Source organism: Bacteroides sp. AF20-13LB, from assembly GCF_003603065.1.
In the GTDB taxonomy this organism is placed as follows: domain Bacteria; phylum Bacteroidota; class Bacteroidia; order Bacteroidales; family Bacteroidaceae; genus Bacteroides; species Bacteroides uniformis.
In genome coordinates this window covers 249,885-290,790 of the sequence record NZ_QTMH01000006.1, presented here as the reverse complement: position 1 = coordinate 290,790, position 40,906 = coordinate 249,885, and the positions used below count along the sequence as shown (strand labels likewise).

Sequence of the window (40,906 nt, the reverse complement as noted above, 5' to 3'; positions counted from 1 at the left end):
ATGTTTTAAGGGGGCAGAATCGCTTGGTTTTAGGGGGCAGCTTACACTGGATTTTCCAGTTCCTAAAGATACAACAAATCTAAATATTGAACAACAATTTATGGACGAAATTATAGAGAAAGCTAAGAAATCATCTACTATTGGTACAGAAAAGGCGTGGGGAAGTAAATTTATATAAATGCTGGAATAGGATGAACATGTTGTCTGTGTACTTTATTTATATTGGTGTTCATTGTGTTGTTACGCTTTCACTACTTTATAAAAGATTATGTAATAAATATTTGGACAGTCAAAAATAATTAAATATATTTGTTCTTCATAAGGTATAAATGTGCTATATACAGTGTGTTAGTATAGTGCATTGAGTATTAATATGAACAAATATTAGGATTATGGCGACTAAAAAGAACGGTTTTAATACTGGAATTGCTAGTGAGTATTTGGTATTGTCCATGTTGTATCGGTTGAATTATGAGGCTTATATAACAATGGGAAATAAGAAAAGTGTTGATATTTGGATAATGAGGGATGATAAAACTGCTGTCTCGATTGATGTGAAATCTGTTCGTGAATATGATTCTATTCCCGTAGGTAATGTGGAGGCAAAAGATAACCACTATGTTATATTTGTGATATATAATAAAAAATTTGAAATTGAAGGTACTCCTACACTGCCTGATTTTTATATAGTTCCTAGTTCATATGTGGTAGAAAAACGGAAAAAATTTAAAAGTAATCATGTTGATATATTTAAAAAAGATATTGAAGGATATAAAAATCGTTGGGAGCTGTTGAATTCTTCTATTAAAAGTGGGAATGTTACATATGGTGAACAAATAATATAGCCAACTATATGGAATTTAATTTTTAAAGATTAGGTTATGGAAATATTGGGAATATTGTTTTTTCTTGTACTTCTTGTTGTATGGGTTGGGTTAAGTGCTGAAGTAGGTAGTACTGCTAGAGCATTTGGTAGAAGTGAGATTGGGTGGATAGTTTTGTCTCTTCTTTTTTCTCCTTTGTTTGGTGCGATAATGGTACATTGTCTTGGAAAGAGTAATAATGAACCTGCATGGGCAGACTCTGTTGAAGAAGTAAAAAAACAGTTTAGTAAAGAGACTGAGGATGAACGCATAATTCGTGAGGCTGATGAAAGAATAGCTGTAAAAAGAGATGAAAGAGTGAAATCTACTGATGTGAAATAATTATTTTTTAAGTTTATTATGTCGGAAAGTAATAATAAAGAAGGAGTGAAAGTTCCATGGTTTTTTATTGGAACGATTTTGTTTGCAATATTATTGAGCTTGTTGTTTTTGAATCCCGACACAAGTAATTCACCTACAGAAGTCTCAGAAAAAGAGTCTTTAAGCTACAGTGATACTATTTTAGTTGCTAATGATAGTATAAAGGATAGACTTTATGCTGAATATGGTTTACAAGTTTTAAAAGTGAATTATGATAAGTACCATAATGATTGGATTTTCAAATTAAAAAATGTGAGTAATCGTATAATTGGTGATAGTAAACAATTATCTTTAAAATTGACATATAAAGTAACAGATTTGAAGACTGATGAAGTTGTAAAGGCAGATTATACATTTCTTAATGTTAATAAATTGCAAGTAGGAGAAACAATTCAGCTTCATCCTAATGTTAGTTGGTCAGCTTATGTTGGAGTGAAATATAGGATAGATTTTTGGATGGAAAATCTTCCTATGTGTCCTTATTTTTTGAAATTAAATTATTGATTTTTTTGTTTCTTTATAAGAATGAATAGTAAAGAAGAAAAACATTTAGTTAGTTCTCGGTGGAATGACTGCAGTACAATGAGTATTATTCATACTCCTACTGAGGAAGAGAGGAAAAAAGCAACTGATGAAATGGTTGACAATGTAATTAGTAATGTTGAGAATTTTTATTCTAATAAAAACGAACAAAATATAAAAGACTTGAAAGATTGTCTGAAAGATGTTTTGAGGGAGGAAAAGAAGCTTCAACGGAAAATTTCTCTTGGAGTGAAGAAGTACAAAGAGAAATTATCAAAAGATTATATAGAAACTGGGTATGAAATAGAGTTGTCTTTGGCAGAACAATATATAATTAGTATCTTGGATAAGTATGTAGAAGAGGGTGATTTTGATATGGTAGAACAATATATGTTCTATATGTTTAGAGATTATGGGGTTGACCTGCTTGAAAATTACGAGATAGCCGATAGAGTTAAATATATAAAGAGAATTCTTCCAGCTTTGATAGATATAAAGGTGAGAAATTCTATATTAGAAAAAATTACAAAAATGATTTCTAATGATATTGAGGATATTAAATCTCTAATTGAAATTAAAAGGGAACTGTTTGTATTGGAGCAGAAAATAAGCTCTCGATAAATAATTTAATTATAAAAGGTTGAATGCCGTTTGACTATTTTGTTGAATGGCATTCTTTTTATATATGGCTTGCCACTATAAGGAAGATAATATTGTGTGTTCTGGATATATGGGGATTTACATTGAAGAACCGCGTTGTAAATAATGGTCTGCTTTGTTGTCCGCGGTTAAAGAATGTCCGAACTTTATAGTGTACTAAAATAAATGATATTATGGTTTGTTTCGGAGTTGATTTGTATCGATTTTCATTAATTTGTAATGATTATTTTAGAAAAGTTGTATATAAAAAAGAAAAAGGAGACGAACAGATTGTTCTAACTCCTTCTATATCTGAAAGTGATATTAAGTTCTTGAAAATTAGCTCTTTGTTTCCCCCAGACGCGTACTCTACCGGGCTGAGCTACATCCCGAATTGCGGGTGCAAATGTACGGCTTTATTTTAAAATAGCAAATATTTATAGTGCTTTTTTTATTGAATGAACCTATATTTTGCAGTTTCAAGGCTTTCGGTCAACGTGTCCTGCTCTCTTTTTACTTGTATGCCTGCTTCGCAAGGCAATGGCTTTGAGCGGGCAGGCATACTTTGAATGAAGTTATTGCAGGTTTAGGCTGTTTCTTACGGAAGTGATAGCCGGACTTTCGGGCGTTACGGATTTCCGGGTACAATAATCGAATTCCGCAGATTTTTCGCCGCTAAATGATTTCCACTTCAGTTTCAATTTAACGGTCTTGCCTTCTGTATCAGGCAGGGCATCCAACTTGAAAGCAACCAGTCCGTCCGCATACCTGCCGTAAATGTCGCCCTTGGCATTGTGGCGGAATTCTACTTCATACGGGTTTTCCGGATTCTCGCTCAGCAGCAGATTGACAAAGTGCTTTGTTTGATAGTCTCCTTGCTGAGTTCTAAAGCGAAGGGTCAGATAACCGTCTTCTGCGATGGTTACCCAATCGTTCACTATTTCCACCGGGTCGGTGCCGTATACGGTATCGTTCTCTTCACCCAAATCCGGGGCGATGGGTTTGGTAAGGATACTGTCTATCCAGTTTATATGTACAGCTTGGGTGTAGATATCGCTGGGCTCGTCCACTTCCTTGTAGTTTACTAAAGCGCGGACTTCCTTCTCGCCGTAGGGAGATTTCGTCATGTTGGTAGGCAGCAGAGTGGTCTTGTCATCCAATTGCAGAAAGACTGTCTGGTCTGCATCGGTCTTTACCGTTACCAGGGCATTGGGGAATCTCATGGCATAATTATCATCGTCGTCCAGGCACGATTGGAGGCTTAAGGAGCTGATGGTTGCAATAGCGATTAAAATTTTCTTGTTAAAGATTGACTTCATTTTCATAGTGTACTCTTTTAAATTAAACATTTGGAATAGGTCTTGCTTTTATAGAAATAGCATATTTGCGAAAACCCTGCATGCAGCATTGTTAATTAATGATAAGAGCCGGAGTAAGCTGGTGCGGAATATTATTCCCCGATACATGAAAGATATTTGTATATCAGGTGGAATATGATTACCTTTGCTGTATGAGATGCACATCTCGCGTGTGTTGAGATGTATGTCTCGAACTGCATGAGATGTGCATCTCGTGCATGTTGGGGAATAGCTGTCCGGCCGTATGGAAACTGGCTTTCTGTTTAGGGGAAGTAACCTTCGGGTGGGGTGTCAGCAGTCTGGTTGCAGTAAGAAACATTATGTTCATTGTGAAAAGAGTATGAGTATAGTCTATTTGGTTCGAAAGAAGGTTTTCCGCACGGCAGAAGGGGTGAAGCAACTCTATTATGCTGTGCAGCGTGTGTTACAGCGGCGTGGAGGTGTGACGGCAGAGCTGCTGGCGCAGCGTATGGCATCCAGAAAAGGGATGAGTTCGGGAGACGTGCAGAGTGTATTGATAGATTTGCCGAAGTTTATAGAGGAAGCGCTGATGGAGGGAGAGTCGGTGACCATTAAGGGGCTGGGTTCCTTCCATGTGGCGGTGACGAGTGACGGGTTTGAGCATCCCGACGATGTGATGCCGGGCAAGGTACGCTTATCCCGTGTCTATTTTCGTCCGGATAAGTCGCTGGTGGCGAGGCTGAACAGCGGGATGGATTTCTACCGTTATCCGCTTAGCCGATATTTCCCTCACGATATGTTGCGACCGGAAACGCTGCGAAAGGAGCGGGCCGAGGGAAAGACGGGAATTCCGGATGAAGACCCAGTTGGGATGGAAAATGATACGGAGGACTTTTCGGGGGAGGAGTGAGCGATGAATGTGGAAGAATTCAGAGAATACTGTCTCTCCTTGCCGGGAGTGAGCGAGAAGATGCCTTTTCCTAATGTGGCCGACAGATACAGCCGCGATGTGCTTTGCTTTTATGTGGGCGACAAGTGGTTCTGCTTTGTCAATATCGAAGTGTTCGACTTCTGCTGCATCAAGTGCCGCCCGGAGGAATCAACGGAGCTGCGGGCAAGGTACGAGGGGGTGAAGCCGGGGTGGCACATGAACAAGAAGTATTGGAACAGTGTGTATTTTAATCAGGATGTACCGGACAGCATTATCCGAGAACTGGTGGCACGCTCCTATCGGCTGGTTGTGGAGAGCCTGCCGAAGAGGGAGCGGGAGCGTTATACCCCCATGCACTCCCTATAAAAGTCGAACATTTCGAAGATAGTCTCCTTGTCTGCCGTCTGGTTGAGACAGATGTCACCCACTTCTTTCAATAGGGTGAAGTTGATGACTCCGGCGGTATTCTTCTTGTCATGCTTCATCAGTTCGTACAGCTGGTGGTACTGTTTGCAGTTGAAGGTGAAGCTGCCATAATTCTCTTTGACGAATTGGATGGTCTGGCGCATCTTGTCCTTCGGGAATCCGGTCTTTATATAAGAAAGGTAGAGTTCGCAGACCAGCCCCCATGCCACTGCATAGCCGTGCAGCACCGGACGCCTTTCGGCAAGGGCGAGGCTTTCGAAGGCGTGTCCTACGGTGTGCCCCAGGTTCAGGGCTTTGCGGATGCCATGTTCCTGCGGGTCTTCTTCTACGATGTGTTCCTTTACCTGCACGGAACGTCCTACCATGGACTTCAGTAAGGCATAATCTATCTTTTCCGTATCGAATGACAGCAGTTCTGCCAGATGTTCCGGGGTACTGATGAGGCCGTGCTTCAACATCTCCGCATAGCCGGAGAAGAAGTTATGGGCATCGAGGCTGCGCAGGAATTCGGTTTCCAGCAGCACGCAGGCGGCAGGAGCAAAAACACCGATTTCATTCTTCAGACCGTTGAAGTTGATGCCCGTCTTGCCTCCCACGGAAGCGTCGACCATGGCGAGTAGCGTAGTGGGAACGTTGATGTAGGCGATGCCCCGCTTGAAGGTGGAAGCGGCAAAACCGCCAAGGTCGGTCACCATGCCACCGCCCAGATTGATGAGCAGGGAGTGGCGGCTGGCCCCTTTCTCGCTCAGGGCTTGCCATACGGCAGCCAGCGTTTCCAGATTCTTGTGCACATCTTCTGCCCCGATAATAATCTCTTCCGCTTCTTCCAGGGCGGGAATACCGTCCAGATGCGGGCGGCAGAGGCGGTGGGTATGCTCGTCGGTAAGGATGAAAAGCTTGTCATGGGGACACTTCTCTATGGCATGCGTCAGGCTGTTTGCCAGTCCTTCGCAAAGGATTACTTCTTGTTTACTCATCTTGTTAATTACAAATTACGAATTACCAATTACTGATGTTACGGATTATGAAGGAAAGGGAGCCTTCTTCATTATATTGTGGCACAAAGATAGCTCTTTTGGCAATAAAACGTTATCTTTGTCCCGTGAAATTCTATGGGTGGCAAGGTGTTTCCGTCATCTGCCTCCCGCTATTTGTAATTAGTAATTTGTAATTGATTGATAGAAATGAGAGCATTACTTCCCGTTTATTGCCGTCCGCTGGGTTATTTCATCATAGCTCTGGCGTTGTTCCTTCCTTTCATATTCCTATTGTGGGGAAAAGTGACAGATGCCAACTTGCTGTTTTACAAGGAATGCTCCAAACTCCTGATGATGATGGGGGCACTGATGATAATCTTTGCCTTGACGAAGAACGAGAATAAGGAGATAGAGCAGGTGCGCAACAAGGCCACGCGCAATGCCATCTTTCTGACCGTTCTTTTTATCTTCGGCGGTATGCTCTACCGGGTGGCGCAGGGTGACCTCCTTTCGGTCGATTCTTCTTCTTTTCTCATATTTCTTATATTGAATGTGCTTTGCTTGGAATTTGGTATAAAGAAAGCGACAGTTGATAGATTATTTAAGCGGAATGGTCGATAAATAAAGCAAATCGTCATGTGGGGCATTAAACCTTTTGCCCGGAAGTCTGTCAAATGAAACAGTGAATAAAAGGCATTGCTCATTTAGAATAGACAAAGAATAGACACATGAAGAAAATTATCACGGGGATGGCGTTGCTGTTGGTAACAACGCTGTCTGCATTTTCACAGACCAAAAACATTACGGTATCGGGCCGTGTCGTGGAGGACACCAAGGAGCCTGCGATACAAGCTACCGTGCAGTTGCTTTTGTTGCCAGACAGTGTTCAGGCATCGGGTACGGCCACTACGGCACAAGGTTATTTCACTCTTCCCAAAGTCAGTGCGGGTAAATACGTGCTGAAGGTTTCCTACATCGGATTCAAGAGCCAGTACATCCCTTTACACCTTTATGCTACGACAACTGCCAAGAACGTGGGTACACTGACACTGGAAACGGATGCGGTGATGCTGGCCGAGGCTGTGGTTACGGCAGAAGCGCCGCAAGTGCAGGTGGTGGAAGATACACTGGTATATACCTCATCTGCCTATCGTACCCCCGAGGGAGCCATGCTCGAGGAGTTGGTGAAGAAGCTGCCCGGTGCGGAGATTGACGACGAGGGTAATGTGAAAATCAACGGTAAGGACTTGTCGAAGATTATGGTCGACGGCAAGGAGTTCTTCGGTGGAGACGTAAAGACCGGTTTGAAGAACCTGCCGGTAGATATGATAGAGAAGCTGAAAACCTACGATAAGAAGTCCGATTTGGCACGTATCACCGGTATTGACGACGGTGAGGAGGAGACGGTGCTCGACCTGACCGTAAAGAAAGGCATGAACCAGGGTTGGTTCGGTAATGCCGACGTGGCCGGAGGGACGGAAGACCGCTATATGGGCCGCTTTATGCTGAACCGCTTCGTGGACAAAACCCAGGTGTCGGTAGTGGGTTCTGCCAATAACGTGAACGACCAGGGCTTTTCGGGCGGTGGCGGTCCTCCGCGCTGGCGCAGGAACAACGGACTTACTGCAACGAAAATGCTGGGTGTGAACTTCGCTACCCAAACCGATAAGCTGGAACTGGGCGGTAGTGCACGCTACAACTATCAGGATGGGGATATTGCAAGTATCGGTTCTACCGAGGACTTTCTGCCGGACGGCAACTCTTACTCCAACTCGAACAGCAGGCAACGTAACAAAGCCAAGAATTTCAATGCCGATTTCCGTATGGAGTGGAAGCCGGACTCGATGACGAATATCATTTTCCGTCCCAACTTCTCGTACGGCAAAACGGACAATCTCTCCAATTCTGAGAGCGGTACGTTCAGTTCCGACCCTTACAGTCTGGTGAGTGACCCCAATAACTGGCTGAATCTGGAGAAGATTCTTAATCCGGACGATGACCCGTTGAGGAGTATCCGTATAAATGCTATCAACAGCGGTTCGCTGAGCGACAACAAGAGTGTGTCTACGGATGCAACCTTGCAGTTGAACAGAAAGCTGAATGACAAAGGACGCAATGTCACGTTCCGTGGAAGATTCGGTTATACCAATAATGACAACAACCAGTATACGGAGTCGGAAACACATTACTTCCAGTTACTGAATGCTTTGGGAGGAGACTCCATCTTGGTTCGTAACCAGTACATCACTACTCCTACCAAGAACTACAATTACAGTGCACAGCTGACTTACAGCGAACCGATAGCCCGCGCCACTTTCTTGCAATTCAGCTATCAGTTCCAGTACAAGTATAGCGAGAGCGACAAGACGACGTATGATTTGCAGGGCTTTCCGGATTGGGGATTGTCAACCCAGCTTCCCACGGGATATGAAGAGCATGCGGTGGATAGTCTGGGTAAGTATGCGGAATACCGCTACTACAACCACGATGCATCCGTGTCTTTGCGCTTTATCCGCGAGAAGTATCAGTTGAGCGCAGGTATGTCGTTCCAGCCGCAGCATTCTGTATTGTCCTATAAGCGCGGCGACTATATGATTGATACCACCCGCAATGTGTTCAACTTCGCTCCGAACCTGGACTTGCGCATCCGTTTCTCCAAGGTGAGCCAGCTGCGTATGACATACCGCGGGCGTAGCAGCCAACCGAGTATGGAGAATCTGTTGCCGATTGTGGACAACTCCAATCCGCAGAATGTACGTATCGGTAATCCGGGCTTGAAGCCTTCCTTCACGCACAACATGCGATTCTTCTATAATACGTATAATGCCGAAAAGCAGCGCGGTATTATGTCGCACGTCAACTTCTCGGCAACGCAGAATAGCATCAGCAATAGCCGTGTGTACAATTCGGAGACTGGTGGATGGACTACAACTCCGAAGAATATCAACGGTAATTGGAATGCGTTCGGCATGTTTGGCTTCAATACGGCACTGCCCAATAAGAAGTATACCATCAACTCCTTCTCCAATGCCAACTATCAGAACAATGTGGCTTATCTGACGTCCGGTAAGGGAGCAGATGCCGTGGAACGGAAGAATACAACCACCAACCTGACGCTGGGCGAACGTCTGAATGCCGCCTATCGTAATGACTGGTTTGAATTCGGCTTGAACGGAAGCATCTCCTATTCAATAGAGAAGGATAAACTGACGCCTGACAATAATCAGGAGCCCTATACCTTCTCCTACGGTGCCAATACGCAGATTTCCATGCCGTGGAACATGACGCTCTCTACCAACATTGCCAACCAGAGCCGTCGAGGATATACGGACAGCAGTATGAACCGTAACGAGCTTATCTGGAATGCACAGTTGTCGCAGACTTTCCTGAAAGGGAATGCCACCGTCAGCTTCGAGATGTACGACATTCTGAAGAAGCAGAGTAACATCAGCCGTTCGCTGACTGCAAGCGGCCGCTCGGTGTACGAATATAACGGCGTGAACAGCTATTGCATGCTTCACTTCATCTATCGTCTGAATATTTTCGGCAGCAAGGCCGCCCGCGATAAGATGCAGGGCAGACGCGGCTTCGGCGGTCCGGGCTTCGGTCCGGGTCATGGTCCTGGCGGTTTCGGAGGACGCAGGCCGTTCTAAAGCGGAGGGGATCAGCCCCCTAATCAGCTTGTCATTCTGATACACTCTCAATTCTGTGGCAGGTTTCTTTTTGATTATTTTTCAGACGCGGATGACGCAGATAAGAATATTAAAAATCTGCGTCATCTGCGTCATCCGCGTCAAAGCGATAGCAAGTATAAGTTTTCAGACAAGTTGGGGGAAGAGGGACTTTTATGTTAATCTCTGTAATCTTCGGTGAAAGTTTCTGTGTTTTTCCTACATTTGTTTCACACTTAATTGTCTGTGAACATGCTTGATTGGAACTTCATTGCCAGCCAGATTGCTACGATAGCCTTCGACATTGTTTATTTCGGTGCCATCATCGGAACGATTGTCGTCATTATCCTCGACAACCGCAATCCGGTGAAAACCATGGCATGGATACTGATACTGATGTTCCTTCCCATCGTGGGGCTGGTGTTTTACTTCTTCTTCGGGCGTAGTCAGCGCCGTGTGCGCATGATAGGGAAGAAGAGTTACAGCCGCTTGTTGAAGAAACCTATGGCGGAATATCTGGCGCAGGACTCATGTGCGCTTCCCATCAATTACAGTCGTCTCATATCCTTGTTCCGTAATACCAACCAGGCTTTCCCCTTCGATGGAAACCGGGTGGAAGCCTATACCCTGGGGCTCTCCATGCTGCAATCCTTGCTACGCGAACTGGGGAAAGCAACGAAGCATATCCACATGGAATTCTATATCTTTGAGGACGATGCCATTGGGCGCTTGGTGCGTGATGTCCTGATGGAAAAGGCGCGTGCCGGGGTAGAGGTACGTGTGATTTATGATGATGTGGGTTGCTGGCATGTTCCCAACCGTTTTTTTGAAGAGATGCGCGAGGCCGGTATCGAGGTACGCAGCTTTCTGAAGGTACGTTTTCCGCTTTTCACCAGTAAGGTGAACTATCGTAATCATCGGAAAATAGTTGTCATTGACGGGCGCATCGGCTTTGTGGGGGGTATGAATCTTGCCGAACGCTATATGCGCGGATTCTCATGGGGCATCTGGCGGGACACACATCTGCTGCTGGAGGGCAAGGCTGTTCACGGATTGCAGACCGCCTTCCTACTCGATTGGTACTTTGTGGACCGTACACTGATTACGTCTACCCGCTATTTCCCGAAAATAGAAAACTGCGGTACTTCCTTGGCGCAGATTGTAACGAGTGAGCCCGTAGGCCCATGGAAAGACATTATGCAGGGACTTGTCATATCCATTTCCAGCGCAAAGAAATATTTCTATATCCAGACTCCCTACTTCCTGCCCACCGAAGCCGTACTTGTTGCTATGCAGACAGCCGCCTTGTCAGGTGTCGATGTGCGTCTGATGTTGCCCATGCGTGCTGATAACCGCTTGACGCATCTGGGTTCCTGCTCTTATCTGGCAGATGTGCTCTATTCGGGAGTCAAGGTCTATTTCTATAAGAAAGGCTTCTTGCACTCCAAACTGATGGTTTCGGATGATGAGTTGTCCACGGTAGGCTCTACGAATGTGGATTTCCGCAGTTTTGAACATAACTTTGAGGTGAATGCCTTCATCTATGACACAGAAACAGCGCTTCAGATGCGCGAAATCTTCCTTCAAGACCAGCGCGACTGCGTACAAATATTCCTGAAGAACTGGGTGAAGCGCCCCTGGTATCGTAAGGCTGCAGAGAGTGTGGTGCGGCTGATGGCGCCGCTGTTATAATGAAGAATGATGAATGAAGAATTTCTTGAAGTGTATTCATATCGTACCATTCTTCATTCATCATTTAAATATCGTGAAGTTCACGCTCCCGTATACCCTTCTCTCCACAAAGTGCGGATGTTCCTCGAAACTGTTTTTCTTCCCGTGTTCCAAGACGAAGAGACCGTCTTCTTTCAGCAAGTTGTTCTCGAAGATGAGATCGGGCAAGGTTTCCAGCCCGGCAAGCTCGTAGGGAGGGTCGGCAAAGATAAAGTCGAACTGCTCGCGTCCGCTTTTGAGGTATTTGAATACGTCACCGCGTATGGGTAGACACTTGTCCGTCTTTAATTCCTGCATAATTTTGCAGATGAAGGCATAGTGGTCGCGGTCTTTTTCCACGCTGATTACTTGGTCGCAGCCTCTGGACACAAGCTCGATGCTGATGCTGCCCGTACCGGCAAATAGGTCGAGGGCACGGATGCCGTCCTCAAAGTCCATGTAGTTGGAGAGCACATTGAACAGATTCTCTTTGGCAAAGTCTGTGGTGGGGCGTGCCTTGAAGGAGTGGGGCACGTCGAAACGTCTTCTTTTGTATATTCCGCTGATTACTCGCATAGGGTTATGGCTTGCAGGTCAAGATTAGTGGCGGGATTCATGATGAATACCTGCCGGATGAATTTTCGCAGTTCGGGCAGTAGCAGTTCTTTGTCGTTTAGGTCACCGGTCAGGTGCAGCTCATCGCGTTCCTGCTCGAAGCCGAGTTGTTTCCATATATATAATAGGTAGTAGACACGGTCGGGTGTGCTTCTGCATTCAAAGGAATTGGCAAGAAGGAGGCGTCCGCGCTCGTAGCCGTATACGTCTACGGCATCTTTTCGCAAGTGTGCATACATCTTCCGGTTGTTGCCCAAGCGGCTCTTTGAGGAGAAGAACTCAATGAAGGGGCTGGCTTGGGAATAGAACTTGACATCGGGATACTGTTCGCGAAGGAAGGAGCAGGCACTCTTATCCATGCCGAACAATACGACAGTGTTGTTCTTATGCAGTATGTTGTATTGTACGGTTTCGTTTTCCCGTTTAGGATGGTTGTGATAGAAAATGATTTCCGTTTGTTCGTCCTCGAAGAACTCCAGGGGAATGAACGTGAAGCGTTTGTCTGCCATGAGCACATTGACACGGCGGAAGGGGCGTTCCAGCCATGCCAGTTCGCGGAAGGTCTGTTTCAGATTGGCAGTGAGGGAGAGGGACTCGTCCACTGCACGGTCGTAGTAAGAGAACTCACCGTCGCCCAGAGGGTTGAACACAGAAAAAGAAAATCCATCCGTACTGAGACGGATGGATAATGTATACTGTTCCGATTTATTAAAATCAGTCGTTTCTATCATACGTTTGTCGGGGTGAGATTATTCCCAGTTACCGGCGTTGTTGTTAGCTGTTTCCAAGCTACCAATCATCAGACCGCAGTACTTGCCAAGTTTGGTTTGTACGTCCTTGATGTTGGCAATTTCTTGTGCATCCAGACCGTTCAAATAAACTTCGTACGGAGTCTTCACTTCGAGCAGACAGAAAGGAGCACCGGATTTAGCTGTATCGTTCTTGATGGCCATTTCGAACTGTGCACCGTTTCCGAAGGGAACATATCTCATAGAATCGGGGTTGAAGCCTTTCGGGAAGATAGTATCCAATACGGCTACCCACATAGTGTCACGCTTGAAGTTTTCCAATCCCCATTTCTTGACGTCAGCATAGTTACCTGTCTTCTTTGCCTTATTGATGATGTTGATGGCTTTCTTTTCAGTCAGACCGTCTTCCAGCTGCTTATCGTTCAGTTCTCCTTGCTTGAAGATGAACGGAAGTTTCTGGTTTTTAACAAAGTCAATCAGAGAGTCGAAGCTTGCAGTATATTGCTGGTCATGTAAAGTACGATATTCCAATTGTGCTTTACGGATGTCAATCAGACGTGCAATGACGGCTGCGTCTCTGTGCTTCTTTGCTTTTTCAAAGTTGATAGGACCCATAATGCTGGTGTAACAAATATAAATTAGCACCAAAGCACATAAGCCTAAAATGACATTAAATACTGTTTTCATGATAAATATGTTTTTTAGTTGTTATATTCGCACCGCAAAAATAAAAGAAATTAATTTAAAAACGATAGTTCCCTTTACTTTTTTCTGTTACAAAAATGATAAATAACTATTTAGAAAGGCAAATTAAGGAAAATTTTCCTTACCAACCAACTCCTGAGCAAGAAATTGCTGTAAAATCTTTATCGGAGTTCCTTCTGTCACCCCGTAGCGAGGTGGTTTTTATGCTTCGTGGTTATGCGGGGACGGGTAAAACATCGTTGGTCGGTGCCTTGGTGCGGACGTTGGATAAGTTGCAACAAAAGTCGGTATTGCTGGCACCGACCGGACGGGCGGCAAAAGTTTTCTCGGCGTATGCGGGGCATCCGGCGTTTACAATTCATAAAAAAATTTATAGACAGCAATCTTTCTCCAATGAGCTGAGCAATTTTTCTGTGAACGATAATTTGACAACTCACACTTTATATATAGTGGATGAGGCCTCAATGATTTCCAATGAGGGACTGTCCGGTTCCATGTTCGGCACGGGCAGGTTGCTGGACGACCTGGTGCAGTTTGTCTATTCCGGCCAGGGATGCCGCCTGCTGCTGATGGGCGATACGGCACAGCTGCCGCCGGTGGGGGAGGAGCAGAGCCCTGCCCTCTTTGCCGATGCCTTGAAAGGCTACGGGCTGGAAGTGGTGGAGGTAGACTTGACGCAGGTGGTGCGTCAGGAGCAACAGTCGGGCATTTTGTGGAATGCCACCCGCCTGAGGCAGTTGATAGCGGAAGACGATTGCTACAGCCTGCCGAAGATAAAGGTTTCGGGGTTTGCCGACATTAAAGTTCTGCCCGGAAATGAGCTGATAGAAACGCTGAGCTCTTGCTACGACCATGATGGGCTGGATGAAACTATCGTGGTGTGCCGCTCCAACAAGAGGGCGAACATCTACAACAAAGGCATCCGTGCGCAGATTCTCTGGCGTGAGGATGAATTAAACACCGGTGATTTGTTGATGGTGGCGAAAAATAACTACTTTTGGACGGAAAAGGAGAAAGAGATGGATTTCATTGCCAACGGTGAGACTGCCGTGGTGCGCCGCGTGCGCCGTACGCGAGAGCTGTATGGCTTCCGCTTTGCAGACGTGACGCTGGTCTTTCCCGACTATAACGACTTTGAACTGGAAGTGAACATGCTGCTTGATACGCTGCATACCGACTCGCCTGCGCTGCCCAAGGCAGAAAACGACCGGCTTTTCTACTCCGTCCTCGAAGATTATGCCGACATCACCGTGAAGCGCGAGCGGATGAAGAAGATGAAGGCAGACCCGTACTACAACGCCTTGCAAGTGAAGTATGCCTATGCCGTGACTTGCCACAAGGCGCAGGGCGGGCAATGGAAGAATGTCTTTCTGGACCAGGGGTATATGACGGATGAATACCTGACACCCGATTATTTCCGTTGGCTCTACACCGCCTTTACCCGTGCCACGGGAACGCTCTACTTGGTGAACTATCCGGAAGAACAAATAGTTTGAAAAAGAGAGGGGTACCGATGCAGTATTCCGGCATTTTTTGTATTTTTGTAGATAGAACAACTATAACTGAACAAGTATGAAGAAACTATACTCTCTCTTTGCCTTGATAGCACTGCTGTTTACCGCTTCCGGTTGCGAGGACGATTACCGAAGCATGGTACTTTTCGAAGGTGTGGAGCCTATCTACCAGATTGGGACATGTGACAATCTGGTGTCCAATCTTTCTTATTATCTTTCTGAAACAAACGAAGATACAGTGCTGGGCATTGACGGCGGCGACGGTTCCTATAATGTGATTAACGAGCACGAGTCGGTGGCTTCCGTGACTTTTACCGATGATGTCAACGGGTATCAGCGTATCAAGATTCATCCGCTGGCAGAGGGGGAGACGATTGTGAAGGTGATGGATGGTTCCGGTGAGGAAACACAACTGCGCATCACGGTGAAAGGTCGTAGGCAATATACGTTGACGAAGATGGGCTTCGAGTATGGTATCAGTAGTGGTGCACCGACGGAACTGCTGGGTGATGTTTCTAAGGCACTTGCCGAGCGTCCTTGGGTGAAGGATGGCGGGTATTATGTGCTGGTGCCCGAAGATTTCTCCAATAGTATGTGGAAAGGTGTATTGGAAATCTATCCGACGGGAAAAGAGGAGGAACCGCTAATGGGGATATACGAGACAGTTCCAGTGGAAGATGAGAACGGAGATACATATGCATTGTGGCAGTTTACTTATAATGGAGAGAAGAGGCTCTTTACGCGGACGGTCTCGGGAAATGATAAATGTGTACTTGCGGAAAATGTAACTCCTTTCTGTCCTTCCGGTTTGCTGCCCGAAGGTGCACTGGTGGTTTATCGCGAAATGTTTATACTTCGGATGGAATAAGGTTTTAGTGGAAATCTTGTCAAGAGCAGATTTACGAAAGATTAACAGACGGGAGGCTTAGGCTTCCCGTTTTTGTTTCTGTTGCGCATCATCTGTCTGTTCTGTATGCATCATTCGTTTGCTTCGAATGCATTGTCTGTTTGTTCTGGACTAATCATCCGTTCCCTCCACTTCACTGTCCCAAACCTTAGGGTTTTTCACGGAAACCCCAGGGCTTTGGAGGGTAAATGCCAGCCATTTCACTTGCTAAGGTGTGGCATTTAGGATGGTAAGGTGTGGAGTTTGGGGAGCCGGCATGTGGCATTTCAAATGGAATACCGTGGAGGATAAAAAGAAAAGGAGAAGCAATGCTCCTCCTTTCCCGGTAGTTTAATTTTGAAATATCTAAAAAATGACATTACAAATATACAACATCACAGAGGCGATGTCAAGTGTTTCGCCAATTATTTTCAATTATAATCCTGCCAATTCCAAAACTTTGTCAATGGCAGCGTTCAGTCCGTCAGCATTCTTACCGCCGGCAGTTGCAAAGTGGGGCTGGCCACCGCCACCGCCTTGGATAAGTTTGGCAGCTTCTTTCACCAGGTTACCGGCTTTCAGTCCGCCTGCCACGAGGTTGTCGCTCAGCATGACGGTCAGCATCGGCTTGCCTTCGGCTTCTGTTCCCGCTACGAAGAACAGGTTTTCCGTAATCTGGCCACGCAACTGGAAGGCGATGTTCTTCACTGTTTCTGCCGACAGGGGAGCACAGAACTTGATGACTTTAACGCCATTGACTTCCTGCACGTTCTTCAGCAGTCTTTCTTTCAGCTGTGCTTCTTTCTCTTTCATGAAGTCCTCTACCTGCTTCTTCAGTCCGGCGTTTTCGTCAATATACTTACGGATGGTTCCGGCAAGGTCGGGTGCGTTGTTGAAGAGCGCCTTCAAGTCGTGCAGCGTGTCCTCGATGGTGTTCATCAGTTCCTCCACGCGTGCACCCGTGTAGGCTTCGATACGGCGCACACCGGCAGCCACGGAGCTTTCGGAGATAATCTTCACCATACCGATGTTTCCGGTTGCAGCCACGTGCGTACCACCACAGAATTCTACGGAAGAACCGAACTGGATAACGCGTACATGGTCGCCGTACTTCTCGCCGAACAGAGCGATGGCGCCCAGTTCTTTGGCTTCTTCGATAGGAATGTTGCGGTATTCCTTCAAAGGTATGTTGGCGCGAATCTTTGCATTAACGATGTGTTCCACCTTGCGGATTTCCTCGTCCGTCACCTTCTGGAAGTGTGAGAAGTCGAAACGCAGGGAGTCCGGTGTAACCAAAGAGCCCTTCTGCTCTACATGCTCGCCCAATACTTCGCGCAGCGCAGCATCCAGCAAGTGGGTGGCAGAGTGGTTGGCGGCACAAGCGGCACGCTTGTCGGTATCCACGCATGCCATCATCGGAGCTTCCATGTGTTCGGGCAGCTTCTTGGTGATGTGGATAGGCAGGTTGTTCTCCTTCTTGGTGTCTACCACTTCGATGGTTTCAAACTCGTTCACCAATACACCGGTGTCACCTACCTGACCGCCGCTTTCGGCATAGAACGGAGTCTTGTCCAGTACAATCTGATACAAGGTTTGGTTCTTCTGCTTCACTTGGCGGTAGCGCAGAATGGATGTTTCGTATTCCGTATAGTCATATCCTACGAATTCGGTAGTACCCTCCTTTAGCGTAATCCAGTCACCAGTCTCTATGGCGGCGGCATTGCGGGCACGCTGTTTCTGCTGCTGCATTTCGGCGTCAAACTCCTTGATGTCGGCAGTCATGCCGTTTTCGCGGAGAATCAGTTCCGTCAAGTCGAGCGGGAAACCGAAGGTATCATATAAGGTAAAGGCATCCTTTCCGCTGATTTCGTTCTTGCCGGCGGCTTTGGCGTCTGCCATGGTCTTTTCCAGCAGGCGGATACCCGTCTCCAGGGTGCGGAGGAAGGAATCTTCTTCTTCCTTGATAACTTTGGCAATCAGTTCCTTCTGTGCATCCAGTTCGGGATAAGCGGCGCCCATGTTCTCGATGAGTACGGGGAGGAGCTTGTACATGAATGCCTGCTTCTGTCCGAGGAACGTGTAACCGTAGCGCACGGCACGGCGGAGGATACGACGGATGACGTAACCTGCCTTGGCATTGCTCGGAAGCTGTCCGTCGGTGATGGAGAAGGCGATGGTGCGGATGTGGTCGGCAATTACACGCATGGCGATGTCCGACTTCTCATCTTCGCCATACTTCTTGCCTGCCATGTCTCCGATGGCTTTCAGTATCGGTTGGAATACGTCGGTGTCGTAGTTGGAGGTCTTTCCTTGCAGTGTGCGCACCAGTCGCTCGAAGCCCATGCCGGTGTCGATAACCTTGGCGGGAAGTCCTTCCAGGCTGCCGTCCGCCTTGCGGTTGAACTGCATGAACACGAGGTTCCAGATTTCAATCACCTGCGGGTGGTCTTTGTTCACCAGCTGGCTGCCGGGTACTTTGGCCTTCTCTTCTTCCGAACGGGAGTCCACATGGATTTCCGAACACGGACCGCACGGTCCCGTATCACCCATTTCCCAGAAGTTATCGTGTTTGTTGCCATTCAGAATGTGGTCTTTCGGCAAGAACTGCTCCCAGTAAGAAGCGGCTTCGTTGTCGCGTTCCAGTCCTTCTTCGGCGCTACCTTCGAATACGGTGGCGTAGAGGTCTTTGGGGTCGAGTTTCAATACATCCACCAGATACTCCCATGCCCAGGAGATGGCTTCCTTCTTGAAGTAGTCGCCAAACGACCAGTTGCCCAGCATCTCGAACATGGTGTGGTGGTAGGTATCGTGACCCACTTCCTCCAGGTCGTTGTGCTTTCCGCTTACGCGAAGGCATTTCTGCGAGTCAGCAACTCTTTTGTATTTCGCCGGGTGGTTGCCCAAAATGATATCTTTAAACTGGTTCATTCCCGCATTGGTGAACATCAACGTGGGGTCATCCTTAATCACCATCGGGGCCGAAGGCACTATCTGGTGGCCTTTACTTTCGAAGAAACTCTTGAAAGAGTCTCTGATTTCGTTTGCAGTCAACATACTCTCTATTGATTTATCTGATTCTAATTTGATTTACCTTCTCTTGTCGTTTTTTGCCCGTTTCTTACTACTAACTACTTGCTACTTAGTCTTAATATTCTTGAAAAAACTGTGCAAAGATAGCTTGTTTTTATTACTTTTGTCGCATTGACAAGCGAAATATTTCCTAAGATGCGCAAAGTTTACTACATTTATAATCCCCAGACGCAGACGTACGACCGTATTTATCCTACCGTGAGGCAGCGGGCGCTGAGCATTCTCCGCCGTTTGTTCATCGGTATGGGGCTGGGTGCGGGCAGTTTCATCGTATTGCTGCTTATCTTCGGCTCTCCGTCGGAGAAGGAGTTGCGAAAGGAGAACAGCAAACTGCAGGCGCAGTACAACGTCCTCTCCCGCCGGCTGGACGAGGCTATGGGAGTGCTGCAAGACATACAGCAGCGTGATGACAATCTGTACCGGGTGATTTTCATGGCCGACCCTATTCCTTCTGCCATCCGTCAGGCTGGATACGGCGGTACCAACCGCTATGAGCATCTGATGGATATGGCTAACTCCGACTTGGTTATCAATACCACGCAGAAAATGGATATGATTAGCAAGCAACTCTATATCCAGTCCCGCTCCTTTGACGATGTGGTGGAGATGTGCAAGAATCATGATGAAATGCTGCGCTGCATTCCTGCCATACAGCCGGTTTCCAATAAAGACCTCCGTAAGACCGCTTCGGGTTACGGTACGCGTATCGACCCCATTTATGGTACCAGCAAGTTCCATGAGGGTATGGACTTTTCGGCTCCCCAGGGCACGGATGTCTATGCCACGGGAGATGGCACCGTGGTGCAGATGGGCTGGCAATCGGGCTATGGCAACAGAATTGTGATAGACCACGGCTTCGGTTATCAGACGGTGTATGCACACTTGCGCGATTTCCGGACGAAGTTGGGCAAGAAAGTGGTACGTGGTGAGGTCATTGGCGGGGTAGGCAGTACGGGCAAGAGTACTGGTCCGCACTTGCACTACGAAGTACACGTTAAGGGAAAAGTTGTGAATCCCGTCAACTACTACTTCATGGATCTCAGTGCCGAGGATTATGACCGCATGATACAGATTGCGGCGAACCATGGTAAGGTGCTTGATTGACGGATGATTTATAGAGAAAGGATTACATCATGCTGAATACAGATAAGAATTTAAAGTTATATTACTCCATCAGCGAGGTGGCTGCCATGTTCGATGTCAACGAATCACTGCTCCGTTTCTGGGAAAAGGAGTTTCCGCAACTCAATCCGAAGAAGGGGGGGCGGGGAATACGCCAGTACCGTAAGGAGGACATTGAGACAGTGAAACTTATCTATCATCTGGTGAAGGAGCGCGGAATGACCTTGCCCGGCGCCCGCCAACGGATGAAAGACAATAAAGAAGCTACGATACGCAACTTTGAAATCGTAGATCGCCTGAGAGCTATCCGCGAAGAACTGGTAGGCATGAAACTGGCATTGGATGAGTTTACTTACGAGGATGTGGAGAGCTTGAAGGAAAATATTCAAGGACTGAAGTAGAATAAATACCACTCCGTTTATTCCTCTACTCTCGTCACTTGTTTTATATTCTGTATCTGCTTCAGGTTATTGCAGATAGTGCGCACGTCGTCCACATCGTGTACATAGAGTTGTATCTTTCCTTCGAAGATACCGTCGTTGGTTTCGATGGTCAGTTTACGGATATTCACGTTGAGCTGGCGGGAGATGACTTGAGTTACTTCGTTCAGCAATCCCATGCTGTCTATACCTTTTATATATATGGTGACGAGGAACGACAAATCCTTGTGAGTGTCCCACTCGGTGGCGATGATACGGTTTCCGTAGCTACTCTTAAGGCGGGTGGCAACGGGGCATTGGCGCTTGTGGATGACAACACGGTTTTGCTCGTCGATGTATCCCAGTACGTCGTCACCCGGAATGGGATGGCAACAGTCGGCCATAATATAGTTCTTTGAGATGGTCTCTTCCGTCAGCTTCAGAATCTGCTTAGTGTTGATTTTCTCTTGCGGTGTTTTCTCTTCCGGTTGTTCTTTGGCATCCTTGTTGTCCTTGTTACCGAAGGAGAAGGTCAGGAACTTCTTCCAGTTGCTGTTCTGCTTTTCCTTGAACACGTTCTTGTCGGCATCGCCCAGCACAACCCGTTTGTTGCCGATGGCAACGAGCAGCTCGTCGCGGGTGTGGAAGCCGTGCAGCCTGGTCAGCTTGTCCAGAGCAGCATCATCCATACGTATATCCTCGTTTTTGAAGAATTCGTTCAGTATGGTTTCACCTTCTTTCTGATAGGCTTTCGCCTCTTTGCGCAGGATGGCGGCAATCTTGGCGCGGGCGCGGGCGGTGGTGGCATACACTTCCCACTCCGGCTGCACGCGTTGCGATTTGGAGGTCAATATCTCTACCTGGTCACCGCTTTGCAGTTTGTGGCTTAGGGGAACCAGTTTGTGGTTTACCTTGGCGCCGATGCAGTGGCTGCCGATGTCGGTATGCAAGGAGAAGGCAAAGTCCAGTGCCGTAGAGTTCTGCGGCATGGTCTTGAGGTCGCCTTTCGGGGTGAAGACGAAAATTTCCGATGCAAACAAGTTCAGTTTGATGGTATCGAGAAAATCGATGGCGTCCGGTTGTGGGTCGTCCAGAATTTCCTTGATGGTACGCAACCATTTCTCCAGTTCGCCTTCATCTTCGCTGCCTCCGCCTTCTTTGTATTTCCAGTGGGCGGCAAAGCCTTGTTCGGCAACGTCATTCATGCGTTCACTGCGGATTTGTACTTCAATCCATTGCCCGTTGTTACCCATAAGGGTGACGTGCAGGGCTTGGTAGCCGTTGGCTTTGGGATGGCTCACCCAGTCGCGCAGGCGGTCGGGGTGGGGCTTGTATATCTTGGATATGGAGACGTAAATGTCGAAGCAGTCGTTTAGCTCTTCCTCTATATTGCGGGGCTCGAAGATGATGCGGACAGCAAGCAAATCATAGATTTCCTCGAAGGGGACATGCTTGGTCTGCATTTTGTTCCAGATGGAGTAGATGGACTTTACACGGGCAAGGATACGGTATTTCAGTCCCATTTTGTCCAGTTGCGCCCGTATCGGAGCGGTGAACTCATTGAATACCTTGTCGCGTTCCACGGCGGTGGCTTCCAGTTTCTCTTCTATCTCGTGGTACTCTTCCGGATGTTCGTACTTGAAGCTCAGGTTTTCCAGTTCTGTCTTGATTTTGTACAAGCCGAGGCGGTTGGCGAGCGGGGCATAAATATAGAGTGTTTCGCCTGCAATCTTGAACTGCTTGTTGGGCAGCATGGAGCCGAGTGTACGCATGTTATGCAGACGGTCGGCTATCTTGATGAGGATAACCCGGATATCGTCGGACATGGTGAGCAGCAGCTTCTTGAAGTTCTCTGCCTGCGCCGAGGCACGGTCGCCGAAGATACCGCCGGAAATCTTTGTCAGCCCGTCTACAATCTGGGCGATTTTGGGACCGAAGATGTTTTCAATATCCTCTACGGTGTAGTCGGTGTCCTCCACCACATCATGCAGCAATGCCGAGCATATGGAAGTAGACCCCAGTCCTATCTCATTACAGACAATCTTTGCCACAGCAATGGGGTGCATGATGTAGGGCTCGCCGGAACGACGCTTAATGCCCTTATGCGCCTGGTTGGCAAAGTTGAATGCTTTGGTTATTATTTCGACGCGCTTGCGGTGCTTGGTGGCCAAATAGTCGTTCAACAGTTCTTGGAATGCCTGTTCGATCATTTCCTCTTCGGTTTTTTCCTTTTCCTTCTGACTTATATTTTCTTCCATATACTGCTTTCTCCTTTCTTCACTTCACTTTTTGCAAAAATAAGCAATTTTCAACACCGGGCAAGCGTTTATGTCTTTATTTATAAATCTTCAAGCGCTTTCCTGCGGAGATTCTGGTACTGCGCAATCCATTCCAACTTTTTAACTGATTGACAGTGACGCCGTATTTCCGTGCAATGCTGCCGAGATTCTCGCCACTGCGTATCTTGTGGTAGGTGACATTCCCCGTAGCGGTACTGCCTTTGCTGCTACGTGCCGTCGAGCGTGTATTGGAAACGGCCACGACTCTGCGGTTCTTGAACAGCTCGTTACTGCGGTGGGCATAGATGGTGTCTTGCTTGTCAATGAAGGCACTGATGTAGTTGATGGGGAGGCGTAGCGTCTGCGGCTTGCTCTCTCCGGGGATGATGCTTTTCTTGAATTGGGGATTCAGGCTCTTTATCTGGTCCAGGCTGATGCCGCATAGGTCGGAAATCTGCTCGAAATGAAGGTTACGGCTTACTTGCACCGTATCGGTTGCTTCCGGAATGTCGGTTTCCATGGGGCAGATGTTGTGCTTGCAGTAGTAGGTCATTACGTAGTTGGCGGCAATGAAGGCGGGCACGTAGCCGCGTGTCTCTTTGGGCAGATAGTTGTAGATTTCCCAATAATCGGTTTTCCCTCCCGAGCGGCGGATGGCTTTGTTGATGGTGCCCGGACCGCAGTTGTAGGCGGCAATCACCAGGTTCCAGTCTTTGTAAATGTCATACATGTCCTTCAGGTAGCGTGCTGCCGCCCAGGTCGCCTTTATCGGGTCACGGCGTTCGTCTACGAGGCTGTTGCTTTCCAGTCCGTATATCTTTCCGGTGGCGAGCATAAACTGCCATAGTCCGCAGGCTCCCGCGCGGGATACGGCAGAAGGGTTGAGAGCGGATTCTATGATGGGCAGGTATTTCAGCTCGAGCGGCAGGCCGTAGGCATCCAGCGCTTCTTCGAAGATGGGCATATAGAAGTTGCAGGCGCTCAGCATGAAGGCAACCTGGTTGCGCAGACGTCCGGCATACATGTCGATGAACTTGCGCACAATCTCGTTGTATGGCATTTCCATGACGGTCGGCATGCGCGACAACCGGTCTATGTATACAGAGTCACTGAACATCGGGTTTACGGTAGAGGTGCTGCAGTCTTTTCCCAAGTCTATGTAATTCTTGGCTTTCCAGTCATTGAGCAGGCTGTCCAGCGGATAGGTCATGCTTTTGGGCAGCTCGATGGATTCCTGGCGTTCCGTGCCGTTTTCGCGGATAAGCACTTCCACGCTTTCTTGCGCATGCATGGCCGGAGCGGTGAAGAGGGCACAAAACAGAAGCGAGGAACCGAGAATAATTCTTTTCATATATATGGCCTTGTGTGTCATTAGGTAATAATTTATGCTTTAATTTTCGTTTTTAGAATCGGAAACTGCATTGCACGCCGACGTTCTTATTAGAGGAACCAGTCATCTGGCTGTTGATTATGGCAGGTTCCACTTTCATGCTGAGGTCGGGGGTGATGTCAAAGTTGGACAGCTCTGCGTCTACGTATGCGTCGACAACAGACAGCAGGTATACACCGATAAAGGCGAAGATGCTCAAGTCGCGGTATCGTCGGAAGGTATCCTTACGCTTCCGTAGTGTCTCCGTCAGCTGGCTTTCGGTATAGTTATAGTTGGGAGGCAGCAGGTCGGTAATGGTACTGGAGTTGAAATTACCATTTACGGCATCCTTGTAGGCGGCCGAATAGTCCTTATACATCTTGCTGTTCCACGTAAGGGCATAGGCACAACCGGCAAATCCTCCATAGAAGATGGGCAGTTTCCAATACTTGCGGTTGTAAATTTGTCCACCGCCGGGAATGACGAGGGCAAGCCAGGTGGCTTTTGTGGGATTAGGTACCCACCTTTTGGGGTCGATGGCCTTTTGCAGACTGTCTGTAGGCACGGGCTGTTCCTTCAGGTCGGGGCTGGCAGTCATTTCCAGCATCTTCCGCTTGTTTTCGGCTGCAAGACTGTCGGCAACAGTGAGGCTGTCCCGGTTCACCACGGTGTTGAGTGTATCGGTCTGATGCCGCTGCGCACGCTTGGAAGCGGCACGTGGACGGTCCTGACCATACATAGCAATCCCTGCCATCTGTAAAAAACAGAGCAGCAGGGCAATGGCTAACTGATATATTCTTCCTTTTTTCCTCATTTATTTCTTCAGCGTATCAAGAATGCCGATGATACGTTCCAATTCTTCTTCGTTATTGAACGGGATACTGATTTTACCTTTTCCTTTCTCCGAGCAGGTTAGCTGCACCTTGGTACTGAAAAAGCCCGAGAGCTGTTGTTTCAGCATATTGAATTCTTCGGGCAGTTTGGCGCGCTTGGGGGCAATCTTACGACCACCGCTCTTCACGCTTTCGCCTTCACTCAGTGACTTTACGATTTCTTCCACTTTGCGTACGGAATACCCGTGCTCCAGGATTTCTTCGAAAATCTTCACTTGCAGTTTGGGATCGCCAAGCGTTACCAACGCGCGGGCATGTCCCATGTCTATCTGCTTGTTCTGCAGTCCCATCTGGACGGGGGCGGGCAGTTTGAGCAGGCGCAGGTAGTTGGCAATGGTGGTACGCTTCTTACCAACGCGTTCGCTGAGGCGTTCCTGCGTCAGTCCGTATTGTTCCAACAGATGCTGGTAAGCGAGGGCTATTTCTACGGAGTTCAAGTCTTCGCGCTGTATGTTTTCGATGAGCGCCATTTCCATGACGTTCTCGTCATCTGCAGTGCGGATATAGGCAGGGATGCTTGTCAGTCCGGCAAGCTGCGAAGCACGGAAACGACGCTCGCCGGCGATAATCTGGTATTCGTCGTCGCTAAGCTTGCGCAGGGTGATGGGCTGTATGATGCCGATTTCGGAGATGGAATCGGCTAACTCCTGCAACGCAACCGGGTCGAATTCATGACGGGGCTGGTTGGGATTGACCGTAATCTTCGACAGCTCTATCTCATTGATAGAGGAGGAGCCTTCGGTCTTTACTTCATCCATGGAGAAGAGGGCGTCTAGCCCGCGTCCTAATGCATTTCTTTGTGCCATCTGTTTATTTACTATTTGACGATTTACAATTTAACCATACGGGATGATTTGTTTGTGCATTGTAAATATGGTATTTATCACTAATCATTAATCACTAACCACTATAATCACTTCTTTTCGTTTCTGCTTATCAATTCCTTGGCAAGTGCCATGTGGTTTTTGGCTCCGGTTGAGTCTGCGTCATAGAGAATGGTGGGCAGGCCGTAGCTGGGAGCTTCGCTCAGTTTCACATTGCGCTGGATGACGGTGTTGAATACCAATTCCTGGAAGTGGCGTTTCACTTCATCGTAAATCTGGTTGGCCTGGCGCAGACGCGAGTCGTACATCGTCAGCAGGAAGCCTTCGATTTCGAGGGCAGGGTTCAGCTTGGACTTGATGATTTTAATGGTATTCAGCAATTTGCTGATGCCTTCCAGTGCAAAATATTCCGCTTGTACGGGGATGATTACCGAATCGGCGGCAGTCAGTGCGTTGACCGTAATCAGACCTAAAGACGGGGAACAGTCTATCAAGATATAATCAAACTCATTCTTCAGCGGAGCGAGTACTTCTTTCAGTATCTTTTCGCGGTTTTTCAGATTGAGCATCTCTATTTCGGCACCTACCAGATTGATGTGGGAGGAGATTACCTTCAGTGTGTCTATCTCCGTGTCATGAAGGGCCTCGCGTACGTCTGCACGGTCAATAATGCACTCGTAGATAGTACATTCCGACTGCTTGATGTCCACACCCAATCCTGAGGAGGCATTGGCCTGCGGGTCGGCATCTACAACGAGCACTTTCTTTTCAAGCGTGGCGAGTGAGGCTGCGAGGTTGATTGTCGTCGTAGTCTTGCCTACACCACCCTTTTGGTTAGCCATAGCAATTATTTTTCCCATAATCTCAATATTTATTGGCAGCGAAATAAGTGATAATTCCGGATAGCGCCTACAAATTTGGAGAAAGATTGCAAAAACGGTTGATAAGTCGGCTGTTTTGTTAATAACTCACAGACGTTTACCGCTGTTTTTCTTCTTGTAAATTGCGCGTAAAGCGTTCTTTCTCTGTTTAGTGGGCAAATATACGTATTTATCTTGAAATGAAGCTGATTTTTTGTCTCGCTTGCAGAAGATTAAGATTTGTAAACCAATGGAAGACATTGGCTTGGACTATTCTCTCTACTTGCATGAGATGTACATCTCGTGTTGTTTGAAACGTGCATCTCATGTTGCTCGAGATGTACATCTCATGCAGATGGACTACCGTGTGGAAGATGGTCGGGGGATAAGTTGTTCCCGGGCAGAAGGAGAGGAGCTGGTGTCAGACCAAGGCTTTGACGAACTCCCAGCAGAAGTACGCACACATCACACATTTCACTACTGTGCCCAGCAAGAATCCAAGCAGCGAGCCCAGCCCCGATTTCAAGGCCTGGTCTGTCTTGCTGCCTCCCATCAGTTCGCCGGCAAAGGCTCCGAGAAAGGGGCCGAGGATGATGCCCCAAGGCATGAAGAACAACCCTACGATGGTGCCTATGAGGCAGCCGCGCGTTCCCCACCGACTGCCTCCGCTGTATTTGCTGCCCAGCATCGGGACGAAATAATCCAGTATCTGTACAAGGACGACTGCTGCCAGCCATAAAAGTAACTGCGTGGTGGAAAACTGCGCCTTGTCCGTGAAATGTAGAAGCAACAAGCCTGCATAGGCTACGGGCGGTCCCGGAATCATAGGCAGGATGCAGCCTGCCAATCCGACAATCAGGCAGAGGATGCCCAAGATGATGAGAAGAATGTCCATAGGTGTATCGTTTCTGTTGGTGAAGATGACAGCGGTTGTTCCCTGCTACTCGAATCGGTTGTATATGACAATGGGGCGGGAGCGGCGTGTGCTCATCGACGGGAACCATATATCGTCGGCTGTGAGGCCGCATTGCTTGATGGCTTCGGCGCAGTATTCCAGTCGTCCGAAGTCGGCATCGACATTGTTTGTACCGAATGTGAGTTTGATTCCACGTGCTTTGGCGCGACGGATAATCTCGAAACTGGGAATCCGGTAGCGTGCATTGATTTCCAGAGCGATTCCATGTTGTTGCAATACATTCAATACGCGTTCAATGCGTCCGTCCGTCCAGTACTTGTCGTAATCATGCGCCATAGTATCGGGCAAGAAGGTAGGGTTGGCATAAATGTCGGCTGGCTCGTTGGTCAGAATCAGGACTGTTTGGTCGACAAGGTGGTCCATATACTGTTCAAGCGTAATGTCATCAAAGAGTGCTTCTTCGGCCCGGTAGATGCGCGAATTACGTCCCTTGTGGTCTATGATGGTCATGGCGTCGGTAAACAGGTAATCGAAAATCCCCAAAGCTTCCTGCGAGAAAGTTGCCGTCCATTTGCGTCCCTCACCTTGTACACCGCACAGGAATGGCATCCCTTTTACTTCATTAAAATAGTCGTACACTTCTTTGTCATCGGCCAGCATACGTCCTACGCCTCCTTCTCCGGCATTGGGGGCGACACTATAGTTGATACCGTAATTCATGGACATGGCGTGTGCCATTTCCTTCGTCAGCCCTCCTTTCAAGTGAACGTGATAGTCTATAACTGGGAAATCGTGCTGCTGTAGCCTGATTATCTCATCCGTGCGCTCGTCTACCGGAGCAAGCGTGTCGGCTTCGTTGCGTGCCTCCTTGGCAAGCCGTTCGATGGCGAGATTCCGGAATGACACTTCGCCGTGTATGCCTTGCAGGGCAATGGAACCTTGACTCAGCAGTTGCCGGGCGTGCTCCTCTGTGCGATATGGGTGTCCGGGTTCGGTATAACAAACAACTTCGGTTCCGTTAATGCAGACAATGATGTTTTGTCCGCGTACGGTTATCTCGAAGTCAAACCATTCTCCATCTTTTGCGAGTGAGCGATAGAGGTTGCGCACCGAGGCGAGTGAGCCGCTCTTGCGTGTGCCGTCGATGTCTCCGTTACGGAATATCACTTCATAACCGGACTCGCCGTCCGTATGAAAGAGGAGGCCTGCTTCGGAGCCGGGTTGTGTGAGGGCTTCTCCGGTGAGTCGGAAATTTTGGTATTCTTTGTCGTTGAAGAGCTTCCGGCCTTCTGCAATGACCGGGTCTGCCGTGTGAAGCGTAGATGTCCCGTCATTCCATTGGTCAAGTGGCTCGGGAGAACTGCTCCTGCCACAGCTTGTCAGGGTTGTTAGAAACAGAATAATTGCGGCAGCTGCCGTCTCGATGCGTGCAGCAATGGTAGAATGGCAAGAAGTGTTCATTATAGCATGGATTTTATGAATGATTATATTCCAATTATTGTCGGTACAAAGTTAGCCTTTTCTGAAAATATCTTTGAATACAAAAGAATTATTATCTTTGTAGTATTCTGTTTAAAGCCTTTTTAGCTACTTTTGCACGATAATAAAAAAGAAAGTTATGGAAAATCAGAGACCTTTGATATTGATTTCCAATGATGACGGCATCATTGCGAAAGGTATTAGCGAGTTAATCAAATTCCTCCGTCCGCTGGGCGAGATTGTGGTAATGGCGCCGGATGCACCTCGCTCTGGAAGTGCGTGTGCGCTGACTGTAACGGAACCTATCCACTACCAGTTGGTCCGTAAGGATGTTGGGCTGACGGTATACAAGTGTTCCGGTACGCCGACCGATTGTGTGAAGCTGGCTTTTCATACGGTGCTCGACCGCAAGCCCGACTTGGTGGTAGGCGGCATCAACCACGGCGACAATTCTTCTGTAAACCTGCATTATTCCGGTACGATGGGCGTTGTGATAGAGGGATGCCTGAAAGGAGTGCCTTCCATCGGATTCTCCCTTTGCAACCATGAGCCGAACGCTGATTTTGAACCTGCAGGTCCTTACATCCGCGAGATAGCCCGGCTGGTATTGGAGAAAGGACTCCCTCCGTTGACATGCCTCAATGTCAACTTCCCCGATACCAAAGAATTGAAGGGTGTGAAGATTTGCGAACAAACCAAGGGGCAATGGACCAATGAATGGGAAAACTTTGCCCATAGAGGAGATGCCCATTACTACTGGCTGACCGGCGAGTTTGAGAACAACGATGCCGAAAATGAGAAGAATGACCATTGGGCGCTTGATAACGGTTATGTGGCAATCACCCCGACCACGGTGGATGCAACGGCATACGGCTTGATTGATGAACTGAAAGCATGGTTCTGAATTAATTGACAATTATCAATTGATATGAAGTATTACTTGATTGTCGGTGAAGCTTCCGGCGACCTGCATGCCTCCCATCTGATGGCTGCATTGAAGGAGGAGGACTCGCAAGCGGAGTTCCGTTTCTTCGGAGGCGACCTCATGGCTGCAGTGGGCGGTGTGATGGTGAAGCATTACAAAGAGTTGGCGTATATGGGGTTCATTCCCGTACTGCTGCATCTGCGCACCATCTTTGCCAATATGAAGCGCTGCAAGGAGGACATTGTTACGTGGCAGCCGGATGTGCTGATTTTGGTGGACTATCCGGGCTTTAATCTGGATATAGCCAAGTTTGTCCATGCCAACACAAGGATTCCTGTCTTTTATTATATTTCTCCCAAGATTTGGGCATGGAAGGAATACCGCATCAAGAATATTAAACGGGATGTGGATGAGCTGTTCTCCATCCTACCGTTCGAGGTGGAGTTTTTTGAAGGGAAGCACGGGTATCCGATACATTATGTCGGCAATCCGACAGTGGATGAAGTGACGGCTTTTCTTGCTTCCAGCTCAGAGACATTCGACGACTTTGTCCGGGCAAACGGACTTTCGGCCAAACCCGTTATTGCTCTGCTGGCTGGTAGCCGCAAGCAGGAAATCAAGGACAATCTGCCCGACATGCTTCGTGCGGCAGCTTCTTTTCCCGATTATCAACTGGTGCTGGCCGGTGCTCCGGGTATTTCCCCCGAGTATTACAAACGTTATGTGGGTGGGGTGGACGTGAAGATTATCTTCAACAAGACATTCCCTTTGTTGAGGCAGGCAGAGGCTGCACTGGTCACTTCGGGGACGGCAACGCTGGAAACAGCTCTGTTTCGTGTGCCGCAAGCGGTATGTTACCATACTCCGATAGGGAAGGTTATCGCTTTCCTGAAACGGCATATACTGAAAGTGAAGTACATTTCCCTGGTCAATCTCATAGCCAACCGGGAGGTGGTGAAAGAGCTGGTTGCAGATACCATGACGGTAGAGCAGGTACGCTCGGAGCTGAACCGCATTTTGTACGATAAGGAATACCGCCGTCAGATGCTCGAGGGATATGAGTATATGGCATCCTGTCTGGGAGAGGCAGGGGCACCCAAACATGCTGCCCGCGAGATGGTGGCATTACTGAGGAGGAGGGAAGAATAATCGAAAAATTAAGAATTTGTTAAAATGGGAAAAGCCGGTGCAGTAAATGCCCGGCTTTTGTATTTTCTATATAGAAACAAATGAAAAGGACTTTGATTATGAAAAAGCTACATTGGTTATTTATGGCAATATGTTTGGCAGTGATGCCCGCTTTGCAATCATGTGATGATAACGACGGATATTCTTTGGGTGATTTTACCCCGCCTTTGTGGGCCACTGTGCGTGTTACGGGAAATGCCTTTTATTTAAACTGCGATGTTTGGGGGACGCTCTGGCCGGTGAATACGGACATAGGGTGGTATGATGCTGTGGATGGGCAGCGTGTGATTACCGTGTTCAATCCTTTGTGGGACAACTATGCAGGATATGACCATGCTGTGAAGCTGCTGCGTCTGCAGAACGTCTTGACGAAAGAGGTGGAGACGCTGACTCCCGAAACCGAAGAGGAATTTGGTAATGACCCCGTGTTTATATATAAAGGTGATATCACCATCAGTGGTGGCTATATGAACATTTTTTTCATGCAGAACCTGCCATCTTCGACTGATAATAAACACCGCATCAGCCTGGTGCGTCCGCAAGAAGATGATGCTTTGTATGGCGAAGATGGATACGTCCATTTGGAACTCCGCTATAACGATTATGATGACCTGACGGGACGTCGTAGTCCTGGTGCTGTCTCCTATAACTTGAACAGTCTGGACATCCCCTCTGAAACCAAAGGCATCAAGTTGAAACTCAATTCAGAAGAGAATGGAGAGGTGGAAGTAACCTTTGATTTGAAAACTGCGGGGAGTAATGAAAAGCTGACTACTAATGTGGATTTGTCCAATATGCAGTTGAAGTAAGAAAGAGTTTGCGAGAGTATATAGTTAGAAAGAGCACCCGGGATTTTGATGTCATTCATCTTGCCCGGGTGCTCTTTTTATATTTGTTTTATGTAAGTTTGGTCATGTGAGCCGTCGTTAGAACATCGTCAAGGCATATAGATAAACAACTGCTGCAGGAATTGCCATCAGGGCACTGTCGAAACGGTCGAGCATCCCTCCATGCCCCGGCAGAATGTTACCGGAATCCTTGATGCCCAATTGGCGTTTCATGAGTGATTCGGTCAGATCGCCCCAAGTGCCGAAAATGACGACAACGATTGCCAGACCTACCCATTGCCATCCTGGCATAAAAGGAAAGAAATGTGCAAAGCCAAGAGAGGAAGCGATGGAGAATATTCCGCCGCCGATGCTGCCCTCCCAGGATTTTTTAGGTGAGATACGTTCGAACAGACGGTGTTTGCCTATCAGCGAACCTACGCAATAGGCACCTGTATCGCTCAACCAGATAAATACGAAAATGGAAAGCGGTAGAATAGGGTTGTAGGTCACACTGCTCGTTTCCGGGGAATTCTGAAAAGCAAGTACGTTCAGCAGGGCAAAGGGGAGTGCCACGTACAATTGGCTTAGCATGGAGTAGGCCCAGTTACCCGTCGGATTCTTTTTCTTGAGGTAAAGTTCCGTAATCATCATGTAGAGCAATAGTCCCAAATAAGGAAGGAATACTCGTGCTCCTACAGACTGCTGGGTACAGAAACTCATCAATGCAAGGAAAAGGTAGGCTCCCCCCAATGCAGTGATGGTCTTGTTTATGCTTACTTCGCCGCTCTTGCTGACTAATTGGGCAAACTCATGTACGCTCAGTGCGCTGATAATGGTGAACAGTATACCGAACGAAAGGGGGCTGTAAAGAATACAGCCCACCAATACTATGACGAATAACACGCCGGTAACGGCACGTTGGATAAAGTTATTTTTCATGCTTTTCTTCTTCCTTAACTTCCTTTTCTGCTTCTATGGCTTTTTGCTCTTCTTCTTGCTCCGCTTTTTTCAGCTCGGCAGCAGTCTTGTTTGCACTGATTTCTTCCGAACGGGAAGCCCATGGACGTTTCCCAAAGATGTGTTCAACGTCTTCGGCAAAGATTACTTCTTTGTCAATCAGCAGTTGTGCCAGCCGGTTGTGCCCTTCTTGGTTTTCGGACAATATTTTCTTGGCACGTTCGTACTGTTCATTAACCATCTGCTTCACTTCTTCGTCAATCAATTCCGCAGTCTTTTCGCTATACGGGCGGTTGAAGGAATATTCCTCATTATTATAATAGCAGAGGTTGGGTAGTTTTTCGCTCATACCCAGATAGGCAATCATACCGTACGCCTGCTTTGTCACGCGTTCCAAGTCATTCATGGCTCCGGTGGATATTCTACCTAAGAATAGGTCTTCGGCGGCACGTCCTCCCAAGGTGGCACACATCTCATCGAGCATCTGTTCCTTAGTGGTGATTTGCCGTTCTTCCGGCAGATACCAAGCCGCGCCCAAAGCGCGTCCACGGGGTACAATGGTTACTTTAATCAGCGGATTGGCGTATTCCAGTAACCAGGAGATGCTGGCATGGCCGGCTTCGTGTATAGCAATGGAACGGCGTTCGGCTTCGGTAGTGATTTTGGTTTTCTTTTCTAATCCCCCCACAATACGGTCTACGGCATCCAGGAAGTCTTGCTTTCCGACGAACTTCTTGCCGTGGCGGGCGGCTATCAAAGCTGCTTCGTTACATACATTGGCAATGTCTGCCCCCGAGAATCCGGGAGTCTGGCGTGCCAGAAGGTCTACATCCACACTATTGTCTATCTTGATGGGGCGCAGGTGTACACCGAATACTTCCTTACGCTCATTAAGGTCGGGTAGGTCTACATGTATCTGGCGGTCAAAACGTCCGGCGCGCAGCAATGCCTTATCCAAAACGTCCACACGGTTGGTGGCGGCTAAGATGATAACACCACTATTGGAGCCGAAACCGTCCATCTCGGTCAGTAACTGGTTCAATGTGTTCTCGCGCTCGTCGTTGCCACCCATAGCGGCTGCTTTGGCACGGGCACGCCCTACAGCGTCAATCTCGTCGATGAACACGATACAAGGCGCTTTTTCCTTTGCTTGGCGGAACAAATCGCGGACACGGGAAGCTCCCACGCCGACAAACATTTCCACAAAGTCGGAACCTGCCAAAGAGAAGAAAGGTACGTTGGCTTCTCCGGCCACGGCCTTTGCAAGCAGGGTCTTTCCGGTTCCCGGAGGGCCTACCAGCAAGGCGCCCTTGGGTATCTTACCTCCCAAATCGGTATATTTCTGGGGCTCTTTCAAGAACTCGACAATTTCTTCTACCTCTTGCTTGGCTTCAGCAAGTCCTGCCACATCCTTGAATGTAATCTTGATGGGGGAACCTTTTTCAAACAATTGGGCCTTGGACTTTCCTACGCTGAAGATGCCTCCACCTCCGCCCATGCCTCCACCACCGCTCATGCGGCGGGACATGAAAATCCAGAAACCGATAAGGAATGCAAAGGGGAGAATCTGCCACAAAATGGCACCGAAGTAGTTCCGCTTTTTTTCGTAGTTAATGGAGCCGTCAAAGTGGGCGTCGTCTCTTTCCTTTTGCAGGAAATTACCTAGGCTCTCGCGTGAGGGGGCCTCGGTCGTAATAAGCGGATTCTTGCCTACGCGGCTGGAGTCCTGGCGAAATACGTTTCCTACGTGCTGGGGTTTGACGTATGCTTCGACGGAATTGTCGTCGTAGCCGATGACTTTGCTTATATAACCGTCTCGTACATATTGCTGGAATTCATCATAAGAGATGTTTTTAGTTGCCGTACCACTTTCATTGGTCAGGTACAACCCCAGCAACATCATCGCTATAATCATATACAGCCAGTTCAGGTTGAACTTGGGCATATTCACTTTATTGGGTTTCTTGTTGGTATTATTGTCCATACGTTTTGATTAATCGAGGTCAGGAATTTGAGTTAATTTGGCGTCTGCCCATAGGTGCTCCAGATTGTAGAATTCCCTTGTTTCAGGCAGGAAGACATGCACCAATATGTCCGAGTAGTCCATAGCTACCCATTCGGCATTGCGCAGCCCGTCTACGGCAAAGGGCTTGGTATCGGCACCCTTGCGTGTGAAGTCCCTGATGGATTCTACAATGGCTGTCACTTGGCTGGGAGAGTTTCCTTGGCAGATGACGAAATAATTGCATATTGTATCGTCGATTTTTGTCAGATCTGCGATGACGATTTTTTTTCCTTTTTTATCTTGAATACCTTCTGTTATCTGTTGAATCAGTTTCTTCGTTTCGTTCATTATACATTATTATATTAAAACAGTTGACAAATATACGTTGATTTCTCATATCAAACACGCAAAAGAGGAAAACTCTTTCAATTTTTGATTTTTTTTAGTTATATAATCCTTTGGATTACGGTATCTTATCAGTTTTTTGCGAAAAAAATACTCGTTTTTGTTTTGATTTATAGAAATCTTTGTATCTTTGCAACCGCAAAACGGAAATAATAACAATTGGGCTATGGTGTAATGGTAACACTACAGATTCTGGTCCTGTCATTCCTGGTTCGAATCCAGGTAGCCCAACGAACTTACCTTATTTAAGTCAAAAAACCACTAAAATCGCAAGTTTTAGTGGTTTTTTGTTGCTTTTCGACCATGTACGAAAATTTCAGTGTAGGTATTCGGTGGCAAATTCAGTGACAAGGCTTCTGTAAGCCGGAAATATTCTGTAAATTTGTAGCATTTCAACATTAAAGCAGAATTTTATGGCAAAAGAATTAGCACTGAAGTACGGCTGTAACCCTAACCAGAAGCCGGCTCGCATTTTCATGCAGGAGGGGGAGTTACCTATTGAGGTTTTGAATGGACGTCCGGGGTATATTAATTTTATGGATGCCTTGAATGGATGGCAGTTGGTAAAGGAACTGAAAGAGGCGACCGGTATGCCTGCTGCAACTTCATTCAAGCACGTCAGTCCGGCGGGTGCCGCCATCGGCTTGGAACTCAACGAGACAATGAAGAAGATTTATTTTGTGGATAATCTTCCGCTCTCTCCGCTTGCTTGCGCATATGTGCGTGCCCGCGGTGCCGACCGTATGTCTTCCTATGGTGACTTTATCGCTTTGAGTGATGTGTGCGACGAGGCTACTGCACGTTTTATTAACCGCGAGGTCTCGGATGGCGTTATTGCTCCGGGGTATACGGACGAAGCACTGGCTATCTTGAGGGAAAAGCGTAAAGGAACTTACAATGTGATTCAGATAAGTCCCGGCTATAAGCCTGCCCCGATTGAACATAAGGATGTCTTTGGTATCACGTTTGAGCAGGGACGTAATGAGATAAAGCTGAATGGAGATGAACTCTTTGCGAATATTCCTACTCGGAATAAGAATTTCCCGGAAGCAGCGAAACGTGATTTGATGATAGCCCTTATCACTTTGAAATATACGCAGTCGAATTCTGTATGCTATGTGAAGGACGGTCAGGCTATCGGTATTGGTGCCGGCCAGCAGAGCCGTATCCACTGTACTCGCTTGGCGGGCAACAAGGCCGACATTTGGTATTTACGCCAGCATCCGAAGGTGTTGAATTTGCCATGGGTAGAGAAAATCCGCCGTGCCGACCGTGATAATACGATTGATGTCTATATCAGTGAAGACCATGACGATGTGCTGGCTAACGGTGTTTGGCAGCAGTTCTTTACGGAGAAACCTGAAGTGCTGACCCGTGAAGAAAAACGGGCTTGGTTGGATACATTGAAAGGTGTTTCTTTGGGTTCGGATGCATTCTTCCCTTTTGGAGACAATATTGAGCGTGCCCATAAGAGTGGAGTAGATTACATTGCCCAAGCGGGTGGTTCTGTACGCGATGACCATGTGATTGAAACTTGCGATAAATATGGCATTGCCATGTCGTTCACGGGTATCCGTCTGTTCCATCATTGATAAGGGGTATAAAAGTAGGCCCGCCCCCACGGCTGCATAGCTGTAGGGGCGGGTTCCTTTTTTATTAAGTCTTATCTTGTTACGTTATCCTTGGTTTTTGATGTTCTCGTCCACCACTTTTATCTTTTCTTTCACAAGCTCGATGTCTGCTTTCAGCTTTTCCACCTTGCGGTTGATTTCTGTCAGCAGACTATTTCCCTTCTTGGAAGAAGTGGTCAGGAAGCCGAGATTGTTTTCATATGTCTGGAGCTCGTTCTTCATATTGTCGAAGGCACGTACCAGCTTCTCACGTTCCCGGTAAAGGGCTTGTGGACTACCTTCCTGAATGGAGCTGATAGTCGACTTGAAATTGCTTAGCTTCTTGTTGGAGGCACTGATGTTGAAGCGTTCAAACAATTTGTCTATCTGACTATGGTATTGCTTATAGATTCGGTCTTTCTCTTTGAAAGGTACATGTCCTACGCCGTTCCACTCTTTCATGAGGTCGCGTACCAATTGGGTAGCTCCCTCCGTATCCATTTGGTCATCAATAGCATTCAGTTTCTCGATGATGTTTTTTTTCTTTTCCAGATTTTCCTGCTCTACGCTGCGCTGTGAAGAAGTGGCTTTGTTCTTTTGTTCGAAGAAGTAGTCACAAGCGGAGATGAAACGTTTCCATACGGCATCCGAATATTTCTTTGCTACCGGACCGATGGTTTTCCATTCTTTCTGAAGTTTGGTCAGTTCATCGGCAGTTACTTTCCAGTCGGTACTGTCCTTAAGAGCTTCTGCTTTTTCGCACAAGGCACGCTTCTTTTCCAGGTTTTCGTTCATACCTTCCTTCAGGGTCTTGAAGAACTCTCCCTTTTTACGGAAGAACTCGTCGCACGCTTTGCGGAAACGTTCGAAAATCTTCACGTTCATTTTTTGCGGAGCGAAACCGATGGTCTTCCATTTGTTTTGAAGTGCGATGACTTCTTGCGTTTTGCTCTCCCAAGAAGCAAAGTTTGTCAGTTCTTTGTAGTCGATGGCTTCTATGATTTCGCAAATTACGGTCTTTTGGTCAAGATTGTGTTGTTCCACTTCCTTCAATGCTTCGAAATGTTGCTGGTGACGTCGATTTACGGTTGTAGAGGCAGCTTTGAAACGTGCCCAGATTTCGTCGCGTAGTTCCTTGGCTACCGGCCCTGTATCACGAAATTCTTGATGTAGCTTCTGTAACTGATGGAAAGCTGAAACTACATCCGCTTCATCCGCCAGCTTTTCGGCAGCTTCACAGAGATGTGTCTTGATTTCCAAATTCTTCTTGAAATCGTATTCGCGGAATTCATTGTTCAGTTTCAGAAGGTCATAGAATTTCTCAACATACAATTGGTAGTTTTTCCAAAGCTCGTTGACCTTAGCTTGCGGAACGAGTTTAACTTCGTTCCATTGCTGCTGTAGTTTCTTGAACTCCGTATAGCTCTTGTTGGCGTCATCTGGAGATTCAACCAGCTCCTTCAGCTCTTCGATGATGGAAAGCTTTACCTGCAGGTTCATTTCCTTCTGCTTCTCCAGTTCGGCTGTGAGTGCGCTTCTTTTTTCTTTGATGACGGACATGATATTCTTGAACTCTTCTTCCACACTGTCTGTTTGTGGAACAAAGTTCTCCGCGGCGCCTCCGTTTTCAATGAACAGTTTTCTGGCCGCTTCCTGCTCAGCATTGTGCAGCTTGTAGAAAGATTGCTTCAAACCGTCTATTTCAGGTTTTGCCACGTTCTCCACGTCTGCAACCACCTCTTTGAGTTTGGCAAGTATTTCCTCTTTCGTGAGCTTCTGAACTGGCTCTACCGGCTTTTCCGAAACGATTTCTTCAGCGGGAGTTTCTGTTGTTGCCGGTTCAGAAACCTCTGCTGTCTTCTTTTCTTCTTCTAATTCCACCGGCTTTTCGGGGAGATTAGTGTCATGAGTGTCCGTCATTGTATTTACTTTTTTAGAAACGGGTTCCTCCCGTTCGGGTTACATTAGGCTACAAATTAATGAAATAAAATGATTACTTCATACAATTTGCCTTGATTTTTTTCTATTTTCTTGTTTTTATGACAGTAAGACAGTGATACCCATGTACAGCATCATGCCTATAATGTCATTGGTAATGGAGATAAACGGGCCGGTGGCAATGGCCGGGTCAACCTTCAGTTTCTCTAAAGTCATGGGGACCAGCGTTCCGAAGATGGAGGCGAACATGACGACTGCAAAGAGGCTGATGGAGACGGAATAAGTGACCGTAGCCGTAGCTCCGAACCGGATAAAATTATAGATGTATACCAGCAGGGAGATGATGGTGGCATTGATGACCGCCACTACTGCTTCCTTGGCTACCTGCTTGAAGGTGTCTTTGGCATCCAGTGAGCTGTTGGCAAGGCCTTGCACGATGATGGCAGACGACTGGGTTCCCACGTTTCCCCCCGTACCACCAATCAACGGAATATAAAGGGCCATTTCCGGATGGGCGGCGAAAGTCGTGTCGAAGTTACCCAATATCATGGAGTTGCCTATACCGCCTAACATACCGATAAGTAACCATGGAAGGCGAGCAGAAGTTTGGCGCATGACATTATCGTCCGTTTCTACATCTTGGGACAAACCGGATGCCAGCTGGTAATCACGTTCCGACTGTTCGCGGACTTCGTCCATAACGTCGTCTACGGTAATCTGGCCTACCAGACGCCCGATACTGTCTACAACAGGAGCTGCCACCAAGTCATACTTTTCGATGATTTGTACCACTTCGTCAATGGGGGTATCTACATGGACGGAGATAGGATCTTTCCGCATCACATGCTTTACCTTGGAGACAGAAGGGGAAGTTATCATTTTCTTCAATGGGAATACCCCTTGCAGACGGTCTTCGTCGTCGATGACGTATACGTAGTAAATTTCATCCAGCTTTTCAGCTTGCAGGCGCATTTCCTTCAGGCACTCCGGCATACTCCAGTTTTCATTGACAGTCACCATTTCCGTACCCATCAAACCACCGGCAGTGTCTTCATCATATTTCAGCAGGTCAACGATGTCACCGGCTTGTTCTATATCTTCGATGTGCGAAAGTACTTCCTCCTGCTTGTCTTCATCAAGTTCGCGCATCAGGTCTACGGCATCGTCCGTGTCCATATAATCCACGAAACGCTTGGCAATGGTCTCCGAAGGAAGAAGTTCCAGGAATTCTTTCCGGATGTCTTCGTCCATTTCAACCAGTACGTCCGCTGCCGTTTCGTTGTCAAGGAGGCGGTAAACGAAGCGGGCTTCCTCCAAGCTGAGGTCATTACACAGTTCTGCAATATCCGCCGGGTGAAGGTCTGTCAAAAGTGTTTTGACGTTTTCCGCGTCTTTCTGTTCTATCAGGCTTTTGACTTTGTCTATGTATTCTTCGTCTATTTCCATGATTGTTCGTGTTTGATCACTAATCATTAATCGTTTTCAATGCCTGCTCCACTTGGTTGGTCAGCTGAATAAATTCCTTTACGGACAGTTGTTCCGGGCGTTTATTAAATAATACGTCCTCCGTCAGTGGACAGTCTTTGCCGAGTATCGGCTTTATGGAGTTCCGTAGAGTCTTGCGTCGTTGATTGAACGTGGTTTTCACTACTTGCTTGAACAATTTCTCATCGCATCCTAAATCGTGCGTTTCATTGCGCATCATGCGGATGACGGCACTTTTAACTTTTGGGGGTGGGTTGAAGACATGTTCGTGTACCGTAAACAAGTACTCCACTTTGTACCATGCTTGTATCAGTACGCTTAGGATTCCGTATGTCTTGCTGCCCGGTCCGGCTGCTATGCGCTCGGCTACTTCCTTTTGTATCATACCCGTACAGCAGGGAATC

General features: G+C 47.4%; 36 protein-coding genes and 1 tRNA gene (1 of these 37 running past the window's edge). 18 read left to right on the top strand and 19 right to left on the bottom strand.

Going from position 1 to position 40,906, the window contains the following annotated elements; genetic code table 11:
• The first annotated feature begins 392 nt into the window (after window positions 1–392).
• From DWX62_RS09215 to DWX62_RS09200, 4 genes are read left to right on the top strand one after another with little or no spacing between them, the layout of a single operon-like run.
• Window positions 393–845, top strand: a complete 453-nt coding sequence (locus tag DWX62_RS09215) for a hypothetical protein (RefSeq protein WP_055288480.1) — start codon at window positions 393–395, stop codon at window positions 843–845.
• Window positions 846–881: 36 nt separating this feature from the next.
• Window positions 882–1,205 (top strand): hypothetical protein, encoded by a 324-nt coding sequence (locus tag DWX62_RS09210; protein ID WP_120172757.1) that lies wholly within the window; start codon window positions 882–884, stop codon window positions 1,203–1,205.
• Between the two features lie 18 nt (window positions 1,206–1,223).
• On the top strand, window positions 1,224–1,748 hold the full coding sequence (locus tag DWX62_RS09205) for a hypothetical protein (protein ID WP_120172756.1): 525 nt from the start codon (window positions 1,224–1,226) through the stop codon (window positions 1,746–1,748).
• 21 nt (window positions 1,749–1,769) lie between these two features.
• Window positions 1,770–2,387, top strand: coding sequence for a hypothetical protein (locus DWX62_RS09200; protein WP_117680646.1), 618 nt, complete (start codon window positions 1,770–1,772; stop codon window positions 2,385–2,387).
• Between the two features lie 593 nt (window positions 2,388–2,980).
• Here DWX62_RS09200 and DWX62_RS09190 read toward each other — a convergent pair.
• Window positions 2,981–3,730, bottom strand: a complete 750-nt coding sequence (locus tag DWX62_RS09190; protein ID WP_008665687.1) for a NigD-like protein — start codon at window positions 3,728–3,730, stop codon at window positions 2,981–2,983.
• A 373-nt stretch (window positions 3,731–4,103) separates the two neighbouring features.
• On the opposite strand from DWX62_RS09190, the gene DWX62_RS09185 reads away from it, so the two are divergent.
• Window positions 4,104–4,634 (top strand): HU family DNA-binding protein, encoded by a 531-nt coding sequence (locus DWX62_RS09185; RefSeq protein WP_008665685.1) that lies wholly within the window; start codon window positions 4,104–4,106, stop codon window positions 4,632–4,634.
• A 3-nt stretch (window positions 4,635–4,637) separates the two neighbouring features.
• Window positions 4,638–5,021, top strand: a complete 384-nt coding sequence (locus DWX62_RS09180; protein ID WP_005824086.1) for an MmcQ/YjbR family DNA-binding protein — start codon at window positions 4,638–4,640, stop codon at window positions 5,019–5,021.
• Here DWX62_RS09180 and aroB read toward each other — a convergent pair.
• Window positions 4,997–6,058, bottom strand: coding sequence for a 3-dehydroquinate synthase (gene aroB, locus DWX62_RS09175; protein WP_057254328.1), 1,062 nt, complete (start codon window positions 6,056–6,058; stop codon window positions 4,997–4,999). The two genes, DWX62_RS09180 and aroB, sit on opposite strands and share 25 nt — an antisense overlap.
• Before the next feature lie 207 nt (window positions 6,059–6,265).
• Between aroB and DWX62_RS09170 the strand changes: the two genes are divergently transcribed.
• From DWX62_RS09170 to cls, 3 genes are all read left to right on the top strand, one after another.
• Complete coding sequence (locus DWX62_RS09170; RefSeq protein ID WP_009037184.1) at window positions 6,266–6,679, top strand: hypothetical protein; 414 nt, start codon at window positions 6,266–6,268, stop codon at window positions 6,677–6,679.
• A gap of 107 nt (window positions 6,680–6,786) precedes the next feature.
• Entirely contained in the window at window positions 6,787–9,711 is a 2,925-nt protein-coding gene (locus DWX62_RS09165; RefSeq protein ID WP_117945476.1) for a TonB-dependent receptor, read from the top strand.
• 270 nt (window positions 9,712–9,981) lie between these two features.
• The gene (cls, locus tag DWX62_RS09160; RefSeq protein WP_120137842.1) at window positions 9,982–11,421 is read left to right on the top strand and encodes a cardiolipin synthase; all 1,440 of its coding nucleotides are present in this window, start codon (window positions 9,982–9,984) and stop codon (window positions 11,419–11,421) included.
• A gap of 60 nt (window positions 11,422–11,481) precedes the next feature.
• Here the strand turns inward: cls and rsmD are convergent, their stop codons facing one another.
• From rsmD to DWX62_RS09145, 3 genes are read right to left on the bottom strand one after another with little or no spacing between them, the layout of a single operon-like run.
• Entirely contained in the window at window positions 11,482–12,015 is a 534-nt protein-coding gene (gene rsmD / locus DWX62_RS09155) for a 16S rRNA (guanine(966)-N(2))-methyltransferase RsmD (RefSeq protein WP_005824070.1), read from the bottom strand.
• On the bottom strand, window positions 12,006–12,785 hold the full coding sequence (locus tag DWX62_RS09150) for a DUF3822 family protein (protein ID WP_044468033.1): 780 nt from the start codon (window positions 12,783–12,785) through the stop codon (window positions 12,006–12,008). Before DWX62_RS09150 ends, rsmD begins: the two co-directional genes overlap by 10 nt.
• 18 nt (window positions 12,786–12,803) lie before the next feature.
• Window positions 12,804–13,490 carry a hypothetical protein gene (locus tag DWX62_RS09145; protein ID WP_005824067.1) on the bottom strand — a complete coding sequence of 229 codons (687 nt, stop codon included), beginning with the start codon at window positions 13,488–13,490 and terminating at the stop codon, window positions 12,804–12,806.
• A gap of 95 nt (window positions 13,491–13,585) precedes the next feature.
• On the opposite strand from DWX62_RS09145, the gene DWX62_RS09140 reads away from it, so the two are divergent.
• Both DWX62_RS09140 and DWX62_RS09135 read left to right on the top strand, forming a co-directional pair.
• Window positions 13,586–15,004, top strand: coding sequence for an AAA family ATPase (locus DWX62_RS09140; RefSeq protein WP_035450200.1), 1,419 nt, complete (start codon window positions 13,586–13,588; stop codon window positions 15,002–15,004).
• A gap of 76 nt (window positions 15,005–15,080) precedes the next feature.
• Entirely contained in the window at window positions 15,081–15,890 is an 810-nt protein-coding gene (locus tag DWX62_RS09135; RefSeq protein WP_117680641.1) for a hypothetical protein, read from the top strand.
• Window positions 15,891–16,343: 453 nt separating this feature from the next.
• Here DWX62_RS09135 and alaS read toward each other — a convergent pair whose 3' ends face one another.
• Complete coding sequence (gene alaS / locus DWX62_RS09130) at window positions 16,344–18,962, bottom strand: alanine--tRNA ligase (protein WP_117680640.1); 2,619 nt, start codon at window positions 18,960–18,962, stop codon at window positions 16,344–16,346.
• 171 nt (window positions 18,963–19,133) lie between these two features.
• Here alaS and DWX62_RS09125 point away from each other — a divergent pair, with 171 nt between their 5' ends.
• Window positions 19,134–20,102 carry a M23 family metallopeptidase gene (locus DWX62_RS09125; protein ID WP_005824061.1) on the top strand — a complete coding sequence of 323 codons (969 nt, stop codon included), beginning with the start codon at window positions 19,134–19,136 and terminating at the stop codon, window positions 20,100–20,102.
• 29 nt (window positions 20,103–20,131) lie between these two features.
• Complete coding sequence (locus DWX62_RS09120) at window positions 20,132–20,521, top strand: MerR family transcriptional regulator (RefSeq protein WP_005824060.1); 390 nt, start codon at window positions 20,132–20,134, stop codon at window positions 20,519–20,521.
• Between the two features lie 17 nt (window positions 20,522–20,538).
• Here the strand turns inward: DWX62_RS09120 and DWX62_RS09115 are convergent, their stop codons facing one another.
• From DWX62_RS09115 to DWX62_RS09085, 7 genes are all read right to left on the bottom strand, one after another.
• The gene (locus DWX62_RS09115; protein ID WP_120172755.1) at window positions 20,539–22,797 is read right to left on the bottom strand and encodes a RelA/SpoT family protein; all 2,259 of its coding nucleotides are present in this window, start codon (window positions 22,795–22,797) and stop codon (window positions 20,539–20,541) included.
• Between the two features lie 76 nt (window positions 22,798–22,873).
• Window positions 22,874–24,190, bottom strand: a complete 1,317-nt coding sequence (locus tag DWX62_RS09110) for a lytic transglycosylase domain-containing protein (protein WP_005824058.1) — start codon at window positions 24,188–24,190, stop codon at window positions 22,874–22,876.
• A gap of 31 nt (window positions 24,191–24,221) precedes the next feature.
• Window positions 24,222–25,001 carry a DUF5683 domain-containing protein gene (locus DWX62_RS09105; protein ID WP_005824056.1) on the bottom strand — a complete coding sequence of 260 codons (780 nt, stop codon included), beginning with the start codon at window positions 24,999–25,001 and terminating at the stop codon, window positions 24,222–24,224.
• The gene (locus tag DWX62_RS09100; protein WP_005824054.1) at window positions 25,002–25,886 is read right to left on the bottom strand and encodes a ParB/RepB/Spo0J family partition protein; all 885 of its coding nucleotides are present in this window, start codon (window positions 25,884–25,886) and stop codon (window positions 25,002–25,004) included. It lies immediately after the preceding gene.
• Between the two features lie 107 nt (window positions 25,887–25,993).
• On the bottom strand, window positions 25,994–26,764 hold the full coding sequence (locus tag DWX62_RS09095) for an AAA family ATPase (protein ID WP_008665665.1): 771 nt from the start codon (window positions 26,762–26,764) through the stop codon (window positions 25,994–25,996).
• A 421-nt stretch (window positions 26,765–27,185) separates the two neighbouring features.
• A complete protein-coding gene (locus DWX62_RS09090) occupies window positions 27,186–27,659 on the bottom strand; it encodes a DUF456 domain-containing protein (RefSeq protein ID WP_005824051.1) in 474 nt (157 codons plus the stop codon).
• 45 nt (window positions 27,660–27,704) lie between these two features.
• Window positions 27,705–29,141 (bottom strand): family 16 glycoside hydrolase, encoded by a 1,437-nt coding sequence (locus DWX62_RS09085; protein ID WP_120172754.1) that lies wholly within the window; start codon window positions 29,139–29,141, stop codon window positions 27,705–27,707.
• A gap of 157 nt (window positions 29,142–29,298) precedes the next feature.
• Between DWX62_RS09085 and surE the strand changes: the two genes are divergently transcribed.
• The 3 genes from surE to DWX62_RS09070 all read left to right on the top strand — a co-directional run bounded on the left by surE (window position 29,299) and on the right by DWX62_RS09070 (window position 32,081).
• Complete coding sequence (gene surE, locus DWX62_RS09080) at window positions 29,299–30,063, top strand: 5'/3'-nucleotidase SurE (protein WP_005824046.1); 765 nt, start codon at window positions 29,299–29,301, stop codon at window positions 30,061–30,063.
• A gap of 24 nt (window positions 30,064–30,087) precedes the next feature.
• On the top strand, window positions 30,088–31,233 hold the full coding sequence (gene lpxB, locus DWX62_RS09075) for a lipid-A-disaccharide synthase (protein ID WP_005835179.1): 1,146 nt from the start codon (window positions 30,088–30,090) through the stop codon (window positions 31,231–31,233).
• Window positions 31,234–31,331: 98 nt separating this feature from the next.
• The gene (locus DWX62_RS09070; protein WP_005835182.1) at window positions 31,332–32,081 is read left to right on the top strand and encodes a NigD-like protein; all 750 of its coding nucleotides are present in this window, start codon (window positions 31,332–31,334) and stop codon (window positions 32,079–32,081) included.
• Window positions 32,082–32,198: 117 nt separating this feature from the next.
• Here the strand turns inward: DWX62_RS09070 and DWX62_RS09065 are convergent, their stop codons facing one another.
• Genes DWX62_RS09065 through rsfS form a run of 3 tightly spaced genes read right to left on the bottom strand, consistent with a single transcriptional unit; the run spans window position 32,199 to window position 35,412 of the window.
• Window positions 32,199–33,041, bottom strand: a complete 843-nt coding sequence (locus DWX62_RS09065) for a phosphatidate cytidylyltransferase (protein WP_005824038.1) — start codon at window positions 33,039–33,041, stop codon at window positions 32,199–32,201.
• The gene (gene ftsH / locus DWX62_RS09060) at window positions 33,031–35,043 is read right to left on the bottom strand and encodes an ATP-dependent zinc metalloprotease FtsH (RefSeq protein ID WP_005824037.1); all 2,013 of its coding nucleotides are present in this window, start codon (window positions 35,041–35,043) and stop codon (window positions 33,031–33,033) included. The genes DWX62_RS09065 and ftsH overlap by 11 nt, the downstream gene beginning before the upstream one ends.
• Window positions 35,044–35,052: 9 nt before the next feature.
• Entirely contained in the window at window positions 35,053–35,412 is a 360-nt protein-coding gene (gene rsfS, locus DWX62_RS09055) for a ribosome silencing factor (RefSeq protein ID WP_005824036.1), read from the bottom strand.
• 217 nt (window positions 35,413–35,629) lie between these two features.
• On the opposite strand from rsfS, the gene DWX62_RS09050 reads away from it, so the two are divergent.
• Both DWX62_RS09050 and DWX62_RS09045 read left to right on the top strand, forming a co-directional pair.
• A tRNA-Gln gene (locus DWX62_RS09050) sits at window positions 35,630–35,700 on the top strand.
• A 182-nt stretch (window positions 35,701–35,882) separates the two neighbouring features.
• Window positions 35,883–37,061, top strand: a complete 1,179-nt coding sequence (locus DWX62_RS09045) for a phosphoribosylaminoimidazolecarboxamide formyltransferase (protein WP_005824030.1) — start codon at window positions 35,883–35,885, stop codon at window positions 37,059–37,061.
• Between the two features lie 84 nt (window positions 37,062–37,145).
• Here DWX62_RS09045 and DWX62_RS09040 read toward each other — a convergent pair whose 3' ends face one another.
• The 3 genes from DWX62_RS09040 to rsmA all read right to left on the bottom strand — a co-directional run.
• Window positions 37,146–38,999: a DUF349 domain-containing protein gene (locus tag DWX62_RS09040; protein WP_008665652.1), complete on the bottom strand. Its 1,854-nt coding sequence runs from the start codon at window positions 38,997–38,999 to the stop codon at window positions 37,146–37,148.
• A gap of 117 nt (window positions 39,000–39,116) precedes the next feature.
• The gene (mgtE, locus tag DWX62_RS09035; RefSeq protein WP_120172764.1) at window positions 39,117–40,457 is read right to left on the bottom strand and encodes a magnesium transporter; all 1,341 of its coding nucleotides are present in this window, start codon (window positions 40,455–40,457) and stop codon (window positions 39,117–39,119) included.
• Between the two features lie 25 nt (window positions 40,458–40,482).
• Window positions 40,483–40,906 carry the 3' portion of a 16S rRNA (adenine(1518)-N(6)/adenine(1519)-N(6))-dimethyltransferase RsmA gene (gene rsmA / locus DWX62_RS09030; protein WP_120172753.1) on the bottom strand. Its footprint extends 371 nt past the window's final position, so the window shows 424 of its 795 coding nt (coding positions 372–795); its start codon lies off the right edge, out of view; it ends in the stop codon at window positions 40,483–40,485.

Excerpts from the sequence above, each read along its gene's own strand:
- DWX62_RS09070 (WP_005835182.1), top strand. The coding sequence starts at position 31,332 with ATGAAAAAGCTACATTGGTTATTTATGGCAATATGTTTGGCAGTGATG.
- DWX62_RS09170 (WP_009037184.1), top strand. The coding sequence starts at position 6,266 with ATGAGAGCATTACTTCCCGTTTATTGCCGTCCGCTGGGTTATTTCATC.
- DWX62_RS09120 (WP_005824060.1), top strand. The coding sequence starts at position 20,132 with ATGCTGAATACAGATAAGAATTTAAAGTTATATTACTCCATCAGCGAG.
- DWX62_RS09095 (WP_008665665.1), bottom strand. The coding sequence starts at position 26,764 with ATGGGAAAAATAATTGCTATGGCTAACCAAAAGGGTGGTGTAGGCAAG.
- DWX62_RS09210 (WP_120172757.1), top strand. The coding sequence starts at position 882 with ATGGAAATATTGGGAATATTGTTTTTTCTTGTACTTCTTGTTGTATGG.
- DWX62_RS09185 (WP_008665685.1), top strand. The coding sequence starts at position 4,104 with ATGAGTATAGTCTATTTGGTTCGAAAGAAGGTTTTCCGCACGGCAGAA.
- DWX62_RS09140 (WP_035450200.1), top strand. The coding sequence starts at position 13,586 with ATGATAAATAACTATTTAGAAAGGCAAATTAAGGAAAATTTTCCTTAC.
- alaS (WP_117680640.1), bottom strand. The coding sequence starts at position 18,962 with ATGTTGACTGCAAACGAAATCAGAGACTCTTTCAAGAGTTTCTTCGAA.
- lpxB (WP_005835179.1), top strand. The coding sequence starts at position 30,088 with ATGAAGTATTACTTGATTGTCGGTGAAGCTTCCGGCGACCTGCATGCC.
- DWX62_RS09085 (WP_120172754.1), bottom strand. The coding sequence starts at position 29,141 with ATGAACACTTCTTGCCATTCTACCATTGCTGCACGCATCGAGACGGCA.
- DWX62_RS09145 (WP_005824067.1), bottom strand. The coding sequence starts at position 13,490 with ATGAAAACAGTATTTAATGTCATTTTAGGCTTATGTGCTTTGGTGCTA.
- DWX62_RS09065 (WP_005824038.1), bottom strand. The coding sequence starts at position 33,041 with ATGAAAAATAACTTTATCCAACGTGCCGTTACCGGCGTGTTATTCGTC.
- ftsH (WP_005824037.1), bottom strand. The coding sequence starts at position 35,043 with ATGGACAATAATACCAACAAGAAACCCAATAAAGTGAATATGCCCAAG.
- DWX62_RS09165 (WP_117945476.1), top strand. The coding sequence starts at position 6,787 with ATGAAGAAAATTATCACGGGGATGGCGTTGCTGTTGGTAACAACGCTG.
- DWX62_RS09190 (WP_008665687.1), bottom strand. The coding sequence starts at position 3,730 with ATGAAAATGAAGTCAATCTTTAACAAGAAAATTTTAATCGCTATTGCA.
- DWX62_RS09205 (WP_120172756.1), top strand. The coding sequence starts at position 1,224 with ATGTCGGAAAGTAATAATAAAGAAGGAGTGAAAGTTCCATGGTTTTTT.
- DWX62_RS09135 (WP_117680641.1), top strand. The coding sequence starts at position 15,081 with ATGAAGAAACTATACTCTCTCTTTGCCTTGATAGCACTGCTGTTTACC.
- DWX62_RS09200 (WP_117680646.1), top strand. The coding sequence starts at position 1,770 with ATGAATAGTAAAGAAGAAAAACATTTAGTTAGTTCTCGGTGGAATGAC.
- DWX62_RS09150 (WP_044468033.1), bottom strand. The coding sequence starts at position 12,785 with ATGATAGAAACGACTGATTTTAATAAATCGGAACAGTATACATTATCC.
- DWX62_RS09110 (WP_005824058.1), bottom strand. The coding sequence starts at position 24,190 with ATGACACACAAGGCCATATATATGAAAAGAATTATTCTCGGTTCCTCG.
- aroB (WP_057254328.1), bottom strand. The coding sequence starts at position 6,058 with ATGAGTAAACAAGAAGTAATCCTTTGCGAAGGACTGGCAAACAGCCTG.
- DWX62_RS09100 (WP_005824054.1), bottom strand. The coding sequence starts at position 25,886 with ATGGCACAAAGAAATGCATTAGGACGCGGGCTAGACGCCCTCTTCTCC.
- rsmD (WP_005824070.1), bottom strand. The coding sequence starts at position 12,015 with ATGCGAGTAATCAGCGGAATATACAAAAGAAGACGTTTCGACGTGCCC.
- DWX62_RS09180 (WP_005824086.1), top strand. The coding sequence starts at position 4,638 with ATGAATGTGGAAGAATTCAGAGAATACTGTCTCTCCTTGCCGGGAGTG.
- DWX62_RS09125 (WP_005824061.1), top strand. The coding sequence starts at position 19,134 with ATGCGCAAAGTTTACTACATTTATAATCCCCAGACGCAGACGTACGAC.
- surE (WP_005824046.1), top strand. The coding sequence starts at position 29,299 with ATGGAAAATCAGAGACCTTTGATATTGATTTCCAATGATGACGGCATC.
- DWX62_RS09090 (WP_005824051.1), bottom strand. The coding sequence starts at position 27,659 with ATGGACATTCTTCTCATCATCTTGGGCATCCTCTGCCTGATTGTCGGA.
- rsfS (WP_005824036.1), bottom strand. The coding sequence starts at position 35,412 with ATGAACGAAACGAAGAAACTGATTCAACAGATAACAGAAGGTATTCAA.
- cls (WP_120137842.1), top strand. The coding sequence starts at position 9,982 with ATGCTTGATTGGAACTTCATTGCCAGCCAGATTGCTACGATAGCCTTC.
- DWX62_RS09115 (WP_120172755.1), bottom strand. The coding sequence starts at position 22,797 with ATGGAAGAAAATATAAGTCAGAAGGAAAAGGAAAAAACCGAAGAGGAA.
- DWX62_RS09040 (WP_008665652.1), bottom strand. The coding sequence starts at position 38,999 with ATGACGGACACTCATGACACTAATCTCCCCGAAAAGCCGGTGGAATTA.
- DWX62_RS09045 (WP_005824030.1), top strand. The coding sequence starts at position 35,883 with ATGGCAAAAGAATTAGCACTGAAGTACGGCTGTAACCCTAACCAGAAG.
- DWX62_RS09215 (WP_055288480.1), top strand. The coding sequence starts at position 393 with ATGGCGACTAAAAAGAACGGTTTTAATACTGGAATTGCTAGTGAGTAT.
- DWX62_RS09105 (WP_005824056.1), bottom strand. The coding sequence starts at position 25,001 with ATGAGGAAAAAAGGAAGAATATATCAGTTAGCCATTGCCCTGCTGCTC.